Source organism: Rhodococcus sp. GA1 (genome assembly GCF_024321955.1).
GTDB lineage: Bacteria > Actinomycetota > Actinomycetes > Mycobacteriales > Mycobacteriaceae > Rhodococcus > Rhodococcus pyridinivorans.
Map to the genome: position 1 here is coordinate 690,767 of NZ_CP097186.1, position 57,671 is coordinate 748,437.

General features: G+C 68.4%; 48 protein-coding genes, 6 tRNA genes and 2 pseudogenes (1 of these 56 cut by a window edge). 31 read left to right on the forward strand and 25 right to left on the reverse strand.

The window, feature by feature from the left end; genetic code table 11:
• The 4 genes in view from M3330_RS03330 to M3330_RS03345 are tightly spaced (at most 46 nt apart) and all read right to left on the reverse strand, a layout consistent with a single transcriptional unit that may run on beyond the window.
• On the reverse strand, window positions 1–552 hold the 5' portion of the coding sequence (locus M3330_RS03330; RefSeq protein ID WP_037216509.1) for an XdhC family protein. 360 nt of this gene lie to the left of the window's left edge; 552 of the gene's 912 nt are visible here — the first part of the coding sequence; its start codon is at window positions 550–552; its stop codon lies off the left edge, out of view.
• A gap of 46 nt (window positions 553–598) precedes the next feature.
• Window positions 599–2,992 (reverse strand): aerobic carbon-monoxide dehydrogenase large subunit, encoded by a 2,394-nt coding sequence (locus tag M3330_RS03335; RefSeq protein ID WP_064060703.1) that lies wholly within the window; start codon window positions 2,990–2,992, stop codon window positions 599–601.
• Window positions 2,992–3,477 (reverse strand): (2Fe-2S)-binding protein, encoded by a 486-nt coding sequence (locus M3330_RS03340; RefSeq protein ID WP_019289024.1) that lies wholly within the window; start codon window positions 3,475–3,477, stop codon window positions 2,992–2,994. Before M3330_RS03340 ends, M3330_RS03335 begins: the two co-directional genes overlap by 1 nt.
• 4 nt (window positions 3,478–3,481) lie before the next feature.
• Window positions 3,482–4,366, reverse strand: coding sequence for a xanthine dehydrogenase family protein subunit M (locus M3330_RS03345; RefSeq protein ID WP_255026984.1), 885 nt, complete (start codon window positions 4,364–4,366; stop codon window positions 3,482–3,484).
• Window positions 4,367–4,615: 249 nt separating this feature from the next.
• Between M3330_RS03345 and M3330_RS03350 the strand changes: the two genes are divergently transcribed.
• From M3330_RS03350 to gdhA, 3 genes are all read left to right on the forward strand, one after another.
• Window positions 4,616–5,272 (forward strand): DedA family protein, encoded by a 657-nt coding sequence (locus M3330_RS03350; RefSeq protein WP_024100551.1) that lies wholly within the window; start codon window positions 4,616–4,618, stop codon window positions 5,270–5,272.
• A gap of 62 nt (window positions 5,273–5,334) precedes the next feature.
• Window positions 5,335–5,408: transfer RNA gene (locus tag M3330_RS03355), tRNA-Arg, on the forward strand.
• Window positions 5,409–5,609: 201 nt separating this feature from the next.
• The gene (gdhA, locus tag M3330_RS03360) at window positions 5,610–6,953 is read left to right on the forward strand and encodes an NADP-specific glutamate dehydrogenase (protein WP_019289021.1); all 1,344 of its coding nucleotides are present in this window, start codon (window positions 5,610–5,612) and stop codon (window positions 6,951–6,953) included.
• 159 nt (window positions 6,954–7,112) lie between these two features.
• On the opposite strand, the gene selB is transcribed toward gdhA, so the two are convergent.
• The 3 genes from selB to M3330_RS03375 all read right to left on the reverse strand — a co-directional run bounded on the left by selB (window position 7,113) and on the right by M3330_RS03375 (window position 10,286).
• On the reverse strand, window positions 7,113–8,855 hold the full coding sequence (gene selB, locus M3330_RS03365) for a selenocysteine-specific translation elongation factor (RefSeq protein WP_255026987.1): 1,743 nt from the start codon (window positions 8,853–8,855) through the stop codon (window positions 7,113–7,115).
• Entirely contained in the window at window positions 8,855–10,159 is a 1,305-nt protein-coding gene (gene selA, locus M3330_RS03370) for an L-seryl-tRNA(Sec) selenium transferase (RefSeq protein ID WP_064060701.1), read from the reverse strand. The genes selB and selA overlap by 1 nt, the downstream gene beginning before the upstream one ends.
• 32 nt (window positions 10,160–10,191) lie before the next feature.
• Window positions 10,192–10,286: transfer RNA gene (locus tag M3330_RS03375), tRNA-Sec, on the reverse strand.
• Window positions 10,287–10,344: 58 nt separating this feature from the next.
• Between M3330_RS03375 and selD the strand changes: the two genes are divergently transcribed.
• From selD to M3330_RS03400, 5 genes are all read left to right on the forward strand, one after another.
• Window positions 10,345–11,367 (forward strand): selenide, water dikinase SelD, encoded by a 1,023-nt coding sequence (gene selD / locus M3330_RS03380; protein ID WP_255026988.1) that lies wholly within the window; start codon window positions 10,345–10,347, stop codon window positions 11,365–11,367.
• A 109-nt stretch (window positions 11,368–11,476) separates the two neighbouring features.
• Window positions 11,477–14,794, forward strand: coding sequence for a formate dehydrogenase (gene fdh / locus M3330_RS03385; RefSeq protein WP_255026989.1), 3,318 nt, complete (start codon window positions 11,477–11,479; stop codon window positions 14,792–14,794).
• A complete protein-coding gene (locus M3330_RS03390; protein WP_024100544.1) occupies window positions 14,791–15,702 on the forward strand; it encodes a 4Fe-4S dicluster domain-containing protein in 912 nt (303 codons plus the stop codon). Before fdh ends, M3330_RS03390 begins: the two co-directional genes overlap by 4 nt.
• Window positions 15,702–16,721 carry an NrfD/PsrC family molybdoenzyme membrane anchor subunit gene (gene nrfD / locus M3330_RS03395; RefSeq protein ID WP_064256404.1) on the forward strand — a complete coding sequence of 340 codons (1,020 nt, stop codon included), beginning with the start codon at window positions 15,702–15,704 and terminating at the stop codon, window positions 16,719–16,721. Before M3330_RS03390 ends, nrfD begins: the two co-directional genes overlap by 1 nt.
• Window positions 16,722–16,754: 33 nt before the next feature.
• Window positions 16,755–18,059: an OFA family MFS transporter gene (locus tag M3330_RS03400; RefSeq protein WP_255026990.1), complete on the forward strand. Its 1,305-nt coding sequence runs from the start codon at window positions 16,755–16,757 to the stop codon at window positions 18,057–18,059.
• 22 nt (window positions 18,060–18,081) lie between these two features.
• Here the strand turns inward: M3330_RS03400 and M3330_RS03405 are convergent, their stop codons facing one another.
• Genes M3330_RS03405 through M3330_RS03420 form a run of 4 tightly spaced genes read right to left on the reverse strand, consistent with a single transcriptional unit; the run spans window position 18,082 to window position 21,123 of the window.
• A complete protein-coding gene (locus tag M3330_RS03405; RefSeq protein ID WP_198040610.1) occupies window positions 18,082–18,510 on the reverse strand; it encodes a hypothetical protein in 429 nt (142 codons plus the stop codon).
• 50 nt (window positions 18,511–18,560) lie between these two features.
• The gene (locus M3330_RS03410; protein WP_006554382.1) at window positions 18,561–18,803 is read right to left on the reverse strand and encodes a hypothetical protein; all 243 of its coding nucleotides are present in this window, start codon (window positions 18,801–18,803) and stop codon (window positions 18,561–18,563) included.
• Window positions 18,781–20,037 (reverse strand): acyl-CoA desaturase, encoded by a 1,257-nt coding sequence (locus M3330_RS03415; RefSeq protein WP_255026993.1) that lies wholly within the window; start codon window positions 20,035–20,037, stop codon window positions 18,781–18,783. The genes M3330_RS03410 and M3330_RS03415 overlap by 23 nt, the downstream gene beginning before the upstream one ends.
• 42 nt (window positions 20,038–20,079) lie before the next feature.
• A complete protein-coding gene (locus M3330_RS03420; RefSeq protein WP_255026995.1) occupies window positions 20,080–21,123 on the reverse strand; it encodes a ferredoxin reductase in 1,044 nt (347 codons plus the stop codon).
• 229 nt (window positions 21,124–21,352) lie between these two features.
• Between M3330_RS03420 and M3330_RS03425 the strand changes: the two genes are divergently transcribed.
• Both M3330_RS03425 and M3330_RS03430 read left to right on the forward strand, forming a co-directional pair.
• Window positions 21,353–22,006 carry a TetR family transcriptional regulator gene (locus M3330_RS03425; RefSeq protein WP_006554379.1) on the forward strand — a complete coding sequence of 218 codons (654 nt, stop codon included), beginning with the start codon at window positions 21,353–21,355 and terminating at the stop codon, window positions 22,004–22,006.
• A 78-nt stretch (window positions 22,007–22,084) separates the two neighbouring features.
• A complete protein-coding gene (locus M3330_RS03430; protein WP_024100537.1) occupies window positions 22,085–22,918 on the forward strand; it encodes an alpha/beta fold hydrolase in 834 nt (277 codons plus the stop codon).
• A 20-nt stretch (window positions 22,919–22,938) separates the two neighbouring features.
• On the opposite strand, the pseudogene M3330_RS03435 reads toward M3330_RS03430, so the two are convergent.
• Window positions 22,939–23,061, reverse strand: a pseudogene (locus M3330_RS03435) (helix-turn-helix domain-containing protein); the annotation flags it as partial.
• A 135-nt stretch (window positions 23,062–23,196) separates the two neighbouring features.
• Between M3330_RS03435 and M3330_RS03440 the strand changes: the two are divergent.
• A complete protein-coding gene (locus M3330_RS03440) occupies window positions 23,197–24,018 on the forward strand; it encodes an acyl-CoA thioesterase II (protein ID WP_071934743.1) in 822 nt (273 codons plus the stop codon).
• A 118-nt stretch (window positions 24,019–24,136) separates the two neighbouring features.
• The gene (locus M3330_RS03445) at window positions 24,137–25,021 is read left to right on the forward strand and encodes an SGNH/GDSL hydrolase family protein (RefSeq protein ID WP_248689903.1); all 885 of its coding nucleotides are present in this window, start codon (window positions 24,137–24,139) and stop codon (window positions 25,019–25,021) included.
• Between the two features lie 6 nt (window positions 25,022–25,027).
• On the opposite strand, the gene M3330_RS03450 is transcribed toward M3330_RS03445, so the two are convergent.
• Window positions 25,028–26,359: an MFS transporter gene (locus M3330_RS03450; protein WP_255027001.1), complete on the reverse strand. Its 1,332-nt coding sequence runs from the start codon at window positions 26,357–26,359 to the stop codon at window positions 25,028–25,030.
• A 130-nt stretch (window positions 26,360–26,489) separates the two neighbouring features.
• Between M3330_RS03450 and cmrA the strand changes: the two genes are divergently transcribed.
• Entirely contained in the window at window positions 26,490–27,296 is an 807-nt protein-coding gene (gene cmrA / locus M3330_RS03455) for a mycolate reductase (protein ID WP_006554373.1), read from the forward strand.
• A gap of 27 nt (window positions 27,297–27,323) precedes the next feature.
• Here the strand turns inward: cmrA and M3330_RS03460 are convergent, their stop codons facing one another.
• A complete protein-coding gene (locus M3330_RS03460; RefSeq protein WP_019289005.1) occupies window positions 27,324–28,865 on the reverse strand; it encodes a helicase HerA-like domain-containing protein in 1,542 nt (513 codons plus the stop codon).
• A gap of 273 nt (window positions 28,866–29,138) precedes the next feature.
• Between M3330_RS03460 and M3330_RS03465 the strand changes: the two genes are divergently transcribed.
• From M3330_RS03465 to M3330_RS03475, 3 genes are all read left to right on the forward strand, one after another.
• Window positions 29,139–30,596: an NAD(P)/FAD-dependent oxidoreductase gene (locus M3330_RS03465; RefSeq protein ID WP_255027004.1), complete on the forward strand. Its 1,458-nt coding sequence runs from the start codon at window positions 29,139–29,141 to the stop codon at window positions 30,594–30,596.
• A 72-nt stretch (window positions 30,597–30,668) separates the two neighbouring features.
• Complete coding sequence (gene orn / locus M3330_RS03470; RefSeq protein ID WP_024100533.1) at window positions 30,669–31,268, forward strand: oligoribonuclease; 600 nt, start codon at window positions 30,669–30,671, stop codon at window positions 31,266–31,268.
• 86 nt (window positions 31,269–31,354) lie between these two features.
• A tRNA-His gene (locus tag M3330_RS03475) sits at window positions 31,355–31,427 on the forward strand.
• A gap of 92 nt (window positions 31,428–31,519) precedes the next feature.
• Here M3330_RS03475 and M3330_RS03480 read toward each other — a convergent pair.
• Together M3330_RS03480 and M3330_RS03485 are read right to left on the reverse strand one after the other, a co-directional pair.
• A complete protein-coding gene (locus M3330_RS03480) occupies window positions 31,520–32,665 on the reverse strand; it encodes a lipase family protein (RefSeq protein ID WP_255027007.1) in 1,146 nt (381 codons plus the stop codon).
• A 17-nt stretch (window positions 32,666–32,682) separates the two neighbouring features.
• On the reverse strand, window positions 32,683–33,840 hold the full coding sequence (locus M3330_RS03485) for an Ig-like domain-containing protein (RefSeq protein ID WP_006554354.1): 1,158 nt from the start codon (window positions 33,838–33,840) through the stop codon (window positions 32,683–32,685).
• A gap of 320 nt (window positions 33,841–34,160) precedes the next feature.
• Between M3330_RS03485 and M3330_RS03490 the strand changes: the two genes are divergently transcribed.
• Together M3330_RS03490 and M3330_RS03495 are read left to right on the forward strand one after the other, a co-directional pair.
• Window positions 34,161–34,233, forward strand: a tRNA-Lys gene (locus tag M3330_RS03490).
• 95 nt (window positions 34,234–34,328) lie between these two features.
• Window positions 34,329–34,401: transfer RNA gene (locus tag M3330_RS03495), tRNA-Lys, on the forward strand.
• Window positions 34,402–34,520: 119 nt separating this feature from the next.
• Here the strand turns inward: M3330_RS03495 and M3330_RS03500 are convergent.
• A complete protein-coding gene (locus tag M3330_RS03500; protein ID WP_006554762.1) occupies window positions 34,521–34,745 on the reverse strand; it encodes a DUF3618 domain-containing protein in 225 nt (74 codons plus the stop codon).
• A gap of 89 nt (window positions 34,746–34,834) precedes the next feature.
• Between M3330_RS03500 and bcp the strand changes: the two genes are divergently transcribed.
• Window positions 34,835–35,308 carry a thioredoxin-dependent thiol peroxidase gene (gene bcp, locus M3330_RS03505; protein WP_006554761.1) on the forward strand — a complete coding sequence of 158 codons (474 nt, stop codon included), beginning with the start codon at window positions 34,835–34,837 and terminating at the stop codon, window positions 35,306–35,308.
• 24 nt (window positions 35,309–35,332) lie between these two features.
• On the opposite strand, the gene M3330_RS03510 is transcribed toward bcp, so the two are convergent.
• Together M3330_RS03510 and M3330_RS03515 are read right to left on the reverse strand one after the other, a co-directional pair.
• On the reverse strand, window positions 35,333–36,703 hold the full coding sequence (locus M3330_RS03510) for a dipeptidase (protein ID WP_255027009.1): 1,371 nt from the start codon (window positions 36,701–36,703) through the stop codon (window positions 35,333–35,335).
• A complete protein-coding gene (locus tag M3330_RS03515; RefSeq protein ID WP_033096434.1) occupies window positions 36,700–37,461 on the reverse strand; it encodes a TetR/AcrR family transcriptional regulator in 762 nt (253 codons plus the stop codon). The genes M3330_RS03510 and M3330_RS03515 overlap by 4 nt, the downstream gene beginning before the upstream one ends.
• An 88-nt stretch (window positions 37,462–37,549) precedes the next feature.
• On the opposite strand from M3330_RS03515, the gene M3330_RS03520 reads away from it, so the two are divergent.
• The 3 genes from M3330_RS03520 (at window position 37,550) to M3330_RS03530 (ending at window position 40,159) form a co-directional block, all read left to right on the forward strand.
• Entirely contained in the window at window positions 37,550–38,497 is a 948-nt protein-coding gene (locus tag M3330_RS03520; protein WP_255027012.1) for an ATP-binding cassette domain-containing protein, read from the forward strand.
• Window positions 38,494–39,279, forward strand: coding sequence for an ABC transporter permease (locus tag M3330_RS03525; RefSeq protein ID WP_019288998.1), 786 nt, complete (start codon window positions 38,494–38,496; stop codon window positions 39,277–39,279). Before M3330_RS03520 ends, M3330_RS03525 begins: the two co-directional genes overlap by 4 nt.
• 118 nt (window positions 39,280–39,397) lie before the next feature.
• The gene (locus tag M3330_RS03530) at window positions 39,398–40,159 is read left to right on the forward strand and encodes a TetR/AcrR family transcriptional regulator (protein ID WP_306669319.1); all 762 of its coding nucleotides are present in this window, start codon (window positions 39,398–39,400) and stop codon (window positions 40,157–40,159) included.
• A 10-nt stretch (window positions 40,160–40,169) separates the two neighbouring features.
• Here M3330_RS03530 and M3330_RS03535 read toward each other — a convergent pair whose 3' ends face one another.
• Window positions 40,170–40,577, reverse strand: a complete 408-nt coding sequence (locus M3330_RS03535) for a holo-ACP synthase (protein WP_006554757.1) — start codon at window positions 40,575–40,577, stop codon at window positions 40,170–40,172.
• Window positions 40,578–40,591: 14 nt separating this feature from the next.
• Entirely contained in the window at window positions 40,592–49,903 is a 9,312-nt protein-coding gene (locus M3330_RS03540; protein ID WP_255027016.1) for a type I polyketide synthase, read from the reverse strand.
• 415 nt (window positions 49,904–50,318) lie between these two features.
• On the opposite strand from M3330_RS03540, the gene M3330_RS03545 reads away from it, so the two are divergent.
• From M3330_RS03545 to M3330_RS03565, 5 genes are all read left to right on the forward strand, one after another.
• Window positions 50,319–50,849: an HNH endonuclease gene (locus M3330_RS03545; protein WP_037216479.1), complete on the forward strand. Its 531-nt coding sequence runs from the start codon at window positions 50,319–50,321 to the stop codon at window positions 50,847–50,849.
• The gene (locus M3330_RS03550) at window positions 50,846–51,358 is read left to right on the forward strand and encodes an HNH endonuclease (protein WP_183079147.1); all 513 of its coding nucleotides are present in this window, start codon (window positions 50,846–50,848) and stop codon (window positions 51,356–51,358) included. Before M3330_RS03545 ends, M3330_RS03550 begins: the two co-directional genes overlap by 4 nt.
• 1 nt (window position 51,359) lies before the next feature.
• Window positions 51,360–51,445, forward strand: a tRNA-Leu gene (locus tag M3330_RS03555).
• Between the two features lie 69 nt (window positions 51,446–51,514).
• Window positions 51,515–51,931 (forward strand): transcriptional regulator, encoded by a 417-nt coding sequence (locus M3330_RS03560; RefSeq protein WP_255027020.1) that lies wholly within the window; start codon window positions 51,515–51,517, stop codon window positions 51,929–51,931.
• Window positions 51,928–52,305, forward strand: a complete 378-nt coding sequence (locus tag M3330_RS03565; protein WP_006554752.1) for a DUF3817 domain-containing protein — start codon at window positions 51,928–51,930, stop codon at window positions 52,303–52,305. The genes M3330_RS03560 and M3330_RS03565 overlap by 4 nt, the downstream gene beginning before the upstream one ends.
• A 76-nt stretch (window positions 52,306–52,381) precedes the next feature.
• On the opposite strand, the gene M3330_RS03570 is transcribed toward M3330_RS03565, so the two are convergent.
• The 3 genes from M3330_RS03570 to M3330_RS03580 all read right to left on the reverse strand — a co-directional run bounded on the left by M3330_RS03570 (window position 52,382) and on the right by M3330_RS03580 (window position 55,639).
• On the reverse strand, window positions 52,382–52,822 hold the full coding sequence (locus tag M3330_RS03570; protein ID WP_006554751.1) for a response regulator: 441 nt from the start codon (window positions 52,820–52,822) through the stop codon (window positions 52,382–52,384).
• Window positions 52,819–54,384 carry a CHASE3 domain-containing protein gene (locus tag M3330_RS03575; RefSeq protein WP_255028815.1) on the reverse strand — a complete coding sequence of 522 codons (1,566 nt, stop codon included), beginning with the start codon at window positions 54,382–54,384 and terminating at the stop codon, window positions 52,819–52,821. The genes M3330_RS03570 and M3330_RS03575 overlap by 4 nt, the downstream gene beginning before the upstream one ends.
• A 70-nt stretch (window positions 54,385–54,454) precedes the next feature.
• Window positions 54,455–55,639 carry a PP2C family protein-serine/threonine phosphatase gene (locus tag M3330_RS03580; RefSeq protein WP_232333466.1) on the reverse strand — a complete coding sequence of 395 codons (1,185 nt, stop codon included), beginning with the start codon at window positions 55,637–55,639 and terminating at the stop codon, window positions 54,455–54,457.
• 176 nt (window positions 55,640–55,815) lie between these two features.
• Between M3330_RS03580 and M3330_RS03585 the strand changes: the two genes are divergently transcribed.
• Together M3330_RS03585 and M3330_RS03590 are read left to right on the forward strand one after the other, a co-directional pair.
• On the forward strand, window positions 55,816–56,172 hold the full coding sequence (locus M3330_RS03585) for an STAS domain-containing protein (RefSeq protein WP_019288992.1): 357 nt from the start codon (window positions 55,816–55,818) through the stop codon (window positions 56,170–56,172).
• A 28-nt stretch (window positions 56,173–56,200) separates the two neighbouring features.
• Window positions 56,201–56,710, forward strand: a complete 510-nt coding sequence (locus tag M3330_RS03590) for an ATP-binding protein (RefSeq protein WP_247848821.1) — start codon at window positions 56,201–56,203, stop codon at window positions 56,708–56,710.
• Window positions 56,711–56,791: 81 nt separating this feature from the next.
• Here the strand turns inward: M3330_RS03590 and M3330_RS03595 are convergent, their stop codons facing one another.
• Entirely contained in the window at window positions 56,792–56,917 is a 126-nt protein-coding gene (locus M3330_RS03595; protein ID WP_255027026.1) for a hypothetical protein, read from the reverse strand.
• On the opposite strand from M3330_RS03595, the gene M3330_RS03600 reads away from it, so the two are divergent.
• Together M3330_RS03600 and M3330_RS24455 are read left to right on the forward strand one after the other, a co-directional pair.
• Window positions 56,916–57,107 carry a hypothetical protein gene (locus M3330_RS03600; RefSeq protein ID WP_019288989.1) on the forward strand — a complete coding sequence of 64 codons (192 nt, stop codon included), beginning with the start codon at window positions 56,916–56,918 and terminating at the stop codon, window positions 57,105–57,107. The two genes, M3330_RS03595 and M3330_RS03600, sit on opposite strands and share 2 nt — an antisense overlap.
• 119 nt (window positions 57,108–57,226) lie before the next feature.
• A pseudogene (locus tag M3330_RS24455) lies at window positions 57,227–57,520 on the forward strand (DUF3349 domain-containing protein); the annotation flags it as partial.
• Window positions 57,521–57,671: the final 151 nt, after the last annotated feature.

Genomic DNA, 57,671 nt, shown 5'->3' on the forward strand with positions numbered 1-57,671 from the left:
GTGACTGGCGACCAGACCGATATAGCGGCTTCCGGCGTCGAGCGCCGCGCGGATCACACTCCCCTCGTCGCCTCCGTGACTCGCGACGATCACCACCGACGCCTCGGCAGGCACTCGCGTCCCGCGAATCCGTTCCACCGAGTAGTCGACGCGCCGCGCGAAGTCGCTCACGGCGTCGGCCACGGGCGAGTCCCCGAAGACGGCCACCACGAGCGCAGGCATCCGCGGCTCGAGAAAGATCTCGGTGGCCCCACCGGACATGCACGGGTTGACCGCGATCGTCGCCCCCGGGGTGTCGGGGAACTCGGCGGCTCCGGCCGGCAGCACCCGTAGGAGCATGCTCTCCCCTCGCTCGAGCACCGTGCGGGACATTTCGCGCACCGAGTTCTCGGTGCACTGTCCGCCGACGAACCCCTCGATCGTGCCGTCGGCGTGGACGAGCGCCCGGTCGCCCGAGTGCGCGGACGTCGGCGGCTGTGCCCGTACGACGGTCGCTTCCACGAACGGGCGGCGTTCGCTGCGCAACTGTGCTGCCCGCACCGCAAGGTCCATGTCCTCGTACTCCGCTCGTTCCACTCGAATCCTTCTGTCGCGTCGCTCAGATCGGCGGGGTCGCGCGACCCTGCATGGCTTCCCACACCCGCGACGGTGTCAACGGCATGTCGGCGTGCCGGACGCCGAGGGGTTTCAACGCATCGACCACGGCGTTGACGATCGCGGGCGGGGAACCGACCGTGGCGGATTCGCCGATGCCCTTCGCACCGATCGGGTGATGCGGTGACGGAGTGACGGTGAACGCCGTCTCGAGCGTGGGTACCTCGAGGGCGGTGGGGATCAGGTAGTCCATGAACGACCCGCCCAGGCAGGTGCCGTTCTCGTCGAACGCGATCATCTCCATCAGGGCCATGCCGATCCCGTCGACGATGCCACCGTGCACCTGCCCTTCGATGATCATCGGGTTGATGCGGGTGCCGCAGTCGTCCACGGCCAGGAACCGGCGGATCTTCACCTCCGCGGTGCCGGGATCGACGTCGACGACACAGAAGTAGGCGCCATAGGGATAGGTGAGGTTCTCGGGGTTGTAGCAGATCTGCGCCTCGAGACCGCCTTCGAGACCTTCGGGCAGATCGCCGGCGCCGTGGGCCCGCATCGCGATGTCCTGGATCGTGACCGCCGCCGACGGGTCGCCCTTGACTCGGAAGGTGCCCTTCTCCCATTCGAGATCGGCGACGGAGACCTCAAGCATGCCCGATGCGATTATCTTCGCCTTGTCGCGCACCTTGCGGGCTACCAGCGCGGCGGCCGCGCCGGACACCGGTGTCGAGCGGCTTCCGTAGGTGCCGAGCCCGAAGGGGGTGTTGTCGGTGTCTCCGTGGACGACGTCGATGTCGTCGGGCGGGATGCCGATCTCCTCCGCGACGATCTGCGCGAAAGTCGTCTCGTGTCCTTGCCCCTGGGACTGCACCGACAATCTCACCACGGCCTTGCCGGTGGGATGGACACGCAGTTCGCAGCCGTCGGCCATGCCGAGACCGAGGATGTCCATGTCCTTGCGCGGACCGGCGCCGACGGCCTCGGTGAAGAACGACATGCCGATACCCATCAGCTCACCCCGTGCGCGGCGTTCGGCCTGCTCGCGGCGCAGCTCGTCGTAGCCGACGATGTCCATGGCCTTGCGCATGGTGGTCTCGTAGTCGCCCGAGTCGTACTTCCAGCCGGTCTTGCTCGTGTAGGGGAACTGATCAGGGCGCAGGAGGTTTTTCAGGCGCAGTTCCGCAGGGTCCATGTCGAGGTCGTAGGCGAGGCAGTCGACGAGCCGTTCGACGAAGTACACGGCCTCGGTGATGCGGAACGAGCAGGCGTAGGCGACGCCGCCGGGTGCCTTGTTGGTGTAGACCGCGGTCATGTGGGAGTAGGCGGCCTCGATGTCGTAACTGCCGGTGAACACACCGAAGAAGCCGGCCGGATATTTCACCGGGGCCGCGGTGGCGTTGAAGGCGCCGTGGTCGGCGAGGACACGGGACCTGATCGCGAGGATGCGACCTTCCTTCGTCGCCGCGATCTCCCCGACCATGATGTAGTCGCGTGCGAAGCCGGTGCTCATGAGGTTCTCGCTGCGGTCCTCCATCCACTTCACCGGATGACCGGTGACCAGCGACGCGACGATCGCTCCGACGTAGCCGGGGTAGATGGGGACCTTATTGCCGAATCCCCCGCCGATGTCGGGTGAGATGACGCGGATCTTGTGCTCGGGCAGACCCGCCACCAGCGCGTACAGCGTGCGATGGGCGTGCGGGGCCTGTGTGGTGGACCAGAGCGTCAGCTTCCCGGAGATCCGGTCGTAATCGGCGACCGCACCGCAGGTCTCCATCGGCGCGGGATGCACGCGTGGATAGACGATCTCCTGCCGGGTGACGACGTCGGCCTTCGCGAAGACCGCGTCGGTGGCCGCGGCATCGCCGGTTTCCCAGTCGAAGCAGTGGTTGTCGGTCTTGCCGTCGAGATCGGTCCGGATCACCGGTGCCTCGGGCGACAGGGCCGTGCGCACGTCGACGACCGGGTCGAGCATCTCGTAGTCGACGTCGATCAGTTCGAGGGCGTCGCGCGCCGAGTAGTGGTCGTCGGCGACGACGAAGGCGACCTCCTGACCGTGGAAGCGCACCTTGTCGGTGGCCAGCACGGCCTGTACGTCGTTCGACAGCGTCGGCATCCAGGCGAGCCCCTTCTCTGCCAGATCGGCGCCCGTGATCACCGCCCGCACCTTCGGGTGCGCGAGGGCGGCGGACGTATCGATGCCGTTGATGCGCGCATGCGCAACCGGCGATCGGAGCACCGCGAGATGCAGCATGCCGGGCAGCCGGACGTCGTCGACGTAGTTGCCGCGGCCCCGCACGAACCGCGGGTCCTCCTTGCGCAGCATCCGGCCGTGTCCGCACGGCTTGCCATCGTTGTCCTGTTCCTCCGGGCGTGTGTCCGGTTCGACCGCGGTCATCACGACACCTCCGTGGGTTGCGCCTTCGAGGAGTGTTCGGCGGCCCACCGGACCGACCGGACGATGGTGGTGTAGCCGGTGCAGCGGCAGATCTGCCCGGAGATCGCCTCGCGGATCGTCGCCTCGTCGGGGTCGGGATCGCGGTCGAGCAGGGACCGCGCGGTGATCATCATTCCCGGGGTGCAGAAGCCGCACTGCAGTCCGTGGCAGCGCACGAAGCCTTCCTGCACGGGGTCGAGGACACCGTCGCGTTCGAGTCCCTCGACGGTGAGCACCTCGTGGCCGGCGGCCATGACCGCCAGCGTGGTGCACGACTTCACCGGCTCGCCGTCCACAGCGACGACACACGTACCGCAGTTGCTCGTGTCGCAACCCCAGTGGGTTCCGGTCAGACCGAGGTGGTCGCGCAGGAAGTGCACGAGCAGCGTCCGGGGTTCGACGTCGGCGGTGACACTCTCGCCGTTGACCGTCATCGAGATCTGCATCGGTTCACACCCTTTCGGTGACGCCGAGACGTTCGGCGGATTGGCGCAGGGCCCGCACCGTCAACTCCGATGCGAGGTGACGCTTGTAGGCGGCGGTGCCGCGCTGATCGGTCTCGGGATCGCATGCCGACGCGGCCGCCGCTCCCGCCTCGCGGAAGAGTTCCTCCGAGGCCGGCGAGCCGCGCAACAGCTCGGACACCCTCGACAGCGCCGCCTCGTCGGCGCGCACCGCCGTCAGCCCGACACGCGCGTCGGCGATGCGTCCGTCGTCCGACATCCACAGCGCGGCGCCCGCGGCGGCCACCGCCCAGTCGCCGGTGCGACGCTCGACCTTCTCGTACGCACTGGCCCCGGTGCCCTTCCTCGGCAGCCGCACCTCGACGAGCAGTTCGTTCGGGGCGACCGCCGTCTCGTAGGGGCCGAGATGGAAGTCGTGGAAATCGAGCTCGCGCACCCCGCCCGGTCCGCGTACGACACAGGTCGCGCCGAGCACTGCACACACGGTGGACAGATCCTCGGCAGGATCTGCCTGACACAACGACCCACCGAGCGTTCCACGATTGCGGACGACAGGATCGGCGATCACGCGCTCGGCATCGCGGAAGATCGGGAAGATCCCGGCGAGTTCGTCGGATTCGAGAAGCCGGCGGTGCCGGACCAGGGCACCGAGGCGCACGGACCCGGGTTCGAACACGATGTGATCGAGTTCGTCCGCGAGATCGTTGATGTCGATCAAGTACTCCGGATTCGCGAGCCGAAGTTTCATCATCGGCAGCAGACTGTGCCCGCCGGCGACGACCCGGGCCCCCTCTCCGTGCCGGTCGAGCAACTCGACGGCGTGATCCACTCCGGTGGCACGCTCGTACTCGAATGGGCCAGGAACCTGCATGAAGAACTCCCGCCATCAGGTGGCGCGGACCGGTTTCCCCCACCAGCCGCCCACGATTCCCCCTTGGTGCGCCCATAGTAGACCCGACTCGAGATCGATGCGACGAAACGGGCGAATCGGAATCGAATCGTTCCCTTGCGGTCGACGGTGTGTGCCGTAACGCCGCCGTCGTCCGGAGTCCTCGGCGGCGCGAGCGGATAGCGTGGAAGGAGCCGACCGGCGGACCCGACGGGAGCACCACACAGATCCATGGACGTGATCAACGAATTCATCATCGGCCAGGCCGCAGCCCTGTGGGTCTACCCGTTGCTCTTCGCCGTGTGCATCCTCGACGGCTTCTTCCCACCGGTGCCCAGCGAGACCGTCCTGGTGACCCTGTCGTCCCTCTCCGGCTCGACCGGGCGTCCTTACCTGTGGATCGTCATCGTGCTCGCGGCGCTCGGCGCGATCATCGGTGACAACATCGCGTACGCGATCGGACGGAAGGTCGGTACCGAACGGTTCCGGTGGATGCGCCGCCCGAAGGCACGAGCCGCATTCGCGTGGGCGCGGCGCGGACTCGACAAGCGCGGCGCCGCAGTGATCCTCACGGCGCGATACATCCCGATCGGCCGGATCGCTGTGAACATGACGGCCGGAGCGACCCGCTACCCGCGGCAGAAGTTCGTGCCGCTCACGATCCTCGGTGGCACGACCTGGGCGCTGTACTCGGCGTTCGTGGGGCGCCTCGTCGGCGGTTGGTTCGAATCGCAGCCGCTGTTCGGCGCCGCGGTCGCCATCTGCGTCGCGGTGGTCCTGGGTGTCGGAATCGACCATCTCATCCAACGGTTCAAGACCGGTCGAGTGGACGTTCCGCGGGGCGAATCGAGCCCCGACGACGAACGGGGCAGCACGCTCGAGCGCTGACCCCGGCGGGTACGAGGGTGTGTGCGGCGGCCCCGGGGAGCACCCGCTAAGATTCTGGCCGCGCCTCCGTAGCTCAGCTGGATAGAGCAAGAGCCTTCTAATCTCTAGGTCGCAGGTTCGAGTCCTGCCGGGGGCACCTCGACCGCCGGCGGACCACTCGTCGCGGGGCCGCACATCATACCGGTGAACTGGGCGTTTCGCCCGGTAGACAGGCCGTTCGGATCGTGTGTTTCTCATCCCACCTTGCCGCAGGGTTAACACATGCTAAGGGCCACGTCCTATAGTTCTCGTCGTAAATCCCGTGTTACAGAATCCTCACAGAGTCAGGTAGGTGGGCGTGTCGACATCGGACCGCATCGAAGAGATCTACGAGCAGGTCAAGGCCCGCAACGCAGGTGAACCCGAATTCCACCAGGCTGCGGCCGAAGTGTTCGAGTCTCTGCATGTCGTGCTCGAGCGGCACCCCGGATACTTCGAATCCGGTCTGATCGAGCGCCTGTGCGAGCCGGAGCGGCAGATCATCTTCCGCGTGCCGTGGATCGATGATCAGGGCAACGTCCACGTCAACCGTGGCTTCCGCGTGCAGTACAACAGCGTTCTCGGCCCCTACAAGGGCGGGCTGCGCTTCCACCCGAGCGTCAACCTCGGCATCGTCAAGTTCCTCGGCTTCGAGCAGATCTTCAAGAACGCCCTCACCGGCCTGCCCATCGGCGGCGGCAAGGGCGGCTCGGACTTCGACCCCAAGGGTCGCTCCGAGCAGGAGATCATGCGCTTCTGCCAGTCGTTCATGACCGAGCTGCACCGCCACATCGGCGAGTACACCGACGTTCCGGCCGGTGACATCGGCGTCGGCGGCCGCGAGATCGGGTACCTGTTCGGCCAGTACAAGCGCCTCACCAACTCCTACGAGTCCGGCGTCCTTACCGGCAAGGGCCTGACCTGGGGTGGTTCGCAGGTGCGCAAGGAGGCCACCGGTTACGGCGCGGCCTACTTCGTCAACGAGATGGCCAAGACCGCCGGCACCTCGCTCGACGGCCGCACCGCCGTCGTCTCGGGTTCGGGCAACGTCGCGATCTACGCCATCGAGAAGATCCACCAGCTCGGCGGCACCGCGATCGCGTGCTCCGACTCCTCCGGCTACATCGTCGACCGCAAGGGCCTCGACGTCGCTCTCCTCAAGGAGATCAAGGAGGTCCGCCGCGGACGCATCTCCGAGTACGTCGACGAGCGCGGCGACGCCGAGTTCTTCCCCGGCGGCAACATCTGGAACGTGCCGTGCGACGTCGCACTGCCGTGCGCCACGCAGAACGAACTCGACGAGGACTCGGCGAAGACCCTCGTCAACAACGGCGTGAAGATCGTCGCCGAGGGCGCCAACATGCCCACCACCCCGGGCGGCATCAGTGTCTTCCGCGACGCCGGAGTCGCCTTCGCGCCCGGCAAGGCCGCCAACGCCGGTGGTGTGGCGACCTCGGCGCTGGAGATGCAGCAGAACGCCTCGCGCGACTCGTGGCACTTCGACTACACCGACGAGCGTCTCGCCGGGATCATGGCCGACATCCACGGCCGCTGCGTCGAGACCGCCGCCGAGTACGGCAAGCCGGGCGACTACATCCACGGCGCCAACATCGCCGGCTTCGTGAAGGTCGCCGACGCCATGTTCGCACTGGGCGTCATCTGACGCTGTGTTCGCACCGGGCGTCATCTGACGCTGTGTTCGCACCGGGCGTCATCTGACGACCGATTCTTCATGCGAAGTGCGGGTACCGACGAGTTCGGTACCTGCACTTCGCGTTTCGGGTGAAGGGTCGTCCCGCCGGAGAGTGCGGGGACGGCGACTCTAGCGGACGATCTCGCGGCGGTCGTCGGGGAGCCGGCGTGTGCGACCCGCCTTGTCGAGCCGGTCGAGCAACGGCAGGACCACCCGCCGTGTCGTTCCCAGGCGTTCGCGCGCGGCACTGGTCGTGAAGGGCTGGTCCAATCCGCCCAGCAGCTCCACGGCCGTGTCGGCGGCGTCGGGGAGCAGGACGATGCCCGGGCCCGCCCGCCACAACCGTCCGCTGCGTTCGGCCGCGCCGAGGGCCCGGTCGTCGAGGCCGAGCTCGCGTAGGCGATCGGCGGTCGGGGCCGCGAACGGGGCGGCCGACAGGTCGCGGCGCACCTGCTCGACGGCTTTGCGGATCTTCGGCGGTAGACCGTCGGCGCCGGGAGCGATCACCCGCCCCCCGACCACCTCGAGCGGAGGTCGCACCAGCGCCCGGACGAGGTCCGGTGTGGGAAGACGCAGCTGCGACGCCAGCACCGTCAACGGCGCCGCCGGATCCAGTGGATGGGTGCGGGCATGGGCCTGCACGAGTGTGGGCAGCCGGTCGGCGACGGTCTTCGCGAGACCGGGAGCGACGAGCCACGGCCCGACCGTCAGGTGCTCTCCCCGTGCGAGTGGGATGCCCAACTGTCGCAACCGTTGCCGGTGCAGGAGTCCGCGGCGGGCGAGTTCGTCGGCCAGGTGCGGCGTCCCGTCGGCCCCTGCCAGTTGCAGCGCGCGGCGTGCCGCCGCGCCGCGACGCCGGAATCGGGGTGGATCGGGGTCGAGAACGTCGGCTCGCCAGATCATCCGGCGGCCCGGGTCGCGCAGCAACGCGCGGTCGCCGATCCGCAGGGGCAGCGGGCGGTCGAGGGTGAGCCGGACGAGATCGTCTGCCAGCGGACGGCACCGGACACCGACGTCCGCGGCTCCGATGTGCAGCACCGGAGCGACGGGCGGCCGGTCGTCGCCGCTGATCCGAACGTCGACGACGGTGGTGTGGTGCCACGCGCCGGGCGTGACGAGCACACTGCCCCGTCCCAGATCGTCGACCCGGCCGGTGAGATTGAGGGCGACCCTGGCCACGCCGCTCACCGCGCTCCGGTCGCGACCGAGTGCCTGCACGCTGCGGACCCGCAGCGGCGTGTCCCCCAGCACGAGGGTGTCCCCCACGCGCACCGTGCCCGCGGGAAGGGTTCCGGTGACGACGGTTCCGGATCCACGCACGGTGAACCGGCGGTCCACCCAGAGCCGGACGTCGGCCTGCGGATCGGGGTCCGGAAGCGAGGCGACCATCGTCGTCAGTGCGCTCCGGAGGTCGTCGAGGCCCATCCCGGTGCGCCCGCTCACGGCGACGACGGGCGCCCCCGCCAGACTCGTGCGGGCGACCTCCGCCGCGGCCCGCGCGGCCGCGGGTCCCGGATCGGCGAGATCGGCCCGGGTAACGGCGACGACCGCGTGGCGCACGCGGAGCGCGTCGAGTGCTGCGAGGTGTTCGGCCGCCTGCGGCATCCACGGATCGTCGGCGGCCACCACGAACAGCGCGGCCGGGACCGATCCCACTCCGGAGAGCATCGTCGTCAGGAATCGCTCGTGCCCGGGGACGTCGACGAAGGCGACCTCCCCCACCTCTGGCCAGGACGTCCAGCAGTAGCCGAGCTCGATGGTCAGTCCTCGTCGCCGTTCCTCGGCGAGCCGATCCGGGTTCGCACCGGTGAGCGCCTCGACCAGCGTCGACTTGCCGTGATCGACGTGACCGGCGGTCGCGACGACCTGCATCAGGATCCTTCGCGAGCGGCCACGCGCGTCACGGCGTCGATCAGCTCGCCGTCCTCGGCGGGGTCGACCGCGAGCAGGTCGAGCAGCAACCGGCCGCGTTCGACGCGGCCGACGACGGGGTGCTCACCGAGCCGCAACGGGAGTGCGAGATGTTCGGGCAGGGCGATCGCGACGCTCGGCAGGACGACGTCCGGGGCGCCACCGCCCCCGACGACGCCGTCGGAGTCGACCACCTCGGGTTGGCACTCCGAGGGCAGCGCCACGCAGATCGCCTGTGCGCGGGCGCGGAGATCTTCCGGGCGGGAGGCCAGCGCCGACGCCACGGGTGGCATCGGTCCCGTCAGGGTCGCTTCGAGAGCGGCCAGGGTGAGCTTGTCGACGCGCAGCGCCCGCGCGAACGGGTCGCGCCGCAGGCGTTCCACGAGTTCGGCCCGTCCGAGCAGCAGGCCGGCCTGCGGACCGCCGAGGAGCTTGTCGCCCGAGGCGGTCACCAGGTCGGCGCCGGCACGCAGCGCGGTGGTGGCGTCGGGTTCGTTCGACAGCCGCGGATGCGGCGCGAGCAGACCCGATCCGATGTCGACCACGACGGGCGGTCCGAGTCCGGAGAGTTCCCGGACCGACACCGACGACGTGAAGCCGCTGACGGTGAAGTTCGAGGGATGCACCTTGAGGACGAAGGCGGTGTCGTCGTCGACGGCCGCGGCGTAGTCGCTCAGGCGCACGCGGTTGGTGGTGCCGACCTCACGCAGCGTCGCGCCCACGGATTCCAGCAGTTCCGGGATCCGGAAGCCGTCACCGATCTCGACCAGTTCGCCCCGTGCGATCACGATCGAGCGACCACCGCGTGTGAGCACCCGGGTGACCAGGGCGAGAGCCGCGGCACCGTTGTTGACGACGTGGATGCCGCCGGCGTCGGGTACCTGTTCGGCGAGTGCTTCGAGGGCGCCGCGTCCTCGCCGTCCGCGCCGACCGGTGGCCAGGTCGAGTTCGACGTCGGTGGCGCCCGCCGCGGTGGACACCGCCTCGACCGCCGCTCGGGACAGCGGGGCGCGACCGAGATTGGTGTGCACCACCACGCCGGTCGCGTTGACGACGCGACGCAGGGTGGTCGCCTGCTGCGGCAGCGACGCGACCGCGACGTCGGCGACGGCATCGGGCCCGATCTCGCCGTCGCGGCACCGTTGCTGGGCCGCGACGACGGTCTGCTTGACCAGTCGGGCGCCGAGCCGGTCGACGGCCTCGCGCAGGCGCGGATCGGCCAGGACCTGGTCGGTGCGGGGAACGTCCCGCCTCGGATCCGGCACGCGCTCCTCATCCCACGGTCGACGAAAACTTTTGGCGGAGGCGGACGGGAATCGAACCCGCCCAGCCCAGATACTGGGCCACAACGGTTTTGAAGACCGCGACCGTCACCAGACGAGAACCACCTCCGCGCTCACCCTAACCGAAGTCGGGCCCTCGGTTACGACTCGCCCGTATGTTTGGGTTCATGACCGCACACGTCGACTTTCCCGAGGGCGCCATCCGACTCACCCAGTACGCCGCCGGCGGCGGGTGCGCATGCAAGGTTCCGCCGCGTGAACTCGAGCGGGTGCTCGGCGGTCTGCAGGGTGGACGGGCCTCCGGCGAACTGTTGGTGGGTGTGGAGAACGGCGACGACGGAGCCGCGGTCCGGATCGATCCGGCGCCCGACGGGAGCGGCCGGGCCGTCATCGTGACGGCCGACTTCTTCACCCCGGTAGTCGACGACGCCTACGACTGGGGACGGATCGCCGCCACCAACGCCATGTCCGACGTCTACGCGATGGGTGGCACGCCGATCATCGCGGTCAACCTCCTGGGCTGGCCGCGCGAGCTCATCCCGTTCGAACTCGCCGCCGAAGTCATGCGCGGCGGCGCCGACGCGTGCGCCGAGGCGGGTGCCCATCTCGCCGGCGGGCACAGCATCGACGACCGGGAGCCGAAGTACGGACTGGCGGTCACCGGTCTGGGCGATCCGGATCGCCTGCTGCGCAACGACGCTGCCACGCCCGGCCTGCCGCTGACTCTCACCAAGCCGCTCGGTCTCGGCATCCTGAACAACCGTCACAAGGCCACCGGCGAGCGTTTCGAGGAAGCGGTCGCGGTGATGACGACACTCAACCGCAAGGCGGCACAACTTGCGCACGAGGCCGGTGTCCGCGCCGCCACCGACGTCACCGGTTTCGGTCTGCTCGGCCATCTGATGAAGATGATGCGGGCCAGCGGCACGACCGCCGTGATCGACTCCGCGGCCGTGCCGTACGTCGCGGGAGCGCGCGAGTCGCTCGCGGAGGGATTCGTGCCCGGCGGGAGCCGTCGCAATCTCGATTGGGTCCGCGAGCAGGTCGACTCCGAGGTGGACGACGACGAACTACTCCTGCTCGCCGACGCTCAGACGTCCGGCGGTCTCCTGGTCGTCGGGGAGCTCCCCGGCCATCCGGTCATCGGGGAGGTGGTCCCCGCGGGCGAACACGCGATCCGGGTGCGCTGACCCCGACGACCGCCGGACATGCCGACACACCTGCACGGGATCCGGATTAACCGGCACGAAGCGCGGGCAGACGGTAACTTCGGAACGAGAGCGCAGGAAAGGAGCACCGATGGCGGAGAAAGACACGCCCCTCCCCTGGCCCGTCCTGCGCCAGTTCCTCGGTAAGGACCTGCTCGGACGCGGCAAGGCCGCACGGTCCCGTCGTACCGAGGAGATCGAACCGCGCACCTCCACCGCCGATCGTGTCGCCCGCAGCGTGTGCCCCTACTGCGCTGTCGGATGCGGACAGAAGATCTTCGTCAAGGACGAAAAGGTCGTCCAGATCGAAGGCGATTCCGACAGCCCCGTGAACCGCGGGCGCCTGTGCCCCAAGGGCTCGGCGAGCAAGAACCTCGTCACCAGCGAGCTACGCGAGACCCGGGTCCGCTACCGCCGGCCCTACGGCACCGAATGGGAAGACCTCGATCTCGACACGGCCATGGAGATGGTCGTCGACCGCGTGCTGAAGACCCGCCGCGAGACCTGGCAGGAATTCGACGACAAGGGCCACCGTGTCCGGCGCACGATGGGTATCGCCAGCCTCGGCGGTGCCACGCTGGACAACGAAGAGAACTACCTCATCAAGAAGCTGTTCACAGCGATGGGGGCGGTCCAGATCGAGAACCAGGCCCGCATATGACACTCCGCCACCGTCCCCGGTCTGGGGACCAGCTTCGGGCGCGGCGGCGCCACCGGCTACACAGCCGACCTGGCCAACGCTGACTGCATCATCATCCAGGGTTCCAACATGGCCGAAGCCCACCCGGTGGGCTTCCAGTGGGTCGTGGAGGCCCAGAAACGCGGTGCCCGCGTCATCCACATCGACCCGCGCTTCACCCGTACCAGCGCGGTGGCGGACAAGCACGTCCCGATCCGGGTCGGCAGCGACATCGCCTTCCTCGGCGGCATCGTCAACTACATCCTGAGCAACGGGCTGGACTTCCGCGAGTACGTCGTCAACTACACGAACGCCGCGGTGCTCGTCAGCGACAAGTTCGAGGACACCGACGATCTCGACGGGCTCTTCTCGGGCTTCGACCCCGAGAAGCGGACCTACGATCCGACGAGCTGGCAGTACGACGTGGAGGACGAATCCGGCGACCTGCACAAGTCGCAGGCCAACGGCTCCGACGAGCACGCCGAGCATCGGGACACGGCCGCGGGCCTGCAGAACGAGTCGCACGGCATGCAGACGGCGAGCCACCCGAGGCGCGACGAGACCCTACAGCACCCGCGGTGCGTCTACCAGGTGCTCAAGCGGCACTTCGCCCGCTACACCCCCGAGGTGGTCGAGCAGGTGTGCGGCGTCTCGCAGGAGGACTTCCTCGACGTCTGCCGCGCGTGGACCGAGAACTCCGGTCGGGAGCGGACGACGGCGCTCGTCTACAGCGTGGGCTGGACCCAGCACAGTGTCGGTGTGCAGTACATCCGCACCGGCGCGATCCTGCAGCTGCTGCTCGGCAACATGGGCCGCCCCGGCGGAGGCATCATGGCGCTGCGCGGTCATGCCAGCATCCAGGGCTCGACCGACATCCCGACGCTGTTCAACCTGCTGCCCGGCTACCTGCCGATGCCCGACGCGAACAAGCACCGCTCGTTCACGGACTGGGTCGACAGCGTGCGCAACCCGGGCAGCAAGGGTTTCTGGTCGAAGGCCGACGCCTACGCGGTGAACCTGCTCAAGGCATACTGGGGCGACGCGGCGACCGCCGACAACGACTACTGCTTCGACTACATGCCGAAGATCACCGGCGACCTCGGCACCTACCGTTCGGTGCTCGACATGATCGATGGAAAGGTCAAGGGCTACTTCCTCCTCGGGCAGAACCCGGCCGTCGGCTCCGCCCACGGGCGCGCGCAGCGGCTCGGGATGGCGAACCTCGACTGGCTCGTGGTGCGCGACCTGTTCGAGATCGAGAGCGCCAACTTCTGGAAGGACTCCCCGGAGATCGAGACCGGTGAGATCGTGACCGAGGAGTGCGCCACCGAGGTGTTCCTCTTCCCGGCGGCCTCCTACGCCGAGAAGGAAGGCACCTTCACGCAGACCCAGCGGATGCTGCAGTGGCGGGAGAAGGCCGTCGAGCCGCCCGAGGACTGCCGCTCGGAACTGTGGTTCTTCTACCACCTCGGCCGCATGATGCGGGAGCGTCTGGCCGAGTCGACCGACGAGCGCGACCGTCCGCTGCTCGACCTGGCATGGGACTACCCCGTGCACGGCGAGTACGACGAGCCGAGTGCCGACGCAGTGCTCATGGAGATCAACGGCTACGACGTCGCGACCCGTCGGCCACTGTCGTCGTTCACCGAGATGAAGAACGACGGCTCCACCCTCGGTGGCTGCTGGATCTACACCGGGGTCTACGCCGACGGCGTCAACCAGGCCAACCGGCGTAAGTCCCGGCACGAGCAGTCGTTCGTGGCTCCCGAGTGGGGCTGGGCGTGGCCGATGAACCGCCGCATCCTGTACAACCGGGCATCCGCCGACCCCAAGGGCAGGCCGTGGAGCGAACGCAAGGCCTACGTGTGGTGGGACGAGGACGCACAGCAGTGGACGGGTGCGGACGTGCCGGACTTCGAGAAGACGAAGCCGCCGAGCTACCGCTCCCCCGACGGCGCCGACGGTGTCGAGGCGCTCGAAGGGATCGATCCGTTCGTCATGCAGGGCGACGGCAAGGGTGCCCTCTACGCCCCCCAGGGGCTCGTCGACGGTCCGATGCCGACGCACTACGAACCGGTGGAGTCGCCGTTCCGCAATCCGCTCTACGCGCAGCAGTCCAACCCGACGCGCATGGAGTACCGGCGTGACGACAATCCGATGAACCCCTCACCGCCGGAAGAACACAGCGACGTGTTCCCCTTCGTGTTCACGACGAGTCGTCTCACCGAGCACCACACCGCCGGCGGCATGAGCCGCTATCTCGAACATCTCGCCGAACTGCAACCGGAGATGTTCGTGGAGGTCTCCCCTGCCCTGGCGGCCGAACGGGGACTCGAGCACATGGGCTGGTGCCACGTCGTCACCGCCCGCTCTGCGATCGAGGGCCGGGTCCTGGTGACCGAGCGGTTGCGTCCGCTGAAGGTGGAGGGACGGACCGTCCACCAGGTGTGGATGCCCTATCACTGGGGCAGCGGCGGCATGGTGACCGGCGACTCGACCAACGATCTGTTCGGAATCACGTTGGACCCCAACGTGCTCATCCAGGAGACCAAGGTCGGTACGTGCGACGTCCGGGCAGGACGCCGACCGTCCGGAGCGGCACTGCGGGAGTACGTCGAGGGATATGCGCGGCGGGCCGGGGTAACCGATCACGTGTACCCACCCATCGTGACGGTCCCGGACGGCGATACGGCCTCGGACGACCCACGTGCCCCGGAGGAGGACGAGTGACGGGTCCCAACAGCTTCTTCGGACCGATCGACCCGGCACCCGATGCCGGGTACGAGGATCCGCCGGCTCGCAAGGGCTTCTTCACCGACACCAGTGTGTGCATCGGGTGCAAGGCCTGCGAGGTGGCCTGCAAGGAGTGGAACGACGTCCCCGAGAACGCCTTCGCGATGCTCGGCACCTCGTACGACAACAGTCATTCGCTCAACGCCAATCAGTGGCGGCACGTCGCCTTCATCGAGCGCCCTGCGGAGTCGAAACCGCCGGTCTCGCTGGGGATGCCGACCGTCGGCGCGACCCCGACGGAGCTTCCGGAGGAGGAGAAGCCGGACTTCCGCTGGTTGATGTCCTCGGACGTGTGCAAGCACTGCACCCACGCGGCGTGCCTCGACGTGTGCCCGACCGGGTCGCTGTTCCGCAGCGAGTTCGGCACGGTGGTCGTGCAGGACGACATCTGCAACGGCTGCGGATACTGCGTCGCTGCGTGCCCGTACGGCGTCATCGACCGTCGCAAGGGTCCAGAGGGCGACCCGAAGGTCGGTATCGCCCAGAAGTGCACGCTCTGTTACGACCGGCTCACCGACGGCCAGACCCCGTCCTGCGCGCAGGCGTGCCCCACGGAGTCGATCCAGTACGGCGACGTCGAGGAACTGCGCGCTCGCGCCGAGGAACGACTGGCCGCCCTGCACGAGCGCGGCGTGAGCGAGGCACGACTCTACGGCAACGATCCCGAGGACGGGGTCGGCGGGACCGGCGCCTTCTTCCTGCTCCTCGACGAACCGGAGGTCTACGGCCTGCCGCCGGATCCGGTGGTGACGACCAAGGATCTGCCGGAGATGTGGACCCGCGCCGCAGTGGCAGCGGTCGCGATGCTGGCGGGCGCCGCCGCGTCGTTCCTGAGGAGGCGCTGATGACCCAGGTGCAGCACGGCGGCAGCCCGGGCAACCCCCGCCGGTCCGGAGGTGGTCGCGGCGGCGACCGGGTGATGGTGCCGGAGGCCGACTTCGAGTCCTATTACGGACGCCAGATCGTGAAGCCGGCCCCGTGGGAACACGACATCGCGATCTATCTGTTCACCGGCGGCGTGGCCGCGGGCAGCTCGCTGCTCGCCGCGGGTGCCGATCTCACGGGGCGGCCCGCCCTGCGTCGCGTCGCCCGATTCGGTTCGCTCACATCGCTGCTCGTCAGTGTCGGTGCGCTGGTTCACGATCTCGGCAAACCGAGCCGCTTCCTCAACATGCTGCGAGTCGCCAAACCGACCTCCCCGATGTCGGTCGGTACGTGGATCCTGTCGCTGCACGGTCCGTTCGCGGGCGTCGCGGCGGTCGCGGAGATCGCCGCGATGCTCCCCGCTCGGTGGAAGCGCGGGCCGGTGCGCCTGCTGCTCGCCCTCGGCCGGCCCGCCGGGATCGTGGGTGCACTGACGGCACCGCCGGTCGCCGCCTATACCGGAGTCCTGTTGTCCGACACCGCAACCCCAGCCTGGCACTCCGCCTTCAAGGAAATCCCCTTCGTGTTCTGTGGGTCGGCAGCGGCCGCATCGGGTGGTCTCGGACTGCTGGGTGCGCCGGTCGCCGAGGCCGGGCCGGCACGCGCCTTCGCCGTCGGCGGTGCGCTCGTCGAACTCGCGACCGAGCAGCAGATGGAGAAGTCGATGGGCCTGTCGGCCGAGACGCTCCACCAGGGCCGCCCCGGGCGACTGATGAGGGCCAGCAAGGCATTGACGGTGGCCGGCGCGCTCGGCGCACTCGCCGGCCGCCGCAATCGCGTGGTATCGGCAGTGTCCGGTGCCGCTCTCATGGCCGGTTCGCTGTGCACGCGACTCGGTGTCTACGAGGCCGGCATCGCGTCGGCGAAGGATCCCAAGTACACCGTCGTTCCCCAGCGTGAACGAGTCGATCGCGGGGAACCCGTTCGTTACCGCAGCTGAGATCCGGCTCGCGGGCAGGACGAAGGAGAACGCATGGACTCCGGCAAGCCTACGCGCGAACCACACGGCGACGCCGCGACGGCTCAGCCTCCGGGCAGCTTCCGCTGGCTCCTCGTGGCCGGGGGTCTGTTGCTGCAGTTCTCGATCGGCGCGGTCTACGCGTGGTCGGTCTTCGGCGGAGCCCTCGAGAACGCCGACTCCTGGCAACTGAGCACGGTCCGGGCCTCACTGCCGTTCACCGTGACCATCGGCATGATCTTCATCGGCACCTATCTCGGTGGCCGACTGCAGGATCTGAAAGGTCCCCGAGTCGTCGCGTTGATCGGCGGCATCATCTATGCGCTCGGCATCCTCCTCGCCTCCTTCACCGACGGAGCCGAGGACTACTGGCTGCTCATCCTCGGGTACGGCATCATCAGCGGTTTCGGGCTGGGCTTCGCGTACATTGTCCCGATCGCCATGCTGCAGAAGTGGTTCCCCGACAAGACCGGTCTCATCACCGGACTCGCTGTGGGCGGTTTCGGGTTCGGCGCCGTCCTCACCTCGCCGGTCGCGCAGTGGCTCATCGACCGGAATCCGGACGACCCCACGAGCGCCTTCCTGCCTTTGGGTATCGCCTACCTCGTGATGTCGCTGGCCGGTGCGGCACTCTTCCGCAACCCGCCCGAGGGGTACACCGTGCCGGGCTTCGACCCCGTCGGCCGCGACGGCAGCGGAGCGGACCGCGGCAAGGAGTACACCCAGAACGAGGCCCTCCGCACGCCCCAGTGGTACCTACTGACCGCCATCCTCACCCTGTGCGTGACCGCCGGCATCTCCCTGATCTCGCAGGCGAAGCCGAGTGCGTCCGACATCGCCGGTTTCAGCACCTCCGGCGCGGCGGCACTCGTGGGCGTGCTCGCGATCTTCAACGGCGCCGGCCGGATCGTGTGGGCGGCGATCTCCGACCATATCGGCCGGATGAAGACCTTCACCGCACTGCTCGTGCTGCAGGGCGTGTGCCTGATCGTGCTGCCGCATGCCACCGGCGTGGTGCTGTTCTCGGTCCTGGCCGCGATCATCTATCTCTGCTACGGCGGCGCATTCGGCACCATGCCCGCCACCGCCGGCGACTTCTTCGGGGTCCGCAACGCCGGCGCCATCTACGGCCTGATGCTCATCGGGTGGAGCATCGGCGGCATCATCGGCCCGATCATCGCGTCTACGCTCCTCGGCGACGACAAGGCCTATACCCTCGCCTACACCACCATCGGCATCATCGCGCTCGTATCGGTCGTGCTCACGATGATCACGAAGGTACCCGCGGCACGCCGGGAGTCGGCCTCGGCCCGGTCCTGATCCGGAGCGCCGCCCTGCTCGCTCACACTCGGGGCGCTTCGTGGGTGTGCAACCACGAGACGACCTGCGTGCGGGAGTGCACGCCGAGTGTGTCGAGGATCCGTTCCAGGGCACCGTTCGCCGCGTCGACTGCAGAGCCGAGGCGCCCGAGATGGAAATGGGCGAGCCCCGAGACCCACAGCGCAGAGGCCTTGTTCCACCGCTCGCCGTGCTGGCCCGCCATCTCGACGACACGAGCACACGCCTTCAGGGCGTCGTCGCGTCGTCCGTCGTAGGTCTGCGCCATCGCCAGCTGGAACAGGCAGGTCAGGTGGGCGGCGTGGTGGCCGTGCGCACGATGCACCCGGGCCGCACGGAGGTAGAGGCCGATCGCCTCGGCCGTCGCCCCGCAGAACAGTGCGTGCAGAGCGCTCCAGTGCGCGACGAGGTGGCCGGGTTCGTCACCCCGCACCACCTCGAGCGTCCCCGCGCGGTAGGAACTCGATCCGCCCTTCCGATCCGCTACTCCGCGGGAGGGGCCGAGCGACGATCCGACGTCGCCGGCCCTTCTCCGCGTTCCTCGTCGTCGCGCGCGGCGCGGGCGGCCTCGCGCATCTCGATCGCGTCGGTGATCAACTCACCGATCTCGCGGGTGACGTCGCGGACCGCTCCGGTGATGATCCCCGCGATCGCGCCGACGTGGGTGGCCGCCGACTCGGTGACCTCCTGGATCGTGTCCTTGTTACGCTCGAATCTTCCCACCATGTTCGACCCCCTCGATCGTGTCGTCCGCGAGGGTACCCGCATCGTCGAGCGGGCGATCGGTGGAGCGGTGACGTTCGACGATCACCCGCGACCCGGGTTCGGGCGCGAACCAGCCGGGAGGGAGAGCAAGCGTGAAGATCTTCTTCCACACCGACGTCACCTGGGCGGTGAAGCCACCGGTGTTGTACGGAAGTCCGTGCTTCTCACACAGTTCCCTGACCTTCGGCGCGAGCTCCGGATAGCGGTGCGCCGGCAGGTCGGGGAACAGGTGGTGCTCGATCTGGTGCGACAGGTTGCCCGACATGATGTGGAACAACGGCGACCCGGTGATGTTCGCGCTGCCCAGCATCTGCCGGACGTACCACTCACCACGGGTCTCCTCGGCGGTCTCCTCCTCCGTGAAGGACTGCACGCCGGACGGGAAGTGGCCGCAGAAGATGATCGAGTACGCCCACACGTTGCGCACCAGATTGGCGGTCGCGTTGCCGAGCAGCGTCGGGAAGAACATCGGTCCGCTCAGCAGCGGGAAGGCGATGTAGTCCTTGATCACCTGACGGCGCGCCTTGCGCCACCAGCCTTTCGCGATCGGGATCACGTCGCGCCACGAGCGTTTCCCGGCGACGATCCGGTCGACCTCCGCGTCGTGCATCATCACGCCCCACTCGAACAGCAGCATGAGGGCGGTCGCGTAGACCGGGTTGCCGAGATAGTAGGGATGCCACTTCTGGGCCGGGTCCATGCGCAGGATCCCGTATCCTATGTCGCGGTCCTGGCCGAGGATGTTGGTGTAGGTGTGGTGCACGTAGTTGTGCGAGTGCCGCCACTGGTCCGACGGGCACACCGTGTCCCATTCGAAGACACGGGAATTCAGCGACGGCTCGCGCATCCAGTCGTATTGACCGTGCATGACGTTGTGCCCGATCTCCATGTTGTCGAGGATCTTCGACACGCTCAGCGCCGCGACACCGGCGACCCATGCGGGCGGGAGGAATCCGACGAAGAGCAGACCGCGACCGGCGATCTCGAATCCGCGCTGCGCCCTGATGATCCGGTAGAGATACTCACGGTCCTCGTCACCGAGGGATGCGAGCGTCTGCTCCCGCAGTGCGTCGAGTTCGCGGCCGATCTCCTCGACACTGTCGTGGTCGAGGACGAGCGGTTCGTTCTCGACCGAAGAGCTGCGGCCGGACAGGAAGGGCAGGAAGGGAACGGTGGGTAGGGACAATCCGAACATGATGTCCTCCAATGATTTCGGTGGTGTCGCCGGACGGCCGGTTCAGAGTTCGACGGCGACGTCGCCGACCGGGGCGTTGACACAGATCTGGATGCGGCGGCCCGGTTCCGAATCGACGTCGCCGGTACGCACGTCGCGCGTGCACCCCGACAGCCGGACGGCGGTGCAGCTGTGGCAGATGCCCATGCGGCATCCGTGTTCGGGCGTGAGACCGGCCGCTTCGGCCTGTTCGAGCAGCGTCGACCCGGTGTTCTGGGCAACCACGCCGGATTCGGCGAAGGAGATCTCGCCGCCGGCATCGTCCGTCGACACGACCGGTGGTGCGAGGACGAATTCCTCGGTGTTCACCATCGTCTCGGCGCCCTGTTCGGCGTAGACCTCGCGGATGCCCGCGACCATCTCCGCCGGACCACACACGAAGGTGGGCGTGTCGGCGTACCAGGGTGCGACGGCCGCGAGGTGGCTGCGGTCGAACCGACCCTGCAGCAGCCCGTCGTCGGAGCGGGTGTGCGCGTGGACGATCTCGATGTTGGGTCGGTCGGCAAGAGCGTCGAGTTCGGCGCGGCGCGGAACATGCCCGGGGGTACGGGTGTAGTAGAGCAGCACCGCGCACCCGTCGTACCCCTCGGCGACGAGACCGGACAGCATCGACAGCACGGGAGTCAGCCCGGAGCCCGCGGCGACGAACAGCAGACGTCGGGGGCGTGGGCTCGGCAGCACGAACTCGCCTGCGGGAGAACCGAGTTCGATGACGTCTCCGACCTGCGCTCGGTCGTGGAGGTGGCGTGAGACGGTACCCTCGGGATGCCTGCCGATGGTGAACCGCAGGTCGGGCCGGCGCTTCGACTCCGCTTCGACGAGCGTCGGCGAGTAGCAGCGCGTATGCCGCACACCGTCGACACGCACCGACACGGTCACGTACTGCCCGGGTAGGGGTCGGCACGGCTGTGCGGGGCGCACCGTGATCGTGAGCGAGTCGGTGGCGCTTCGGTCCACATCTGTAATCCGGGCATAGTTCGCCGACGTGACGAGAAGCGGGTCGGCGAGTTCCAGGTAGCGGTCCGGGTGATGCGGGTAGGACAGCACTCCAAGTGCCTCTACCAGCAATTTTCGCAACGAACCCGAGCGCCGGACGGGCGTCGGACGGGCGCGCACGATCATGTCTGTCCGCCTTTCGGTAGACCTCTGCGTGCTCAGTGAACGAATGTGCACTGAAATCAGTGTGGCAGCCGGACACACCCGCCTGTCAACCCCGATGTGACTGCTGACACAGATGTACGGACACCGCTGGGAACGTCATGCCTAGACTCAGGGGGTGTCCACCGCTTCCGCACCTCCGCCGACCACACGCGCCGAACGCAAGGAACGCACACGTCAGGCGCTTCTCGACGCCGCCCTCGACCTGTCCGCCGACCGGGGACTCGGCGGGCTGAGTCTGAGGGAGGTGGCCCGTCACGCGGGCATCGTGCCCACCGCGTTCTACCGGCACTTCTCGTCCATGGACGAGCTCGGCGTCACCCTTGCGGCGGACACGATGCGGGTACTTCGGCGCCTGCTGCGCGACGCGCGTCGCACGCCCGGTCCGGCAGGTGCGCGGCAATCGCTCGACGTGCTGGTCCAACAGGTACGGGCACACAAGGCGGCTTTCCGGTTCCTGGCACGCGAACGCCACGGCGGCGTTCCCGAGGTCGCCGCCGCGATCTCCGTCGAACTGCGCCTGCTGACCAGCGAGCTCGCCGCCGACCTGGGCCGCTCCCCGGGCCTCGAGGACTGGGAGTTCGACGATCTCGAGATGGCCGCCGATCTGCTGGTCACCGCGATGCTCGATTTCGTCCTCGACCTGCTCGCCGTCGAACGTCCCGGCAGTGCGCAGGAATCGGAGGTGGTCACGCGCGCGGAGAAACAGATGCGTCTGATCCTGCTGGGCGCGGCGGCGTGGCGGCCGCGACGGACGTCGAACGACCGGTGACGGGTCGGCGCGACGCCGGTTCGTCGAGGTGGCCAGGAAATCCTGTCGCAGACACTCCTCTTCCGTAACGTGGTTCCCATGGCATCGACCGAACCCGCCACCTACGACGACCTGACCTTCGACGTGCGCGTGGCGGGTCCGAGGGACGGCCCACCCGTCGTGCTCCTGCACGGCTTCCCCGAGACATCACGCAGCTGGACGCCGGTGGCGCGCCTGCTCGTCGAGCGCGGTTTCCGCGTGATCGCCCCCGACCAGCGCGGGTACTCCCCCGGTGCCCGGCCGAACGGCGTCGAGCACTACGCGGTGCCGGCGCTCGCCGGTGATGTCCTCGGCCTGCTCGACGAGTTCGGGCTCGATCGCGTCCACCTCGTCGGACACGACTGGGGCGCCGCTGTGGCGTGGTACTTCGCCGCCCACAATCCCGACCGCGTCTCGGCGTTGACCGCGGTCTCGGTCCCCCACCTCGCCGCCTACGGCTGGGCGTTGCGGGAGGACGCCGACCAGCGCGAACGCTCCTCCTACATCGGTCTCTTCCGCGAGGAAGGCAAGGCGGAGACCCTGCTCCTCGCCGACGACGCGCGGCGCCTGCGGGCGATGTTCACCTCCGCAGTCGACCACGACTCGGTCGACCACTACGTCTCCGCCCTGTCCGCGCCGGGCGCTCTCACCGCCGCCCTGAACTGGTATCGCGCCATGACGCGGGATCTCGATTCGACTCCCCCGGTCCGCGTCCCGACGACCTACATCTGGAGCACCGCCGACATCGCGATCGGCCGCGCCGGCGCCGAACGCTGCGGCGAATTCGTCGACGCCGAGTACGACTTCGTGGTCCTGCCCGACGTCTCGCACTGGATTCCGGAGGAAGCGCCGGCCGAGATCGCGAACGCAATCTCGCGGCGACGGAACGGCTGAGAGTCCACCGACCGTGGCTTCCGGCCGCCGGGAAAGTGGTGGTAGATCGAGCCGCGCGGCGCCCCGCTGTTCTCGAGCACGTCCCGGAACGACGTGGCCGCGACACCTCGTTCTCTCATCAGCGCGATCGCGCCGGCGATCATCGCCGCGCGCGGTCCGTCCCGCCGTTCTGCAGCGATCACCCGTTCCTCCGGCAGTGGTGGTTGTCCCCCATACTCTGTGTATGTTGTCGTACGGATCCGATCCTGCGCGACACCATCTTCCGAGGAGACCCTGCCATGACCGACGTCTCGGTGACCACTCACGTCTTCGACGCTGCCGTCGACCTGTTCGAGGTCCGGGACGATCGCACCGAAGGGCACACGCACCCCGCCTACGCGAACATGGTCGGCCCGTTCGGCGGTATCACCGCCGCGACTCTCCTCCGCGCGGTCGAACGACACCCGGACGTCCTCGGCATGCCGCTGTCCCTGACGGTCAACTACGCCGGCCCCATCGCCGACGGACCGTTCGACATCGCGGTGCGCCCGGTGCGCACGAACCGGACCACCCAGCACTGGTCGATCGAACTGTCGCAGGGCGGCGAGGTCGCCACCACCGCAACGGCCGTCTTCGGTCTCCGTCGCCCCACCTGGTCGTCGACCGAACTGCAGGCGCCGGCCGCCCCGGCACCCGACTCGCTCGAGCCGACACCGCTGCCCGACTTCATCGCGTGGGCACGCAACTACGAGATGCGGTACACCGCAGGAGTCGTTCCCGAGGAGGGCAGCGCGGAGGTCGCCGACTCCACGTCGACGCTGTGGGTCCGCGACGTCCCGTCGCGCCCGCTCGACTTCGCCTCGCTCACCGCGATGTGCGACATCTTCTACCCCCGGGCATTCCTGCGTCTGGGTCGGGTGCTGCCGGCCGGCACGGTCTCGATGACCGTCTACTTCCACGCGGACCCGGAGACCGTTGCCGCGCAATCCGACAGCCCCGTGCTCGCGACCGCACGTGCGAATCGGTTCGAACAGGGCTTCTTCGACCAGAGCGCACAACTGTGGGGTCGCGACGGCGTTCTGCTCGCGACCTCGCACCAGATCGTCTACTTCAAGGCATGAGCGGGACGGTCGGTATTCGATCGACCCGACCGGTCGGCATTCGGCGCCCGCTCCGGTCACCGGCACACCTGTAGCCTCGGAAACATCCACCCACCGGATTGCGAGGTCCACTGTGACGATGCCGAGACTTCTCCGACGATCGGGGGTCATCGCCTGCGCCGCAATCGCGTTCACGACCGTGGGCACGGTCGCCTGCGCCGACACGCAGGACATGCCCCCGGCTGCGGACTACGCGTCGTACGTCGCCCTGGGAGACTCGTTCACCTCCGGGCCCGGCATCCCGCCGCAGACCGACGGCGATCCGTGCGGGCGGTCGGAGAGCAACTACCCCACCCTCGTCGCGACCGATCTCGGTATCGAGGACTTCGTCGACGCGTCGTGCGGCGCCGCCACCTCACTCGACTTCGCGATGCCGCAGACCACCTTCCGCGGCGCGACGGTGCCACCGCAGTACGACGCGCTGCGCCCCGACACCGAACTCGTCACTGTGGGTATCGGCGGCAACGACATCGGTCTCGTCCAGCTGGCGCTGGGATGCGTCAATCTCTCGGCGCCACCCGACGGCGCGTCGTGCGCGATCACGAACACCCCGGACGGCACCGACCGTGTCGACGCCGCCATCGACGCCTTCGCGCCCGTCTACACCACGGTGATCGACGAGATCCGCCGGCGTTCCCCGGAGGCACGCATCGTGCTCGTCGGCTATCCCACCGGAATCCGCGACGGCGGGTGCTTCCCCGAGCAGCGGATCTGGCCCGACGACGCGACCTACCTGCAGGAGAAGATCGACCGGTTGAACACCGTCATGCGCGAGCAGGCCGAGGCCGCGGACGTGGACTACGTCGATCTGCGCGATTCGAGCCGCGACCACGACGTGTGCGCCGATCCGGAGACCCGGTGGATGGCCGGCCTGCAGCCGGCCGCCGGATCGATCCCGCTGCATCCGAACGCGGCCGGGCACCGCAACGCCGCCGACCAGGTGCTCGCCACGATCACCGACTGAGCCGGTTCACGCCTGCTCCGGCGTCTCGGGAGCCCGCACGGCGAGCAACGACACCAGGCCCGCGCCGAGCACGATCAGCAACCCCACGATCCCCGCTCGGTCGGTGCCGAACCACCACACGAAGAACCCGAACAGCGTCGGTGCCAGAAACGACACCGCACGTCCCGTCGTCGCGTAGAGACCGAACATCTGCCCCTCCCGTCCCGGCGGGGTCAGGCGCGCCAGGAAGGTCCGCGCCGACGACTGGGCCGGACCGACGAACAGACACAGCACCAGACCGAAGATCCAGAACATCGTCGGACCCGACACCACGAGCAGGACGATGCTGGTCGCGATCATCGCGACCAGCGAGCCCACGATGACCGCCTTGGGCCCGACCCGGTCGTCGACGCGTCCGGCCACCAGTGCGCCCACCGCGGAGACGACGTTCGCGGCGACACCGAAGATCAGCACATCGCCCGCTCCGATCCCGTAGACCGTGACGGCGAGGACCGCCCCGAAGGTGAAGACGCCGGCGAGACCGTCCCGGAACAACGCCGACGCCCCGAGGTACCAGATGGTGCGACGATCCGCCCGCCACAACTCCGTCAGGTCGCGCCACAGCACGCGGTAGGACTCGACGAAACCGGCGCGGCGGGCGACGTCGCCACGCGCGACCGGCTTCTCCGGGACGGCGAGCAGCACGGGCACAGCGAACACCGCGAACCACACGGCCGCGAACAGCGCGACGAGCCGGATGTTGGTGCCGCCCTCGGTGGGCACACCGAGGAAACCGCGGGTGTCGCCGTCGCCGGCGATGAACCCGGTGTAGCACAACAGCAGGAGCACGATGCCACCGAAATAGCCCATCGCCCAACCGAAGCCCGACACCCGTCCGATGTCGTCCGGCGTCGACACCTGGCGCAGCATCGAGTTGTACGGGACCTGCGCGAGCTCGGCCATCACGGATGCCACGCCGAGCAGGACCAGCCCGAGCCACAGATAGTGGTAGTCGTCGCGCACGAAGTACATCGCCGCCATCGCCGCGACGGTGACCCCGGTGAGGATGCCCAGCGACCATTTCCGTCGCCCGACTGCGTCGAACCGCTGGCCCGACACCGGCGCGGTCACGGCGATGACGAACCCGGCGATGCCGAGCGACCATCCGAGCCAGGTGCTCGCCGAGATCCCACCCGGCAGGTCGTCGCCGACCGCGTCGGTGAGATAGACGGAGAATACGAACGTCAGGATCACGGCGTTGAACGCCGCGGAACCCCAGTCCCACAGACCCCACGAGACGACCTGACGACGTGTCGTAGCCTCCCCGGCCCCGCTCGCCGTGTCCGTGAACGCATTCATGCCCCGGAGCCTAGGCTTCCGGAGCTGCGGTGGCATGGAACGACTCCGTCGCGCGGCACCGAACGACTCGGCCCCATGGCCGGGGCCGGCCCGGTCGCCGCTCCCGAGCCTGCCGCTACGCTGACCCACTGTGACTCTGCCGAATCCCCATCCCGATGCCCGTGCCGTCGTCACCGGAGCGTCCTCCGGCATCGGCGAGGCCCTCGCAACCGAACTCGCCACCCGCGGCCATTCGCTGATCCTGGTCGCCCGTCGCGGAGAGGTGATGGAGGTCCTCGCCGAGACCCTGCGCGCGAAGCACGGCGTGACCGTCGAGGTGCGCGCCTGCGATCTGTCGGACCGCGACGCACGGACACCACTCGCCGACGAACTCGGACGTAGGCGCATCAGCATCCTGTGCAACAACGCCGGTATCGCCACCTTCGGCGCGGTCGCCGAGCTCGACGCGGCCTACGAGCGGGCACAGGTCGAGCTCAACGCCGTCGCCGTCCACGACCTCACCCTCGCGGTGCTGCCGCAGATGGTCGAGCGGAACTCCGGCGCGATCCTCATGGTGGGTTCGGCCGCAGGCAACATGCCGATCCCGAACAACGCCACCTACGCCGCGACGAAGGCGTTCGTCAACACCTTCTCCGAGTCCCTGCGCGGTGAGCTCAAGGGCACCGGCGTGCATGTCACGCTGCTCGCCCCCGGCCCGGTGCGCACCGAGGAACCCGACCCGGCCGAGGCGTCGATCGTCGACAAGCTGGTCCCGGACTTCCTGTGGATCTCGAGCGAACACACCGCGAAGGTGTCGCTCGACGCGCTCGCCGCGAACCGGATGCGCATCGTGCCCGGTGTGATCAGCAAGGCCATGTCGGCTGCCGGTCAGTTCTCGCCGCGGTCCATCTCGGCCCCGATCGCCGGCGCGTTCTACAAGAAGCTCGGCGGCAGCTGACGGGCCACCGCCCAACGAATCGTTCCTTCACCGCCTTCGGCGGCGTCCTGTGCCGAATAGACTCCGGCCGATCTCCCGGCCGGCTGCGGACGCCGCCGAGCGGATGAAGCTGCGCACGGCTGCGCTGCCGAGCACCTGCTCCACGACCGACGCCCCGGCATCGTCCGGCGCCTGCGACGGCATGTCCGGGATCGGTTCGATGTCGGTGGCCCCGACCACCGATGCGGTGAGCTTCTCGTAGGCCGATTCCCGGTCGATGGTGCGGCCGTACTTCCCGTAGAGCGGGTTCGCTTGCGCCGACGCACGCATCGCGCTCTCCCCCACTGTGCCCATCAGCGAGCGCGGCGGTCGCAGACGCGTCCAGGCGACGGGCGTGGGCGTGCCCAGTTCGGACAGGACCGTCACGATCGCCTCCCCGGTCGCCAGACCGGTCAGAGCGTCGGCGAGATCGTAGGCGTCGGTCTTCGGGAAGGTACGCACCACCTTCGCGAGCGCGGCCTCGTCCTCGGGGGTGAAGGCGCGCAACGCGTGCTGGATCCGCGCTCCCAGTTGTGAGAGCACGCTCCGGGAGATATCGGTGGGCGACTGCGTACAGAAGACCACACCGACGCCCTTGGACCGGATGAGCTTCACGGTCTGTTCGATCTGCTGCAGGAACGCCTTCGACGCATCGGTGAAGAGCAGATGCGCCTCGTCGAAGAAGAACACGAGCCGCGGTGTGTCGACGTCGCCGACCTCCGGTAGCGACTGGAACAGGTCGGCGAGCAACCACATCAGGAATGTCGAGAACAGCGCGGGTCGAGTGGCCTCGTCGCCGAACTCGAACAGGTTGATCGTGCCCTGACCGTCGATCACCCGCAGCAGGTCCTCGACCTCCAGTTCGGGTTCGCCGAAGAATCCGTCCCCACCCGCGTTCTCGAGGTTGACGACCGCGCGGAGGATGACGCCGGCGGTCGCGGGCGACACGGCACCGAGATCGTCGAGTGCACCGCGCCCTTCGTCGCTCGTCAGGTGGCGGATCACCTGCCGCAGGTCGGCGAGATCGAGCAGCGGCAGGCCGTTGCGGTCGGCCCAGTGGAAGATCAACCCGAGAGTGGACTCCTGAATGGCGTTGAGCCCCAGCACCTTCGAGAGCAGGATCGGCCCGAACGAGGTGACGGTGGCGCGGACGGGGATACCGACCCCGTCGGTACCGAGCGAGTAGAAGGCCACAGGGTGCCCCGTGGGCGTCCAGTCCTCGTCGCCGGTGTCGCCCGCGCGGTTGAGCACCGCATCGTCGGGCTCGCCGGCGGCCGACAGGCCCGACAGATCGGACTTCACGTCGGCCATCACCACCGGCACCCCCGCCGCCGACAGTTGTTCGGCCATGACCTGCAGCGTCTTGGTCTTGCCCGTGCCGGTCGCACCGGCGACCAGCGCGTGACGATTCAGAGTGGCGAGCGGGATGCGCACCGGCGCGTCGGGATCGGCGACGCCGTCGAGCACGACGGTGCCCAGTTCCAGCGCCTCGCCGATCACCTCGTACCCGGCCGCGATGGTCGCGGCGGTGATCTCCGGCTTGTCGGTCATGCTCGCCCCCTCCGGCCTCGACCTCGCCCACTGCGACGGTACCGGGCCGTCGAACCCACGGAAGAACCATTCCTATCGGATGCCGGAATTGTCGCATTACAGTGATTCCGATCACAACCGCAGCGGCACGGTTTCCCAGCTAGTACACCGTGTTGACCTGCACTTTCTCTACGAGAATCCGTTCCGTCGACGACGTGAGGATCGTTCGCAAAAACAACGACGTGTGCTAGCAACGAACTACGCGACATATTCCACGAACACAGGAGAAACACATTGACGCCCAAGATCGCCATTCTCGGAGCAGGTCCCAGTGGACTCGCACAGCTGCGCGCTTTCGAAGCAGCCCGAAAGGCCGGTCTGGAGCAGATCCCCGACATCGTCTGCTACGAGAAGCAGCCCGACTGGGGAGGAATGTGGAACTACACCTGGCGCACGGGACTCGACGAGCACGGTGAGCCCGTCCACGGGAGCATGTACCGCTACCTGTGGTCCAACGGCCCGAAGGAATGCCTCGAGTTCGCCGACTACTCCTTCGAGGAGCACTTCGGACGCCCCATCCCGTCGTACCCGCCGCGCGCCGTCCTGCTCGACTACATCATGGGTCGCGTCGAGAAGAGCGACGTGCGCAAGTACATCCGGTTCAACACTGCGGTGCGGTGGGTCGAGTGGTCCGACGAGACGCAGAAATTCACCGTGACGGTGATGAACCACGACCGGGGCGCGCTGGAGTCCGACGAGTTCGACCACGTCGTCGTCGCCACCGGACACTTCTCCACCCCGCAGGTCCCCCACTTCGACGGTCTCGACCGGTTCCCGGGACGTGTGCTGCACGCCCACGACTTCCGCGACGCCCGCGAGTTCACCGGCAAGCGACTGCTGCTCGTCGGCAGCAGCTACTCGGCCGAGGACATCGGAACGCAATGCATCAAGTACGGCGCCGAACAGGTCACCTTCAGCTACCGCAGCGCACCGATGGGTCACCACTGGCCCGAGCAGTTCTCCGAGGTGCCGTTGCTCACCCATGTCGACGGCAAGGTCGCCCACTTCCGTGACGGCAGCACCCGCGTGGTCGACGCCATCGTGCTGTGCACGGGGTACAAACACCACTACCCGTTCCTGCCCGACGAACTCGCACTGCGCACCGACAACCGGCTCTACCCGCGCGACATCTACAAGGGCATCTTCTTCCAGCGCAACCCGAAGCTGATGTACCTCGGCGCACAGGACCAGTACTTCACGTTCAACATGTTCGACGCCCAAGCCTGGTACGCACGCGACTTCATGCTCGGCCGCGTCGACCTGCCCGACTTCGACACCCGCGAGCAGGACATCGACCACTGGCGGGCACGCGAGGAGAAGCTGTCGTCGCCGGTGGAGGAAATCGACTTCCAGGCCGCGTACATCCGCGATCTCGTCGACCGCACCGACTACCCCGAGTTCCACGTCGAACGCCAGGGGGAGGTGTTCAAGCAGTGGAAACAGGACAAGAAGCGCGACATCATGGGCTACCGCAACAACAGCTACCCCTCGACGCTCACCGGCACCGTCGCTCCGCCGCTGCCGGCACCGTGGATGGAGATCCTCGACGACTCCCCCGAGTCCTTCCTTCGGCACGACTTCACCGCCCCGGAAGTGAGCACAGTGGGCCGGACCCTCGACCGGCAGTACACCCTGGCGGCACGTCGTTCCACCCGTCCGGCGGCGCCGCGCACGGCCTCCGTGAAGGCGTGAGGGTGCCCGTTTCCTACCGGACCGTCGACGCCGCGCCTCATGGGTGCGGCGTCGGTGGATAGTCTGTCTGTCGTGCAGGACAAACTGGTATGGATCGACTGTGAGATGACGGGGCTGCGTCTCGGCAGCGACAAACTGATCGAGATCGCGGCTCTGGTCACCGACAGTGATCTCAACGTGCTCGGCGAGGGCGTGGACATCGTGATCCACGCCGACGACGACGCCCTCGCCGACATGCCGGAAGTCGTGCAGCAGATGCACGAGCGGTCCGGCCTCACCGAAGAGGTGCGCCGCTCGACGGTCAGCCTCGCCGAAGCGGAGAAGCAGGTCCTCGCGTACATCCGGGAGCACGTCACCGAGGCGGGCACGGCGCCGCTGGCCGGCAACTCCATCGCGACCGACCGCGCGTTCATCACCCGCGACATGCCCGAGCTCGACAACTACCTGCACTACCGCATGGTGGACGTCAGCTCGATCAAGGAGCTGTGCCGGCGCTGGTATCCGCGCATCTACTTCGGTCAGCCGGAGAAGGGCCTGTCGCACCGGGCACTAGCGGACATCAAGGAGTCGATCCGCGAACTGCGCTACTACCGGCGCACGGCCTTCGTGGCGCCTCCCGGCCCCACTCCGGCCGATCTTGCAGCCGTCGTGAAGGACCTGGGACCGGCCTGACCAGCCGATTCGTCTTTTTCGTCTTCGTCAGGCTAGTATCTGTACCGCAGGCGCAAGCCACCGAAAGGTTGCCGGCGAATGCAATGGTGAGTGTAGTTCAGTTGGTAGAGCACCAGGTTGTGATCCTGGCTGTCGCGGGTTCGAGTCCCGTCACTCACCCCGAAGAGAACCCCCGATCGGATTTCCGATCGGGGGTTTTCTCGTTCCCGGAAGAATCCTCACGCACAGCGGTTCCTCACGCGCAGGCCGGTCTATTCGAACGAGCGCGTCACGAAAGCGTCGACGTCGGCCCGGGAGCGCTCCACCGTCGTGTAGTGCCCGGCCATATAGACGCGGTAGTCGACGTCCGCCCCTGCGACCTTCATATCGGCTGCGAGCGCCGCGGACAGCGGCAACGGGACCATCACGTCGTGGATGCCGTGCGCGAGGAAGACCGGCCGGTCGTAGCCGTCCACCGGGGCGGCGAGATAATCGGCCAGCAGCGACGGCATCGGACCCTCGGCCAGCGGGCGCGCGAGCAGATCCCCGACCGGGATGTCGCGCACCGACTCCTCGAGATCGTCGTAGCAGAGCTCTTCGGCGCGATCGACGACCTCACGGCCGATCGGGGTCAGGTAGCTCTCGACGTCGGCCTCGGGGTAGGCGTCGCGCAGCCCAGCGAAGATGTACCCGCTGAAGCTGACGAGGCCCCACAGTCCCGGATCGGGGAAGCCCGGGACGCCGATCGTGAAGGCCCGTTCGAGGTTCGCCGGAGCACCCGTCGCGACCGTTCCGCGGAAGTCGAGTTCGGGAGCGCGGGAGGTCGCGATCGCAGCGGTGTGCAGCGCCGCGTGTCCTCCCTGCGACTGCCCCATCACGATCCAGCGCTCCGACAGCGGCGCCCCACTGTCGCGGGCGGCCCGGACGATGTCGACGATGCTGTTCGCGGCGCTGGGGCCGTCGAGATAACGGTGGAGGCCCTCGGAGCCCAGACCCGGGAAGTCGGCCGAGACGACCGCGTACCCGGAATCGAGCCAGTGCTGCAGATAGGTCCGCTCGAGATCGGAACGCGGCGTGCGGGTCGTGAGCGCGCAGTCGTCGCCCACACCGGTCGTGCCGTGTGCCCACGCGATGACGGGCCAGCCACCCTCGGGGGCATCCCCCCCGGGCAGGAACAACGCGCCCGTGGCGACGGTCGGCTCCCCCGACCGCCACTCGGTGGCGTACTCGAGCTTGATGGCCGTCGCGGCACCGGGCACCGACAGTTCGTCGGGCAGCGGCTGTTGCGAGACCACCGAACCCGGTGCCGGAGCGGTCGACGACGCGACCGGCGAGGCCGCCGCCCCTGCCGGTGTCAGCGCCGCGAGCAGCACGGCACCGCAGAAGGCAGCGCTCCACCATCTCCCCCGAACGGCCATCGATCCCCCTTCACCCGTCACGCCGCAGCGTTGCCGGCTTTCCATGTCGACCACGGGATGTTCCAGTCACCGAGTCCGTCCGTTCCGGGGAGGGTGCCGCCCACGGTGTTGCGGACCACGACGATGTCGCCGCGCTTGGTGTTGTCGAAGATCCACTTGGCGTTGGCGGGGCTGAGGTTCAGGCAGCCGTGACTGACGTTGCGCACACCCTGGTCGCCGAGCGACCACGGCGCGGAGTGGAAGAAGATGCCGCTGTAGGACATCCGCGTCGCCCACTCGACCGGCGTGCGGTAACCCTGCGCCGAGTCGGAGGGGACGCCGTAGGTGGACGAGTCCATGATCATGGACTCGAACCGGTCGCCGATGATGTAGACGCCGTTGGGCGTGGGCGTGGAGTCCTTGCCGAAGGAGGTCGGCATCGCGATGACGTCGACGCCGTTGCGCGTGACAGTGACCTGCTTGGTCGCGTCGTCCGCCGTGATGACCACCGCATCGCCGATGGTGAAGGACGAGTGGACGTCGGACTGACCGAAGAGGCCGTCGCCGAGATCCTTGCCGTAGACGTTCACATCGACGGTGATGGCGGTGCCGGGCACCCAGTAGTTCTCCGGCCGCCACCGCACCTCGCGGTTGTTGACCCAGTAGAAGGCGCCCTCGACGGGCGGGTTCGTGGTGACGGTGATGGCCGCCTCGGCCGCGAGCCGATCCGGGATGTTCTCGTCGAACTGCACGGCGATCGGCTGGCCGATACCCACGATCGAACCCTCACCGGGCAACACGTAGGGCTGGGTGAGATTGGCCGGCGACGAGGTGGTGAAGGCCGCCGTCGACGTGGTCGCGCCGCCGAGTCCGTACGCGACGGTCTCGAGCGTGTAGGAGCGGTTGTAGCCGAGCGGTGCGGTGTTCACCCAGGTGAGTCCGTCGTCGGCGAGTTCGCCCTGCACCGGCTCCCCTGCAGGGTTGAGCAGGGTCACCGAGTCGAGCTTGCCGTTGACCACCGAGACCGTCACCGGGTCGATCGGCGAGAAGCCGACCGATCCGTCGGCGACACTCGACGACACCGTCGGCTTGATCAGCGCCGCCACGGGATTGGAATCGATGGGCACTTCTTCGGCGCCCGTTCCCGAACCGCCGGCGCATCCCGTGACGAACGCAACAACGCCGACGACGACCACTCCGAGGATTCCCCGTACCCGACGACCCCGGGGGTTCCCCGCACTCGACTCCGTCACTTCCATACTCCGATCCCGCCTCCCCCAAGGCACCGAAAACGCACGTCACAACACCGAACACGATGATGCCAGCTTCTCTTGCGGCCGACCCGACGCGACTCCCCCGTACGTCGGTAACGTTCGAATGACAATCGCTCCGACCGTCCGATCCGTTACCCCCACAACCTTACAGAAACATTCTGACCAGCCGATTTGGCGCGTCGCGCGACGGTGTGTAATGTTCTTCTCGTTGCTGGGACGACATCCCGGGAACACATCGTCAAGCGCCATTAGCTCAATTGGCAGAGCAGCTGACTCTTAATCAGCGGGTTCGGGGTTCGAGTCCCTGATGGCGCACAACACGAAGGCCGGACACCCAGTGTCCGGCCTTCGTTCTGGCGGTGACACCGTCCTCCGCGTCGCCCGGCGACGACCGGGAGACACATCGCCACGCGCCATTAGCTCAATTGGCAGAGCAGCTGACTCTTAATCAGCGGGTTCGGGGTTCGAGTCCCTGATGGCGCACAACACGAAGGCCGGACACCGGAAACGGTGTCCGGCCTTCGTCGTTCGCGGCGGTTCGGCCCCGGAACGAGGAACACCCACGCCGGGTCGGCGTGGGTGTTCCTGTGTGCAGCCGGGGATCAGCGCAGGATTCTGCGCAGTACCAGCAATCCGACGACCGTGCCGGCCGCGATCGCCGCGTACTTCTTCACCTGCGGCTGGTTCACCTTCGCGAGGATGGTCTGCTTCGTGCTTGCCACCAGATTCTTCGGGTTGGCGCGGACGCTCAGTTCGTCGAGTGTGCTCGCGAGCTGATTGCGGGCCTTCTCGATCTCCCGCTCGATGTCCTCGGTGTCCCTAGCCACGTGTCCTCCAGAAGGTCGCTGCAGTGTGCTGCGACCACGGTAATGGACGCGCGCCGGGAATGGCTGCACGGTCCACTACTGTCGCCTCCATGACCGAGAACAGCAGACTCGCCCCCGGTGATCCCGCACCCGATTTCACCCTTCCCGATGCCGACGGCAACGAGGTGTCGCTGTCGGATTATCGCGGACGCAAGGTCATCGTGTACTTCTACCCAGCCGCGAGCACCCCGGGATGCACGAAGCAGGCGTGCGACTTCCGCGACAGTCTCGCCGAGCTGAACGAGGCGGGCCTCGAGGTGATCGGCATCTCGCCCGACAAGCCTGCCAAGCTCGCGAAGTTCCGCGACGCCGAACAGCTGACCTTCCCGCTGCTGTCGGATCCCGAGAAGATCACCCTCCAGGCATGGGGTGCCTTCGGCGAGAAGAAGATGTACGGCAAGACCGTCACCGGCGTCATCCGCTCGACCTTCCTCGTCGACGAGGACGGGAAGATCGAGGTCGCGCAGTACAACGTCCGCGCGACCGGGCACGTGGCGAAGCTGCGCCGCGACCTGTCCGTCTGACGCCCGGGTGCCCGGCCGGCAGCGTTACCGCGGCGCCAGCGAGGTCAGCAGCAGCGCCTCGGCTACGGCGAGATTCTCGATCTCGGTGGGGTCGACGCTCTCGTTCGGCGCGTGGATGACGCAGCGCGGTTCCTCGACGCCGATCAGGGCGATCTCGGCCCGCGGCACGGCGCGGTGCAGCGCGGTGCACAGCGGGATCGATCCGCCCTGCCCGGCGGTCCCGACCTCCCGGCCGTAGGCGGCCTCGAGCGCCGCGCGCAGTGCGGCGTAACCCGGACCGTCCGTCGCCGCCCGGAAGGGTTCGCCGAGGACGTCGCGGTCGATGCTCAGATGCGCTCCCCACGGGACGTGGGCCTCGAGATGGGCAACGAGCGCGTCCTGGGCGGTGCGGGCGTCGATGCCGGGCGGCACGCGCAGGTTCAGGCGTGCGGACGCGCGTGGCACGACCGCGGCGGCCGATCCGACCATCGGCGGAGCGTCGATCCCGAGGACGGTCAGTGCCGGTCGCGCCCACACCGCGTCGGCGACGGTTCCGGAGGTGGGGAGCGAGACACCGTCGAGCACGCCCGCGTCGGCGCGGAAACGGTCTTCGGGATAGGGCACACCGTCCCAGGTCGCGGTGCAGTCCAGTCCGTCGACGACGGTGTTGCCGTGCTCGTCGCGCAGGGTGCCGAGCAGATGGATCAGCGCGGCCAGCGCGTCGGGGGCCGCTCCCCCGTACATCCCGGAGTGGATCTCGCCCTTCAGCGTCTCGATGTGGACGTCGACGTTCGCGATGCCCCGCAGCGTCGTGGTGAGGGTGGGCCGGCCCACCTCGGCGTTGCCGCTGTCGCCGATGACGATGAGATCGGCGTCGAACATCTCGGGTCGTTCGGCGACGAGGTGGTCGAGGCCGGCGCCGCCCATCTCCTCCGAGCCCTCGACGACGATGCGGACACCGACGGGCAGTGGGCCGTCCGCACACAGCGCCCGCAGTGCGAGCAGGTGCATAACGACGTTGCCCTTGCAGTCGGCGGCGCCGCGGCCGTACCAGCGGCCGTCCCGTTCGGTGAGCGTGAAGGGCTCGCTGCGCCAGAGTGATTCGTCGCCGGGCGGCTGAACGTCGTAGTGGCTGTAGAGCAGAACCGTCGGGGCGCCGTCGGGGGCGGGCGTGTGTCCGAGTACGGCGAGCGAGCCGTCGGCGGTTTCGATCGTCTCGACGCTCTCGATTCCCGCCTCGGTGAAGGCATCCCACACCCAGTTCGCTGCACCGACGCATTCCTCCACCGGGAACTGGCGCGGATCCGCGACGGAACGGAACGCGACGAGCCGCGCGAGATCGTCGCGCGCAGCCGGCATCGCCTCCCGGATCCGCTCGCGGATGCGCTGCGTCGCGTCGGTGTCTGTCGCTGTCATGATCCGTCCTCCGCACGTCGGATGAGTACGTCGATTCCGTCCAGCAATCGTTCGAGACCGAAACGGAAGTCCTGCTCGTGCCATACTGCCTCGTCGTCGGCGTCGCTCCCGTCGGGGTCGAACGCGCCGCCCTCGACCGCCGCCAGCACCGAGGGGTACTTCTCGGGATCGAGGATGCGCCGCAGCATCGCCGGGGTGTCGGCCGGGTCGTCCGCGACATCGGTTCCGAGTTCCCACGAGAAGCGTGCGCGACCGATGGCGTAGAGCGAGATCATCATCACCACCTGCACCTTCGCAGGTTCGTCGAGTGGGGTGGCGGACAGCGCGCCGAGTCCCGCGTCGAGCCAGAGCAGGTTGTTGGGATAGTACGGCGCCGTGCGGATCGGGTACTGCGTCAGCCACTTGTGCGCGCGCAGACTCCGGTACTCGGCCATCGCCCATGCCTCGAGCCGTTCCCGCCAGTCGCCTCCGACCGGTAGCTCGGGGGGCGACCCGATGGCGCGGTCCCACGCGAGTTCGACGAGCTGGTCCTTGTTGCTCACGTAGCGGTACAGCGACATGGTGGTGAAACCCAGTTGCTTGGCCACCCGGCTCATCGAGAGCGCTTCGAGCCCTTCGGCGCCCGCCACCTCGATCGCCGCATCGAGGACTTGTTCGAGCGTGAGTCCCCGTCGCGGGCCCCGGGTGCCGGTATCGCTCAATCCCCATGCCAGCTGCACACTCTGCGGCAGCGGATCGTCGGGCTCGGGACTGCTCATGCTCCTCCAGATTTCGGGTCTTGCCGCCATCCTAAAACTGCGTACGCTATACACATCGGTATATTGCATACACAGTTAGTGAGATGCCATGACTCGTTCCGTTCCCGCCATCGACGTCCGGGGCCTACGCAAGTCGTTCGGCCCGACCACCGTTCTCGACGGCGTCGACCTCCGGGTCGACACCGGATCCGTCTTCGCACTGCTCGGCGCGAACGGCGCCGGCAAGTCCACCACCGTCCGCATCCTGACCACCCTGTTGCGCCCCGACGCGGGCACCGTCACCGTGGCCGGCCTGCCCCTCCCCGGCCGCGCCCACGCCGTGCGCGAGAACATCGCACTCACCGGCCAGTACGCCGCGATCGACGACGTCCTCACCGGCACGGAGAACCTCCGTCTCGCAGCGCGCATCGCGCACCTGCCGTCGGCCGCGATTCCCGGTCGCGTCCGTGACCTGATCGAACGTTTCGACTTCGCGCACGTCGCCGACCGGCGCGCCGGCACGTACTCCGGCGGCACGATGCGACGCCTCGACATCGCCATGAGTCTCGTCGCGTCCCCGCAGGTGTTGTTCCTCGACGAACCCACGACCGGGCTCGACCCGCGCAGCCGCCTCGTGATGTGGGAGGCGATCCGCGAACTCGCCGACGACGGCGTCACCATCTTCCTGACCACCCAATACCTCGAGGAGGCCGACCGACTCGCCGACCGCATCGCCGTCCTCGACGGCGGGCGGATCGTCGCCGAGGGCACACCCGACGTACTCAAGTCGCTTGTGCGCGGCGGCTATCTCGAACTGCGCTTCTCCACCGACGCCGACCTCACCCATGCCGCGTCGGTGCTCGACGGCGAGATCGACCGGGCAGCACTGACACTGCAGGTCCACACCAAGGGCGATCTGCCCCACGTCGCCGCCCTGCTCGACCGCCTCGCCGCCGAGGCGGTCCCCGTCGAGAAGTTCGGGCTGCACTCCCCCACCCTCGACGACGTCTTCCTCACCCTCACCGGCTCCACCGACGAAACAAAGGTCGTCCGATGACACTCCTCGCGCACCCCACCCCGCTCCGCTTCGCCGCGCGCGACCACGCCGCCGTGACCGGCAGGAACCTGCGGCGGATGCTCCGCAGCCCCGACGCGCTGCTGATGGGTCTCGCACTGCCGGTCCTGCTGCTCGTGTTGTTCGTCTACGTCTTCGGTGGCGCGATCGACACCGGCACCGACTATCTCAACTACGTCGTGCCCGGCATCGTGCTGTTGTCGGCGTCCTTCGGGGCGGCACAGACGGCCGTCGCGGTCGCCTCCGACATGCACCGCGGCATCGTCGACCGGTTCAGGTCCATGCCCATCGCCCGCTCCGCCGTGCTCACCGCGCACGTCGTCGCGAGTCTGGTCCGCAATCTCGCCAGCACCGTCGTGGTGTTCGTGGTGGCCGCACTCATGGGATTCCGGCCCGACGCCCACCTCGTCGAATGGGTGGCCGCCACCGGTGTCATCGCGTTGTTCGTCCTGGCGATCTCCGCCGTCTCGGCCGCGCTCGGGATGCTCGCGGGCAATGACGAGGCCGCGAGCGGGTTCACCTTCCTCCTGCTCTTCCTCCCCTACGTGAGCAGCGCGTTCGTCCCGCCCGAGACGATGCCCGGATGGCTGCGCGGTTTCGCCGAACACCAACCGGTCACCCCGGTGATCGAGACCGTCCGGGGACTGCTCACCGGCACCGGGATCGGATCGTCCGCGATCGTCGCGATCGGGTGGTGCGCGGCGTTCACCGCAATCGGCCTGGTCGCCGCCACAGCACTGTTCCGACAGCGGACCGCACGCTGACCTGTGGCTGCCCGGTTTGTGACACTCTGACTCACAACAAGTATTCGGGAAAGCACGGACGTCCGGCTAGCCTGGGCGCGTGGAGTCAGCAACGAACGGCCGCCGCGCCCCGCGCCGGATCGATCCGGCGCTCGAGGTTCAGGCCGAGCCCCAGGAGCTCGTGCCGCGTCGGCGGCCCACCCAGGAACGGAGCCGCCGCAAGTTCGACGCCCTGTTGGCCGCCTCGCGTGAACTGCTCACCGAGGTCGGCTTCGAGTCGTTCACCTGTGAGGAGGTCGCGTCCCGCGCCGACGTCCCCATCGGCACGCTCTACCAGTTCTTCGCCAACAAGTACGTGATCGTGTGCGAGCTCAACCGGCAGGACCTCGTCGGCGTCCAGAGCGAACTCGCCCAGTTCAACGGCAAGATCCCGTCCGTCGACTGGTTGCGCTTCCTCAACAGCTTCGTCGACCACCTCGCCGGACTGTGGACCACCGATCCGTCCCGCCGCGAGGTGTGGCTCGCGATGCAGTCCACCCCGTCCACCCGGGCCACCGGCGCCATCCACGAACGCGAGTTCGCCGAGCAGGTCGCGCGGATGCTGGCACCGCTCACCCCGGACACCCCGCGACCGCGCCGGAAGCTCATGGCCGAGGTGCTCGTCCACATCGTGTACTCGATGCTCAACTTCTCGGTGCAGGACGACCAGACCCACGCCGACGCCGTCGTCGAACTCAAGCGCATCATGGTCGCCTACCTGCAGATCGCCGAACAGGACTCACGCGCTCAGGCCAAGCGACGCCAACGCCGCGAGGAACGCGAGGAATCCGCACGCGGACAGGCCGGCCGGCAGGACACCGAAACGGATCAGGCCGAGGAAGCCAGCGCTCCCTCGGCCTGAGTCCCCACATCTACGTACGCCGGCCGTCGACCTCGTCGAGGACGACGAACGCGCCGGCCATGTCACCGTCGTGGGTCAACGACACATGGATCCGGACGCCGGTCAGCTTCTCGGCGACCTGCCGGTGCAGCCGGATGCTCGGGCGACCCCACGCGTCCGAGACCACTTCGATCTGCTGATGGATCGTCTCCGGTAGCACCGGTGGGCTGCCGAACAGCGACGCCGACCACGCCTTGATCACCGCCTCCTTCGCCGCCCACCGGGCGGCGAAGTGCCGGGCGGGATCGGAGCTGCGGGTGTTCGCGTCGCGACGCTCACCCGGTGTGAAGTTCGCCAGCATCGTCGTTCCCGTCCGACCCAGCTGTTCCGCGAACTCCGGCACCGACACGAGGTCGAACCCGACACCCGCAACTCCCATCCCGAGACCCGTGCCTACTTGCAGCCGGGCAGACCGGAGCGGTACACGTCGTCCTCACCGAGGCGAGCCTCCGGCGAGAGCAGCATGTCCGCCTCGAGCTGACGCGTGGCCGAAGCCGGCACGTGATCGTCACCGAGACGACGATCCGCGGGCCGCTGGTAGAGCGACGCTCCACCGGTCATCGCGTCCACCAGGCGACGCTTGCCGGCGACGGTGCGCTCGGCCGCCTTCGCCAGGTAGACCTCCCGGCGCTCCGCCGGGATCGCCTCGACGAACGCCTGCGGATGGACCACCGCGATCAGACCCGACACGTGCCCGAAGCCGAGGCTCGTGAGCAGACCCGCCTTGAGCGGGAGCTGCTCGCCGAACCGGATCGGCGTGCGCGGCCACACCAGGTGCTCGAACTCCGCCATCTTCTCGTCGACACAGTCGAGGCTGCGGTTCGGCGGAACCACACCCTGCGTGAGGACCTGGCACAGGCCGATCAGCTGGAAGGCGGCGGCGCCACCCTTGGCGTGACCGGTCAGCGACTTCTGCGAGACCACGAACATGGGGTTGCCCTCGCTGCGGCCCAGCGCACCGGCCAGACGCTCGTGCAGCTCGGCCTCGTTCGGGTCGTTCGCGGCGGTCGAGGTGTCGTGCTTGGAGATCACCGCGATGTCGTCGGCCGTGAGACCGAGCTTGCGCAGTTCCTTCGCGAGACCCGACTCGCGTCCACCGCGACCCGCACCGAGCGCACCGATGCCGGGCGCCGGGATCGAGGTGTGCACACCGTCGGCGAACGATCCGGCCCAGGCGACCACACCGAGCACCGGCAGGCCCATCTCGAGCGCGACATCGCCGCGGGCGAGCAGGATCGTGCCGCCACCGGCCGACTCGACGAATCCACCGCGACGACGGTCGTTGGCGCGGGAGAAGCGACGATCGCTGATGCCCTTGGCCTGCATGTCCTCCGACTTGGCGGTCGCGGACATGTCACCGAAGCCGACGATGCCCTCGATACCGAGATCGTCGAAACCACCGGCGACGACCAGATCGGCCTTGCCGAGCTTGATCTTGTCCACGCCCTCCTCGACGGAGACCGCAGCCGTGGCGCACGCCGCGACCGGGTGCACCATCGCGCCGTAGCCACCGACGTACGACTGGACGACGTGCGCGGCGATGACGTTCGGCAGGGCCTCCTGCAGGATGTCGTTCGCCCGCGACTCGCCGAGCAGCGTGTCGATGTACAGCGACCGCATCGAGGACATGCCACCCATGCCGGTGCCCTGCGTGTTGGCGACCATCGACGGGTGTACCCAGCGCAGCAGCTCGGACGGGGTGAAGCCACCGGTGAGGAAGGCATCGACCGTGGTGACGATGTTCCACAGACCCACCCGGTCCACCGAGTCCGCCATGTCGGCGGGGATGCCCCACTTGGTGACGTCGAAGCCGGTCGGGATCTGGCCACCGACCGTGCGGGTCAGCTTCGCCTTGCGCGGCACGCGGATCTCGGTGCCTGCCTTGCGGGTGACCGTCCAGTCGCCCGACTCGGCGTCGACCGACGCGACCGTGTTCTCCGGATCGGAGTCGACAAACGCGCGGGCCTCGGCCTCGGAACCGACGACGAAGGACAGGTCCTTGTCGAGGAAGACCGAGGTCAGCAGCGGAGCCGTGTTGTCGATCATCGCACCGTCGTCGCCGTAGCGGCGGATGCCGCAACGCTCGACCACCGCGTCGTGGTAGCGGTCGGCAATCTCCGCCTCGGGCACCAGCTCACCGGTCTCGGTGTCGTAGAAGCCCGGCTTGGGATCGTTCTCCCAGCCGATCAGACCCGTGACCCACGCCAGCTCGAGCACACCGGCGGCCGACAGTTCCTCGTCGACCTCCATCTCGAAGCGGGTGCGAGCGGAGCCGTAGGGGCCGAGCTCGCCGGCACCGACGATGACGACCGTGTCGGCGAGGTCGGCGGTGACCGTGCCCCACTCGGGGGTCGGCAGCTCCTCGGCGCGCGGAGGCTCGGGCAGCGCCGCGATGGTCGCGGTGCCGTCCTCGTCGGCCTCGACGGCGTCGGCCGCCTCCTGCGCCTGCTTCGCGAGCGCCGGCAGGTCGACGTCCACCTCGGACAGTCCACCGGTCAGGTCCGCGACGAGCGGAGCCTCGGCAGCGAGACGCGTGGCCTCCGGTCCGACCAGCTTCAGCAGCTCGTCGGCCATCTCGTCCGTCGACCAGGTGCGGACACCGGCAGCCTCGACAGCCTCGACCAACGGGTCGTTGCCGCCCATCAGGCCCGTGCCGCGCACCCAGCCGATGAGGGCGTGGGCGAGGGTGACGCGCTCGGCCCAGGTGCGCTCGGCGCTCCAGCGGTTGATGACCGCGTCGAGTGCGGCCTTGGCCTCACCGTAGGCACCGTCGCCACCGAACTTGCCGCGGTTCGGCGAACCGGGCAGCACGACGTGCAGGTGGGTGTCGACGTCGCGGTCGTACCCGATCTTCGACAGTCCGGCGATCAGTCGCTCGACCGACCACAGCAGCACCCGCATCTCCATCTCGGCCCGCGCACCGGCGTCGGCGAGCGAGCCCGCCACGCGCGGCGCGGCGAACGGGAAGAGCAGCGTCGGGGTGAGCGCGTCCTTGATGAGCTTCTTCGCACCACCGGCGACCTCGACGGTCTCGGTGCCGATCCACTCGATCAGGGCGTCGACGTCGCTGTAGGACGCCATGTTCGCGGGAACCACCCACAGCGCGGCGCCGGCACGAGCGTTGCGTGCGTACAGCTCCTTGTAGAAGCCCAGGCGGCTGTCGTTCAGCGAGGACGTGGTGACGACGACCGTCGCACCGCCGGCGAGCAGCTTCGCGGCGACGGCTGCGCCGATACCGCCCTTGCTGGCGCCGGTGACCACGGCGACCTCGTCCGCGTACTCGGCACCCTCGGTGACGACGGCGGTCTCGGCGATCGCCGCGTAGGTCTGCGCGAGCTCCGTACGGCCGGCCTCGGTGGCCTTGCGGCCCCAGAACTCGGCGTGCGCAGCCACGGTCCGACCCGCACCGATGAAGCGTTCGACGTCGAAGCTGTTCGAATCCCCCGTCGCTCCGCTCGCCCCTTCCCCGAGCCAGACGCGGGCCAGGTCCTCACGGGCGGTGGCCCAGCGGTCGTCGATCAGGACGGCCTTGCGCTCGTCGAAGGCCGGAGCGACCAGACGCGGCCAGTCGGAGCCGAGCTCCGCGGAGACCAGGTCGACGAGTTCGTCGTCGGCCTTGTCGGCCAGGCCCGAGACCTGCTCGGTGTGGCCGAGCTGCTCGAGCACGAGACGTGCGGCACTGGCGAGAACCCCGTCGCGGCCGGTGATCTGCTCGGCGAACTCGCCGAGGGCAGCGGCGTCGACCGTCGCTCCCCCGCCGCCACCGGCGGACGGCATCGACACGGCGATTCCGCGACGCGAGGCCACCGACTGCACGGCGGCGTCGATCAGCTTGTCGACCGAAGCGGCATCCGCGAGGGCACCATCGGTCAGGCCCCCCAGGTCGCCGCCGCGGACGGACGAACCGTCGCGGCTGCCGAGAGCAGCTTCGGCGGTGACGTGCGACGCCCAGCCCTCGCCCAGACCCCACACCTTGGCGACGCGGTCGGCGACGTAGGCGGGACGCTTGCCCGACGGACCGAACACCTTGCGCAGGTGATCGTTGATCGAGTCCGACAGCACCGGGCCGAAGGGGCGGTAGGTGCGGGCGAGACGGTCGACCGTGCCGGCGAGGGCACCCATGTCGGCGTCGGCGGCACCGTCGATCGCGCCGAGCGAGAGCTCGGAACCGAGGTCGACGAGCAGCTGGTTGCGGCGCGAGGACACGCCGTCGCACAGCGCCTCGATCGTGTCGGCGGGGCCGATCTGATCCGGACGCAGCTTCGTCCACAGGGCGATGAGCACCTTGGTGGCGTCGGCGGCCTTGAACGCGATGTCGTCCGGGGTCGGGCCACCGGCCGGCGCAGCGGGAGCCGCGGCGGGTGTCGGGGCCGCAGCAGCGGCGGGAGCGGACTCGGCAGCCGGTGCGACCGGCTCGTCGTCCTCGACCGGAGCCGGGTCGGTGTCGGTCGAGTACACGATCGACGCCTCGCGCTCGATGTTGAGCACCTCGACGGGCTGACCGAAACGACCGGGCAGCTTCAGCGTCTGCGACGCGAGGTTCGCGACGGTGGGCGCGCCACCGAGGCCGACCTCGACGAACCGCTCGACACCGAGACCACCGTCGGTCTCGTCGGCGAACAGCAGATCCTGGGTCTCGATCCAGCGCACCGGCGACGCGAACTGCCAGGCCAGCAACTCGGCGAGCACCACGCGGGTGAGCTCGACCGGCTTGGCCGACCAGCTGTCGAAGTCCGCGAGGACGTCGGCGAGCGGCTGCGACGGCACCAGGTCGGCGATCTCCTGGATGAACTCGCGACCCAGGTTGAACGGCTTGGGCACGAGGTTCGGGATGTACCGGCCGATGAGGATGTTCGGGTCGATCTCCTGCGGCAGCAGGGCGAGCAGACGCTCGCGGAAGTCGTCGACACCGCCGCGCAGCACGGTCGAGTGGAACGGCACGTCGATGCCCGGGACGAGGATGAACGCGCGCTTGCCACCGAACTCGGCGACCTTGCGCTCGATCACGGATTCGAGGGCTTCGAGGCCGGCGACCGTGCCGGCGATCGCGTACTGCGATCCGCGCAGGTTGAGGTTGACGATCTCGAGGAACTCCCCGGTCTCCTCGGCGACACCGGCGACGAAGGCCTGCAGGTCGGCATCGTCCACACCGAACTGCGACGGCCGGATCGCGGCCATGCGGTAGTTCGAGCGGCCGTGCTCGTCGCGCGGCACGAGAGCGTGCATCGCGGAGCCACGCTGGAAGACGACCTCGAGGACGGCCTCGAGCGGCAGCACACCGGCGACGGCGGCGAGCGCGTTGTACTCGCCCACCGAGTGACCAGCCAGGAAGGCGTCGTCGACGAACGCGCCGGCCTCCTTCAGCTCGGCGATCTGCGCGACACCGAGGGTCGCCATCGCGACCTGCGTGAACTGGGTCAGGTGCAGCACGCCGTCGGGGTGCTTGTGGGTGACACCGCGGGCCTTGAGGACCGTCGGGTTGTCGCGGACCACGGCCAGGATCGAGAAGCCGAGGGCCTCGCGGGTGTGCTTGTCGGCGCGCTCCCAGATCTCGCGGGCGGCCTTCGAGCGGGCACGGGCGTCGAGGCCCATGCCGGGACGCTGGATGCCCTGGCCCGGGAACGCGTAGACGGTCTTCGGCGCGGCGATACGGCCGGTCGCGACCATCACCAGATCACCGTCGACGCGGCAGCCGACCTCGACGACCTCGGCACCACCGTCGGTGGCGATGCGGTCGACGCGCACGTCGATCTTCGCACCCGGACGGACCATGCCCAGGAAGCGGGTGGTCCATGCCGTCAGGCGACGGACCGGCAGCTTCGCGTCCTGCTCGATCGCGGTGACGACCTGCTGGGCCGCGGCCGACAGCCACATGCCGTGGACGATCGGGCTTCCGAGACCGGCGAGCAGCGCGGCGTTGTCGGAGGTGTGGATCGGGTTGTGGTCGCCGGAGACCTTCGCGAAGGCGCTCATGTCGGTCGGCGCGACGATCACGGCATCGCGGCGGCGACGACGCGGCGTGTCGGTGACGGCCTCGGTGAGAGCGCCACCGGCGCGAACCGGATCGGCGAGATCGGCGGTGCCGGTGCGGCCGCGGATCGCGAACCGCTCGGCCAGGGTGGCGACCACCCGGTCGCCCGAGCCGTCACCGCTGTCGGCGGTGATGACCACGTCGACCTCGACGACGCGACCCAGGTCGGTGTCGGAGACACCGGTGACCTCGGCCTTGACGCCCAGGAAGGCGGGATCGGTCGGCAGACCGTTCTTGACGTCGATCGCGTGGTCCAGGTGGACCAGGTCGAGCATGCCCTCGATGACCGACAGGTCGGTCTCGGTGCGGGCGGCGCCCAGCGCGGCGAAGACGGCCGGCCAGCAGGCACCCACGAGCACATCGGGCACACCATTGCCGCTCGGCGTCAGGGTGGCGGGCAGACCCGAACCGGTGACACCGGCGTGGTCGGCGATCTTCTCCGGCAGCCAGCCGAGAGTGATACGGGCAGCGCCCTTCCTGACCTCGGGCAGTTCCTGACCGGCGGCGACACCGAGCAGAGCGGACATCGACGCATCGGCGTCGGCCTCGGTGACGACAGGCGCGCCACCGGAGACGACCGAGGCGGGCACGGTCAGGCGGATCTCGACGGCCTTGTCGCGCACCAGCGGAACCCGCAGGCCGACGTGCTCGTCGTCGAGGATCGTCAGGGTCGCACCCGTCGGGGCGTGCGAGGCAGCGGTCTCCGACTCGACGGTCCACTCGTCCAGATCACCGAGACGGTGGATCGGGTTGCGGGTCTGGCGACCCGCCCACGAGACGTCCGGCGAGGACAGCACGGCGTCGAGCAGACCCGGCGCGATGTCGCGGTGACGACGCGCGGCGAGCTCCACCGGCTCCGCGCCCTCGGCGACGAGCTCGTCGGCCGTGGCCTTCTCGAAACGGTCGAGGAGTTCACCGACCGGCTCGTCGACACGGGTGATGCCGGCAACGGCGACGGTGCCGGGGATCACGCACACCTGGTCGGCGGAGTAACGCGGATCGTGGGCCTGCCACAGCGAATCCGAACGCCACCAGCGACGCACGTCCTGGTCGACGACCGGAACGAAGTTGACGGGCTTGCCGGGGGTGCGGCACAGCGACACGAAGAACGGCACGTCGGCGGGATGCAGCACGACGTCACCCGCGTCGGGATACTGCGCGAGCAGCGACTTGATCGCGGCGTACGGGCGCTCGAGCACCGCGTCGTCGTCGAACAACGTCGGGATCGGGCCCCGGCAGACGGGATGCAGGCGGGCCTCGGCGCGCTGCAGCATGTCGCGGAAACGCTCACGCCACGACACGTCCAGCCACGGGCTGGTGTGCGCCTCGGCGAGGACGTCCGCCAGATCGGTGCCGCAGTCGAACTCGGCACCGTTGTCCGCGCCGACCGCCAGCTCGAGGTAGCGCTCGAGCCACTGCAGGTAGGTCATGGTGTCGAGGTCGCCGAAGTACGGCTTCGCCGTTCCGTTCAGCGCATCGACGATCTCGGCTCGGCGCGCGGCCACGGCGTCGGCATCACCGGCGACCTCGTCGAGGAGGCGGCCCGTGCGCGAAGCGGCGTTGTCGATCTCGTGGATGTCGGCGCCGAGCTGGCTGCGACCGGAGGCCATACCGCCGGTCGCGGTGCCGGCGGCAACCCAGTCGGGAGTGCCGGGGGTGTCGACGAGCAGCTGCTTGACCTCGGGAGCCGTGGTGGCCTCGAGGGTCGCCATCGCGGCGGTACCGACGAGGATGCCGTCGAGCGGCATCGCCGGGAAACCGTAGACGGTCGACCAGCGACCGGTCAGGTACTCGGCAGCCTTCTCCGGCGTGCCGATCCCACCGCCGACGCACAGCACCAAGTTCGGGCGCGTGCGCAGCTCGGCGTAGGTGTCGAGGAGCAGATCGTCGAGGTCCTCCCACGAATGGTGACCACCGGCGCGGCCGCCCTCGATGTGGGCGATGACCGGATAGTCCGGGACCTCGTTGGCGATACGGATCACCGAACGGATCTGCGCCACCGTGCCCGGCTTGAAGGCGACGTGCTCGATGCCGGCCTCACGCAGGTCGGAGATGATCTGCACGGCCTCGTCGAGCTCCGGGATACCGGCGGTGACGACGACACCGTCGAAGGGCGCACCGGCCGCGCGGGCCTTGGGTACGAGGCGCTTGCCGCCCACGTGCAGCTTCCACAGGTAGGGGTCCAGGAACATCGAGTTGAACTGGACGGCGCGGCCCGGCTCGAGCAGCTCGGTGAGCTCGGCGACGTGGTCGGCGAAGATCTGCTCGGTGACCTGACCGCCGCCGGCGAGCTCGGCCCAGTGACCGGCGTTCGCGGCCGCGGCGACGATCTTCGGATCGACGGTCGTGGGGGTCATGCCTGCGAGCAGGATCGGCGAGCGGCCCGTCAGGCGGGTGAAGGCCGTCTCGACGGCGATGCGGCCGTCGGGCAGCGCGACCGGCTTCGGAGCGAACTCCGACCAGGCACGCGGAACCTCGGGCTCGGCGCCCGGGGTGAGGAGATTGCGCTGACCGCCGCGGGTCGCGGCGGCGATGATGCCGACGCCCTGACCGCGCAGGCCCGAGCTGGTCATGCGGGTGAGGAGCTCGCCCGGACCGAGGTCGAGGATCCACGAGGCACCGGACGCGACGGCGGAGTCGACCTGCTCGACCCAGTCGATCGGGGCGACGAGGATGGCCTGCGCCAGGCTGCGCGCGAGCTCGGAGTCGAGCTCGCAGCGGGCGGCCCAGTCGGCGACCTGCTCCACGGCATCCGCGAAGGCGGGGTGATGGAAGCCGACCTCGGCCGCGACGGGCTCGAAGGTCGGGGAGAACACGGCGCCACCGCGCTTCTTGGCCTCGCGCTCACGGGTCTCCGCGGCGGAGATCTGCTCGCAGCGTTGCTGCACGCGCTCGAGAGCGGCGGGCGGGCCCGACAGCACGACGCGACGACGGGCGTTGCGGATCGCGACGACGGCGCTGCGCTCGGGGTCCTGGCCCTCGAAGACCTCGGCGACGATCGCGCGCAGGCGCTCGGGGTCGACGTTGGCGACGGCGAGCATCGGGTACTTGCCGGCGCCGGAGATCAGGCCGCGGCGGCGACCGACGAGGGTCGCGGCGGCACCGATGAGCTGGGCGATAGCGAGGATTTCGGCGTCCTTGCGGCCGGCGGCGGCGACGGACTCGACGGCGAGGACGCCCTGCGAGTGGCCGATAACCGCGCTCGGTGCGACGGAGTCGACGTCGAGGCCCTGGTTCGCGAGCGCGCGCAGCGCGGCGACCTGGGTGAGGAAGACGCCGGGCAGCGACACGGCGGCAGAGGTGAGAGCTGCTTCGGAGGGGCCGGCGGGCGCGTCGTCCTCGTCGGCGAGTTCGGCCTCGAGGATCCACGCGACGGGGTCGAAGCCCGTCGGGCGGACCACGACGAGGTCGCTCGCGACCGGGGCGAGGTGCGCGGTGGCGCGGTTGACCAGGTCGGTGAGGACCGGTTCGAGTCCGTTGTCGCGGCTGAGCTCCTCGAGCGAGGTGAGCCAGGGGGCGCCCTGGCCGCCGAAGGCGAGCGCGTAGGGCTCACCCGCGAGGAGCTTGTCGACCAGGGCACGGGCCGGAGCGGCTGCCGTGGACCGATCGGTGGTGCGTCGTGATGCCTTCGAGTTCCGTCCGTTGTCGCCTGGTGTGGTCTCGTCGATCGTCACGCGTGTGGTTCCTCTCCTGAACACCCCGGCGTCGAGGCTTCGTGTGTCAGCGCTGCGCGCCGGTGTGCTGCTGGACTAGTGGTCCGCTGTTCGGGCACGCCCAGGTTCGCACAAAATCATGAGGGGTTCCTCATGTTTTGTTTCCCGCAGTTTGCCCGGCACCTCTCCCACCAGTGATTTCGCTCACATGCTTCCTCGAAGGTAACTGGTCGGTAACCCGAATCGCTCCTGGCTGCGTCGATGCGTGGACGTCCACGAACCCGAGGAATCCCTCACGTTTTTCGTTATCAAATCGTTACCTATTGACGGGCGTCGCGGATCGTGCATCGCAAGATCGAAAACGTGTCGGACCCCCGCGATAGCTTTTCGGGCGAATCGAACAAATATTCGATAGGGGGCACGGGTGGGGAGAAGGGTGAAGTACACGCGGGAGGTTCTCGAGGAGGCGGTCGCGAAGGCCACCAGCGTCGCGGGCGTGTTGAGACAATTCGGTTTGAAGGAAGCCGGCGGCAACTACGCCAACATCAACCGATGGATCAGGTTCTACGAAATCGATATTTCCCACTTCCGGGGCATGGCCCACCAGAAGGGACTACCGGCTCCGAACCGCTTGCACTGGTCGGAAGTGCTCACGGTCGCTCCGGTCGGCTCGAACCGTAGAGAAACTGCCCGCCTCAGACGGGCGCTCCTTGAATCGGGCCGTCCGCATGAATGCGAGAACTGTGGCTCCGATCCTGAATGGCTGGGTGCGCCGCTCGCACTTCACGTCGACCACATCGACGGCAATTCGAACGATTCCCGGCCGGAGAATCTTCGCTTCCTGTGCCCCAACTGCCACAGCCAGACGCCCACGTGGGCCAGGAGAAGCCGGCACAACCGACCTACCGAAACACTCGACCCGGCTCCGGCCGCGTCGAGCACCGAGGCGGAAGCAGGGACACAGTGACGCAACCGGTCAAGTACACGAAGGAGATGCTCGAAGAGGCAGTACGCAACTGCACCAACTTTGCCGAGGTCATGCGGTACTTCGGTCTCAAGCCCAACGGAGGACATCACACGCATCTGGCCCGCAGGATCAGGGCGCTCGGTATCGATACGTCCCACTTCACCGGCCGACCTCACCTTCAGGGTGGACCTGTGGTGAAGCGGCACTGGACCACGATCCTGGTCGAGACACCGGCAGGCTCGCCACGAACCAGACCTCATCTGCTGCGTCGGGCTCTCATCGAGTCCGGCCGCCCACACAAGTGCGCGGGTTGCGGCACGGAGCCGCATTGGTACGGCCGACCACTGGTCTTTCATATCGACCACATCGACGGCAATCCCAACGATTCGAGACCCGACAACGTCCGATTTCTGTGCCCCAACTGCCACAGCCAGACACCGACCTGGGCCGGACGACGCCGGTTCACCTTCGAGAAGCGGAACGGAGAAGGTGACGTATTGTGTCCGTGACGCGCGAGTGGCGGAATGGCAGACGCTCCAGGCTTAGAACCTGGTGCCCGTACGGGCGTGGGGGTTCGAGTCCCCCCTCGCGCACCACGTGACCTCACCCACGGTGCACCGACCGGTCTTGGCAGGTCGGTGCACCGTTCGGGTACCGTCGAGGGCGTGTCCGAGCATCGCCCTCCCCGCCGGTTGGCCCTGATCATCCTGGTCCTGGTGGCCGCGGCCGGATGCCTCGGTCTCGGCTACTGGCAGTGGGTCCGGTTCGAAGCGGTCGGCGGCACCTACCAGAATCTCGGCTACGCCCTCCAGTGGCCGGCCTTCGCCTTCTTCTGCGTCTACGCCTACCGGCGCTTCGTCCGCCTCGAGGCCGAGGAGCAGGAAGCCGAGAGCACCGGCGGACGACGCCCCTCCCAGCCGGACGAGCCCACCGAGATTCCCGAGGATCTTCTTCCCACCCGTCCGCGCACGCTCGCCGAGGCACGCGAGCAGGAGGCCGCGGATCCCGACGCACAACAGATCAACGAGTACAACGAGTACCTCGCGCAGCTTGCGCGCAGGTCCGATAGGAGCGCTCAGTGAGCACGACCCCCGAGCAGGCGTCCGGCCAGGCCACCACGCCGCGCGTCGTCAGCGAGGCCGACCGCAAGAAGATCCGGTCGGCTCTGCTGCGTTACCGCGTGCTCGCCTACGCGACCGGTATCTGGCTGCTGATCCTCACCGGTGAGATGGTCGCCAAGTACATCATCGGTGTCGAGAACGTGCCGGCCTGGATCGCGATCGTGCACGGCTGGGTGTACGCGGTGTACCTGGTCCTCACCTTCGACCTGTCGATCAAGGTGCGCTGGCCGATCGCCCGGACGGTGTGGACGCTCCTGGCGGGCACCATCCCGTTCCTGTCCTTCTTCGTCGAGCACAAGCGCACCCAGCAGGTGAAGGCCGACTTCGGCGTCTGAGCCGGTAACCTCCACGAACACGAATCGGGCGGATCCTCTCGAAGGATCCGCCCGATTTCGTTGCGAACGAGCGCGCTCAGCGTCGCGGCAGGCGCACCACCTGCACGAAGAACTCGTCGATCTGGCGCACCGCGTGGATGAACTGATCGAGGTCGACCGGCTTCGTCACGTACGCGTTGGCGTGCAGCTTGTAGCTGCGGAGAATGTCCTCCTCCGCTGCCGAGGTCGTGAGGACGACGACGGGGATGTCGGTGAGGTCGGTGTCGGACTTGACCTGCTCGAGGACCTGCCGTCCGTCGTACTTGGGCAGGTTCAGGTCGAGGAGGATCAGGTCGGGCCGAGGGGCGCTCTCGTACTCTCCGCGCCGGTAGAGGAAGTCGAGTGCCTCCTCGCCGTCGCGGACCACGTGAAGGGTGTTTCCGATCTTGTTGTCCTCGAACGCTTCGCGCGTCATCAATTCGTCGCCGGGGTCGTCCTCGACGAGGAGGACGTCGATCGGCCGCCCGGAAACGCTCATGCAGATGCCCCTTTCAGAGCGACTTCGGTTGCAGACATGTCGTCGCCTGCCTTGGGAATCGTAAAGCAGAATCGACTGCCTTCCCGATACTGCGGGTCGAGCCAGATCTCTCCACCGTGGTATTCGACGATCTTGCGGCAGATGGCCAGGCCGATGCCGGTGCCGGTGTAGACGTCCCGGCCGTGCAGCCTCTGGAAGATCACGAAGACCTTGTCGGCGAACTCTTCGGCGATACCGATTCCGTTGTCCTGCACGGAAAATCGCCAGAACTCGTCGTCCCCGTCGACGATCTCCTCGCAGTCGACCCGGATCTCCACGGGCCTGTCCTCGTGGCGGAATTTGATCGCATTGCCGATCAGGTTCTGCCACAACATGATCATCAGTGTGGGATCGCCCACGATCGTCGGCAGGGACTCGGGCCGGGTGATCTCCGCCCCGGATTCCTCGACCGCCTGGGAGATGTTCGTCAGAGCCGCGTCGAGGGTCACATCCAGTTCGGTGCGGACGTGCGCGTCGCTGACGCGTCCGACGCGGGAGAAGGTCAGCAGGTCGTTGATGAGCACCTGCATACGCTTCGCGCCGTCGACCGCGAAGGCGATGTACTGGGTGCCGCGTTCGTCGAGCTTGTCGCCGTAACGCTTCTCGAGCAGCTGACAGAAGGACGCGACCTTGCGCAGCGGCTCCTGCAGGTCGTGGGAGGCGACGTAGGCGAACTGTTCGAGTTCGGAGTTCGAGCGCCGCAGTTCCGTCGTCTGGTTCTCGAGTTGCTCCTCACGCTCGTGCGCGACCTGCAGTTCGCGCACGATCCGCTCGCGCATGTCCTCGACGTCGCGACCCAGCGCATAGATGTCGGCGGGGCCCTGCGGCTCGATCTCGCGCTCGAAGTTCTGGCCCGCGACGACGCTGCGCGATGCCTGTCGCAGACGCTGGATCGGACGGACCATGATCATCTGGAGCAGGACTGCCAGGCCCACGCCGGCGAGCAGGAAAACCACGACCATGCCGGCAAGGATGCGGTCGCGCGTGGTGCGGGTGTCCTCGAGAGTCGCGATGCCGTCCTCTCGGGCCTGCGTGAGATCGGCGTTCTGGACCTCGAACGCCGCCCGGAGCCGGTCGAACGCGACGCGGCCCGCATCGACGACGGCGGGATCCACGAACTGCGGTTCCCCCGGTACGACGGTGGAGATGAGCGGTTCGGCGTACACGCGTCGCCACTGCGCCGCGTGCGTTTCGATCGCGTCGAGGTCCGCCATCAGCTTCTCCTCCTCGCCGACGAGAGCGCGCAACTCGGCGGCGGCAGCCTCCTCCTCCCGCCGTCCCTCCTCGTAGGGCGTGAGGAAATCGGGATCGGCGGCGAGAATGTAGCCCCGTGCGCCCGTCTCCTGGTTGATCAGCGCCGATTGCAACCGGTACGCCTCGACGCGGGCGGGCTGGATCCGGTCGCGCACGTAGTTGGAGTATTCGGTCGTCTCACGGAGGAAGTGGCTGCCGACCACGGTGCCGACGACCACCAACACACCCAACACGCCGAGTACGAGCAGGAACCATGCCTGGACCGTCATCCTGCGAGAGGGAGGGCGACGCACGTCCCCCGTCTCCGCCGTTGCGTCGCTGTTCGTCATGCGGTGATGATCACTTCCTGTTCCATTGCACGTGGACGACTGCCACGTCGTCGGACAGCCCTCCCCTACTGTCCGCGAGTTTCTCGGCACCGTCGATCAGCGAGTCGGTGAACTCGGCAGCCGGCAGATGGGCGCGTTCGCGCGCGAGCTCGAGGAGTCCTTCCTCACCGAGTCGTTCCGGGCCGTCGCCTCGATGACCCTCGAACAATCCGTCGGTGAACAACACGATCGCGCCGTCCTCGGGCAGATCCAACTCGTGGACGGGCCAGGTGGCCACTCCCGGCAGCAGGCCGAGAGCGGGACCACCGGGCGCTTCGATCCAGTCGATGGTTCCGCGGTGGCGGAGCAGCAGCCCGGGATGACCGGCCCGCATGACCTCGACGGTGCCGTGGTCGGCACACATCGTGAGGTTCGTCATCGACGCGAAGAAGCGACTCTCCGTGCGCTCGGCGACGAGCAGTTCCTCGAGTTGGTGCAAGCGGCGGGGACCGTCTACCCCGCTGAGCACGAGCGTGCGCCACGCGATGCGCAGGCCCACGCCGAGGGCGGCCTCGTCGGGGCCGTGACCGGAGACGTCGCCGATGAGGACGTGGACGGTGCCGTCGCCGGTCTGCACGACGTCGTAGAAGTCGCCGCCGAGAAGAGCAGACGACCGGCCGGGTCGGTAACGGGCGACGACGTCGAAGTCCTGCCCGTCGCGCAGGAGTGGGGACGGGAGCAGGCCGCGTTCGAGTCGGGCGTTCTCCTGCGCGTGAAGCTGGCTCGCCTGGAGTTCCGCCGCAGCGATCTCGGTCTGCTTTCGCTGGATGGCGTAGCGGACGGCGCGGCCGAACAGATCGGGTTCGACGCGTCCCTTGACGAGATAGTCCTGGGCGCCGACGGACAGCGCGGCGAGGCCGGTCTGTTCCTCCGCGAGGCCGGTGAGGACGACGATGGGGACGGAATCGGTGATTTCCTGGATGCGGGCGACGGCTTCGAGGCCGCTCGCATCGGGCAGGTGGAGGTCGAGAAGTACGCAGTCGGGAGCCGACGTGGCGAGTTCGTCGCGGGCCTGCGCAAGTGTCTGCACCCACACGACGGTCATCTCGGGGGCACTGTCGACGACGAGTTCCTCCACGATGAGCGCGTCGCCCGGATCGTCCTCGATGAGGAGCAACGACGGTGGTTCGACCGACTCGCTCTGCGCTCGGTGCATGTCCACTCGGCGCCCCTCCCTCCCTGCTCGAAAGGGAACATTACAGACTCGGCGACAGCATGGTCACAGGGTGGTCACGGCGGGTCGCGGCCTCGGCCGACGGACCGATATGTGCATCTATCGGCACGATCTTGCATGATGGCAAGGTGAACGATCCCATGACCGCGCATCCGCATATGACTGTTTCCACGACCCGTATCGGCTCCGTGGCCGTACTGTCCGTCAACGGCGAAGTCGACATGACGAGTGCCCCGCTCCTCGAGCAGGAAGCCCTCGCACTCCTCGACACCGACATCTCCGGACTTATCGTCGACCTCAGCGGGGTTGATTTCCTCGCTTCGATGGGTATCGCTCTGTTGGTCGAGTTGTCCAAGCGAGCCGGCGACAACACCGGTTTCGCCGTCGTGGCACATGGCAGCGCCACGGCACGCCCGCTCGAACTCCTCGGCCTCGGAGAGGTCCTGGCGATCCATCCGAAGCTCGACGACGCGCTCGTCGGCCTCGGTAACTCGCCGGAAGGCGTCTCCGAGTAGACCGCCGTACCCGACGAACCGAGGAGCCATGTCGTCTGCGCCCGAGGAATCAGCTTTGCTTTTTCCCGACGAGATCCGTTCGTCGGGTGTGCGAGCCGACCCGACCGAGATTGCAGGCCTGCGGGTCGTCACGAGGCGGTGGCTGGCGAAGCTCCCCCTCAGCGAGGACCAACGACAGGACATACTGCTCGCGAGCTACGAAGCGCTCGCGAATGCCGTCGAGCACGCCTATGCGCCGGACGACGCGCACGGCACGCTCGACTACGAGGCGACGTATCTGCCCAACGAGGGTGAGGTGGTCGTGCGGGTCGTCGACCACGGCTCCTGGCACGACGCCGTCGACAGCGACGCCCGACGTTCACGCGGTCACGGGCTGACGCTGATCCGCAATCTGGCCAGCGACGTCCAGGTCTCGGCCGGCCCGAAGGGCACGGTCGTCGAGATGCGCTGGGTCCTCGAGGAGACGGACAGGGCAGAGAACGACAGGGTAGGGGACGACAGGGCAGGGGACGAACTCTCGTCCCACGACGCGAGCTGACTGCGCGGTAGGCGCGCGTCGCGAGTTCCCGATCGAAGCGGCCGCGGGAGGAGCACCATGCTCCTCCCGCGGCCGCTTTCGTCATACCTGCAGGACACCCACGTCCGGCTTCGCGGGACCGAACTTCGGTGCCAGTTCGCGGCGTGCCGCACGGTCGCCGAGGTGTTCGAGCAACCGGCGCCCGGGAGCCGATCTCGTCAGGACCATGTCGCTGCGTTTCCATCTCCGCGGACGCGGTAGCCGCCCTGTGGAGGCGATCGCGTGGATCTTCGTGCGCACGGTCGAGAACGTGGCCGTCTCCTGTGTTCTCGACCGTCCCCCGGTGGATCGGGACGTCGTGGCCGACGAGCTCACCGCCATGGTCACGGCGTATCTGCGGGACATGTCGCTCCCCTGACGGGGCGAACCAGGTGTTCCTCGCTATCGTGGCGGGAACCCTGTGACCCTGACAGGGGGTTTCCGCCGGACCCTTCGGTTCGAAGGGTCCGATGCGGGACGGTGAGTGAGGAGGCGGCGATGGCGCGTTGGAATCCACGGGTGGTACTGGACTGGTTGCGTGCGGGATATCCCGAGGGGATCCCGGCCAAGGATCACTTCGCGTTGCTTGCCGTGCTCGAGCGTCGGCTCACCGACGAGGAACTTCTCGAGGCGATCGAGACGGCGGCGGCGACCGCGTCCGAGCACCCGGAGCGGCAGGTCGACCACGACACCCTGCGGAAGATCGTGGCAGGGGTGATCCACGAGGAACCGGACCCGCAGGACGTCGAGCGCGTCCGTGAGCAGCTGGTCGCTGCGGGCTGGCCCGTTGTGGGCGGTGAACTCTCCCGCGGCGACGAGGCGGCCGAACCCGTCGAACCGGATACGCAACCGACGACCGGGACGACTGCGGCGCCGGCATCCGACGCTGTTGCTGCATCGGATACCGGCGCCGCGGAACCCGTGCGCGAGGAACGTGGGACGC

Coding starts and splice junctions, on each gene's coding strand:
- M3330_RS03570 (WP_006554751.1), bottom strand. CDS start 52,822: ATGAGCGTTTCCGGGCGGCCGATCGACGTCCTCCTCGTCGAGGACGAC.
- M3330_RS03525 (WP_019288998.1), top strand. CDS start 38,494: ATGACACTCCTCGCGCACCCCACCCCGCTCCGCTTCGCCGCGCGCGAC.
- M3330_RS03515 (WP_033096434.1), bottom strand. CDS start 37,461: ATGAGCAGTCCCGAGCCCGACGATCCGCTGCCGCAGAGTGTGCAGCTG.
- selB (WP_255026987.1), bottom strand. CDS start 8,855: ATGCAGGTCGTCGCGACCGCCGGTCACGTCGATCACGGCAAGTCGACG.
- M3330_RS03445 (WP_248689903.1), top strand. CDS start 24,137: ATGCCGAGACTTCTCCGACGATCGGGGGTCATCGCCTGCGCCGCAATC.
- M3330_RS03595 (WP_255027026.1), bottom strand. CDS start 56,917: ATGGTCCTGACGAGATCGGCTCCCGGGCGCCGGTTGCTCGAACACCTC.
- M3330_RS03340 (WP_019289024.1), bottom strand. CDS start 3,477: ATGCAGATCTCGATGACGGTCAACGGCGAGAGTGTCACCGCCGACGTC.
- selD (WP_255026988.1), top strand. CDS start 10,345: ATGACCGCACACGTCGACTTTCCCGAGGGCGCCATCCGACTCACCCAG.
- M3330_RS03440 (WP_071934743.1), top strand. CDS start 23,197: ATGACCGACGTCTCGGTGACCACTCACGTCTTCGACGCTGCCGTCGAC.
- M3330_RS03575 (WP_255028815.1), bottom strand. CDS start 54,384: ATGACGGTCCAGGCATGGTTCCTGCTCGTACTCGGCGTGTTGGGTGTG.
- M3330_RS03450 (WP_255027001.1), bottom strand. CDS start 26,359: ATGAATGCGTTCACGGACACGGCGAGCGGGGCCGGGGAGGCTACGACA.
- M3330_RS03410 (WP_006554382.1), bottom strand. CDS start 18,803: ATGGTGGGAAGATTCGAGCGTAACAAGGACACGATCCAGGAGGTCACC.
- M3330_RS03350 (WP_024100551.1), top strand. CDS start 4,616: ATGGACGTGATCAACGAATTCATCATCGGCCAGGCCGCAGCCCTGTGG.
- M3330_RS03335 (WP_064060703.1), bottom strand. CDS start 2,992: ATGACCGCGGTCGAACCGGACACACGCCCGGAGGAACAGGACAACGAT.
- nrfD (WP_064256404.1), top strand. CDS start 15,702: ATGACCCAGGTGCAGCACGGCGGCAGCCCGGGCAACCCCCGCCGGTCC.
- M3330_RS03460 (WP_019289005.1), bottom strand. CDS start 28,865: ATGACCGACAAGCCGGAGATCACCGCCGCGACCATCGCGGCCGGGTAC.
- M3330_RS03580 (WP_232333466.1), bottom strand. CDS start 55,639: ATGCACCGAGCGCAGAGCGAGTCGGTCGAACCACCGTCGTTGCTCCTC.
- M3330_RS03590 (WP_247848821.1), top strand. CDS start 56,201: ATGTCGTCTGCGCCCGAGGAATCAGCTTTGCTTTTTCCCGACGAGATC.
- M3330_RS03415 (WP_255026993.1), bottom strand. CDS start 20,037: ATGTTCGGATTGTCCCTACCCACCGTTCCCTTCCTGCCCTTCCTGTCC.
- M3330_RS03510 (WP_255027009.1), bottom strand. CDS start 36,703: ATGACAGCGACAGACACCGACGCGACGCAGCGCATCCGCGAGCGGATC.
- M3330_RS03535 (WP_006554757.1), bottom strand. CDS start 40,577: ATGGGAGTTGCGGGTGTCGGGTTCGACCTCGTGTCGGTGCCGGAGTTC.
- M3330_RS03585 (WP_019288992.1), top strand. CDS start 55,816: ATGACTGTTTCCACGACCCGTATCGGCTCCGTGGCCGTACTGTCCGTC.
- M3330_RS03400 (WP_255026990.1), top strand. CDS start 16,755: ATGGACTCCGGCAAGCCTACGCGCGAACCACACGGCGACGCCGCGACG.
- M3330_RS03345 (WP_255026984.1), bottom strand. CDS start 4,366: ATGCAGGTTCCTGGCCCATTCGAGTACGAGCGTGCCACCGGAGTGGAT.
- M3330_RS03430 (WP_024100537.1), top strand. CDS start 22,085: ATGGCATCGACCGAACCCGCCACCTACGACGACCTGACCTTCGACGTG.
- bcp (WP_006554761.1), top strand. CDS start 34,835: ATGACCGAGAACAGCAGACTCGCCCCCGGTGATCCCGCACCCGATTTC.
- M3330_RS03520 (WP_255027012.1), top strand. CDS start 37,550: ATGACTCGTTCCGTTCCCGCCATCGACGTCCGGGGCCTACGCAAGTCG.
- M3330_RS03600 (WP_019288989.1), top strand. CDS start 56,916: ATGTCGCTGCGTTTCCATCTCCGCGGACGCGGTAGCCGCCCTGTGGAG.
- M3330_RS03480 (WP_255027007.1), bottom strand. CDS start 32,665: ATGGCCGTTCGGGGGAGATGGTGGAGCGCTGCCTTCTGCGGTGCCGTG.